Genomic DNA, 56235 nt, shown 5'->3' with positions numbered 1-56235 from the left:
GCCGGGGGCACATCCGCATAGGGGTCGCCGTCCCAGTACCCCTGCTGCCAGCTCCAGCCAAACAGGACCAGATTCGCCAGCAACAGCACCACCACGAGCCAGCGCATCACGAGCCTCCCTCCGCGCGCGCGATCTGCCACAGCCCCTCGAGTACCAGGTTCTCGCGCCGGGTAACGAACTCGGTGAGCTGCCCGGCGAGCCAGGGGCCATCCCCACCATGGAGCCAGCAGACGGTGTCATTGCCCAGGTGGGTACGGGCCTCGACGATCAGACGATCGACCGCGCCGGACAGGCCCAGCATCAGGCCGCGTTCCAGGCCCGGTTCGCTGCCAAGCCCCGGCGTCGGGTCGAGGGTCGCAGGCCAGCCCCCCGGATCACGCGGGGCGACGCGGTCGGCCAGTCGCGCCTGCAGCGATTCCCAGCCCAGCTGCCGTCCCGGCAGCAGGTACCCGCCCCGGTGCCGACCCTCGGCATCCAGCAGGTCGACCGTAATCGCGGTCCCTGCATCGACCAGCACGCAGGGTCCCCGCCCTTCCGCCCGGGCCGCCACCAGTGCGCAGAAGCGATCCACACCCAGCTGGCCCTCGGCATAGTCACTGCGCACGCCATAACGCCCGTCACCCTGCGTACCCACCCAGTGGATGGGTACCGCCCCCATCCCCGCTTCCAGCGCCGCCTGGCGCTCCGGGCTGCCGACCCGGGCGGCCCAGACCGCGAGACCGGTGTCTTTCAGCGCCTGCGTGCAATCCTCGATCACAAGGCTCGCACCCTCGTCCAGCACATGACCGGCCCTGTCGCGAAGCTGCCACTTGATTCGGGTACTGCCGATGTCGATCAGTGCGCAGTCAGGCATGCCCGGGCCTCCGGATGGATACTTCCCCCGCGTCGAGGTAATGCAGAACGCCCGTTTCGTCCTCGACGCGCAGACGCCCCGAATCCAGGCAAACACCCCGGGCAACGCCCGACAGGCCCGAATCCGGCACCTGGATCCGGGACCCGGCCAGCGCATCGAGGCGGTCGAGGTCGTCCCCCAGCGCCGCCAGCCCCTGCGCCATCAGCAGCGAATGCAGGCGCATCTGCCAGGCCGCCACCGCGGCCGCCAGCTCCAGCCAGCCGGGGCCCTGACCGCCGCACAGGGCGGCCAGGTCGGTCACCTCGCGATCCAGAGCCAGCGCCCCGGAGCCGCATCGATTGAGGCCAATCCCCACCACCAGGCGTCCGGGCCGATCCGACCGGGGGAGCCGCTGTTCGACCAGGATCCCGCCCAGCTTCGCCGCGCCCACCACCACGTCGTTCGGCCACTTGAGACCCGGCCCTTGCACACCCAGCGCCTCCAGCGCGCGGATGACCCCAATGCCCACCCCGACCGGGTAGGCCGCAGGCACGCGCTGGCCGGCGGCAACTGGCCAGGAGAGCGAGAGGGCCAGACCTGCATCCGAGGGCGTCACCCAGGCCCGGCCTCGCCGCCCACGCCCTGCCAGCTGCTCGCGTGCCAGGCAGACCCTGGGCCCGGCGTCTTTCGCCGCGGAGTCGAGCAGCCGCGCATTGGTGGAATCCACCCGCTCCAGTACCTCCACCTGCGGCGATTCCAGCGCGGCTCCCGCCAGGGCCCCGCGCAGCAGCCCTTCCAGTTGCGCGGTTTCCGGCGCCATAATGGGATCGGTCGTCTGGGGAACGTTCATGCGGGCGTGGGCGGCAAGGGGGATTCGATTGCGCAATCGTACACATGGTAAGCGTTTCGCGGGCGCGCTGCCGTTGTTGCTACTGGCCGCCGGCATCCTCGCCCTGCCCGCCCAGGCCGAGCTGTACACCTATTACGATGCCTCGGGTGCCCGTGTGATCACGGACCAGCGCCCCGAAGGCATCGAGTACGAGACCGTGCCCTCGCCCCAGCGCCCCGGCACCGCCGCCACGCCTGGCAGGTCATCCTCGGGCGGTGGCTGGTCGCCCAGCGAGATCTTCGTGTTCGAGGGCCCCGACGGCCAGCGCCTGGTCACCAACCAGCGGAGCCAGGACGCCAACATGAACCTGATCGCCACCTACGGCCGCCCGACAGCCCGGGCGCGCTGCGGCGAGCGGGCCCGCCAGGCCCTGGCCAGCGGCGGTGGCGAGTTCGCCGACCTGATCCGCGACGCCGCAGGCCACAACGGTGTCGACCCGGCCCTGGTACAGTCGGTGATTCACGTCGAGTCCTGCTTCGACCCCGAGGCCGTCTCGCGGGTGGGCGCGCACGGCCTGATGCAGCTGATGCCGGCCACCGCCGCCGACCTGGGCGTGACCGACCGCTTCGACCCGGCCCAGAACATCCATGGCGGCACGCGCTACCTGGCCGAGATGCTGCAGCGCTTCGACGGGGATCTGGACCTGGCCCTGGCCGCCTACAATGCCGGCCCGGGGGCGGTGGAGCGCCACGGCGGCGTACCGCCCTTCCCCGAGACGCGGACCTACATCCAGCGGGTACGGGCCCAGTACGGCTCGGGTAACGGGATTCGCTAGAAAGACGCGCTGCGCAGCGCGCGGGTGGTGGAGAATCAGCGCCGCTCGCGACCGCAGTTCCAGCACTGGGTGAACTGCGGCTCGATCCGCTCGCCGCAGCGCGAGCACTTCCATTCCTTCCCGTCGTGGTCGGGCTCGCCTTCCAGATACTCCACGATCAGCTCGCGGGCCTGCTCGGCCTGGGCCTCGTGCACCACCATCACCCGCCCCCAGCACTCGGTCGGCGGGATCTCGCCCGCGGCGCCATAGAGCCCGGCCTGGGCCACATAGGCGGGGATGCCAGCCTCCTGCAGGAGGTTCTCGATAAACCCGGCCATCACCGGGTCGGCTGCGGTGTAAACAGTACGCATGTCCCGACCCTAGCAGTCAGTACGTGCTATTGCACCGTGCCCTGGTTGGCCGCCTGAAAGTATTCCATAGCCTTCTGGATGGCGTAGAACGGGGCCTCGTCCAGGGCCTCGCGGGTGTGCGGCTCGTGGATGTCCGCGTGGTACTTGCGCATCGCGAGCACATGGATCGGCAGCTCGCGCGCGAACATCGGGTTGTCGAAGTTGAAGAACTGCCCCAGGCCCAGCACGAGGTTCTTGCGCTCCTCGGCCTCCAGCGCCTCCGGGCTGACCGCCACATCGGGCAGCTGGCCGGCCTGTCCGGTCACGGTCACGACGATCTCGCGATCGCCGTCGGCCGCGGCCGGGCGTTCCTCGTCACCGGTGATCAGCCTCAGGTCTTCCGACAGGTCCAGGTAGCCCTTCGCCAGGATATGGCCGTGCGGCTGGAACACCTTGCTGGACATGTTCACCGCCCACAGCTCCAGGGTTTCCTTCAGCTCCTGCGCCGTCTGCGTCTCCCCTAGGGCGAACAACTGCTGGGCGAAGAGGATGTCCCATACCCAGACCTGGCCGTATTCCGGCAGCTCCTCGTCCCCGCCCGCGGTCACGGACACGCGCTGAATGTCGGGCTCGTCCGCGGTGCGGGCATGCAAGGTGATCGTGAAACTGGCCAAGGCGTTCTCTCCTGCCGACGATGGACCAACCCATCGCGTAAATGCATCAATGTCCCAGTATAACGAACACCCCATACGGCACCCGGTTCTTCCACGCGGGCCGGGGGCTTGCCGCCCACGGCTGTTGCTCTCGCTAGCTGTAGAGTCGGCGTCGCTCAACCAGGAGTACAACCATGAGCAACGGATTCCTCGAACTCGAGAATCTGAACCAACGCTTCCCGCAGCCCGACTCCAGCGACCTCATGAGGGTGTTCGAAGGGGTGGACCTGGAGATCCAGCAAGGCGAATTAGTCTGCCTGATCGGCCACTCCGGCTGCGGCCAGTCCAGCATCCTGAACGCGCTCGCTGGCCTGACCTCGCCCTCCTACGGCAACGTGATGTTCGCGGTCCGAACCCACTGACCCTACTGGAGCAGGCAGAAGCGCCTTGAGCCTGCCGAGAAGTACCTGAAGATGGTCGGGGTCGACCACGCTATGAACCGCACACCGCCGCAACTCAGGGGCCCGGCGGACGGGCGCTTTCGGCCATCATCTGCATCCGAACAAGGCCTATGCGAAAAGTCCCTGACCATAGTAGGCTCTTGTCATGTCACGGCCTCGGTCCCTTTTCCTGCTGCTTGCGCTTCTGTTCGGAGCCGCGCCGGTGTTCGTCGCGGCAAGCGAGGAGCCCCCCACCTACACCATCGGGGTGCTGGCTTTCGAGGATCACGATGCCACTGCGGCGCGCTGGCAGCCCACGGCCGACTATCTGACCGAGACGATCTCCGAGGCCCAATTCCGCCTCCATGTGTTCGACTATCCCGACCTGAATCGGGCCGTCACCGAGGGCGAACTGGACTTCGTTCTGACCAACACCGGGCACTATGTTCGTCTGGAGGCCGAACTGGGCGTGACCCGGCTCGCGACCCTGATCGAGCACGCATATGGGCAGCCGGTGCGCGAGTTTGGCGGCGTCCTGCTGGTGCCCGCCGAACGCGAGGACCTGCAGACCCTGTCCGACCTGCGCGGCCAGCGGCTGCTCGCGGTGGACCAGGACTCGCTGGGGGGCTGGCAGGCCGGCCATTACGAGCTCCATCGCGCCGGCATCGACCCGTTCGAGGATCTGGAATCGGTAACCTTCACCGGAATGCCGCACCGCCGGGTGATCGATGCCCTGCTCGCCGGCGAGGCGGATGCCGGGATGGTGCGCACCGGCCTGCTGGAGTCACTGCTGGAAGCCCGCGAAATCCCGCACGGTGCACTGCGAGTGCTGCAGCCGCGTGAGACCGCCGATTTCCCACTGGCGCACAGTACGCGCCTGTATCCCGAATGGCCGTTCTCGCGTCTGGACGGCACACCGGACGCAATCGCCGAAGCGGTCTCCATCGCCCTGATGAGCCTGCCGATGGATCACCCCGCGGCACAGGAGGGGGGTTACCACGGCTGGTCGGCGCCACTATCCTACGCCCCGGTCCATCACCTGTTCGAAACCCTTGGACTGCCCCCTTACGACTCGGCCTTCGTGCTGGACTTGTCGGCCTTGTGGGATACCCACCCGGAGATCCCGCTGGCATTCCTGTCGGCACTCCTGCTGCTGACAGCAGCTGCCATCATGTACTACCGACGGATCAACACCCGCCTGACCGCGGAGGTCGAACAACGGCGCCAGGTCGAAACACGCCTGCGTGCCCACGAGGCACGACTGGCCTACCAGGCCGAACATGACCCTCTGACGGGTCTGCCCAACCGCGTGCTGCTGCAGCAGCGGCTGGATGCGGCCATGGCTGCGGCCCGTCAAAGCAGTGGCCGTGTCGCCGTGCTGTTCATGGATCTCGACCGCTTCAAGAACATCAATGACAGCCTCGGCCATGCAGTCGGAGACGAGCTGCTGCAGATCCTGGGGGATCGTCTGAAGGAGCGCTTCCAGGCCCAAACGGTCGCGCGTATCGGGGGTGACGAATTCATCGTTGTGCTGGACGACGTACGGGATCGACCGGGCATCGAGTCGCGGGCCCGCGAGCTGCTGGAGCTGGTCGCGGAGTCGTTTGCGATCGGTGGCTGGCGCGATCTCCAGGTCGGGGCCAGCATCGGGATCTCGCTGTTCCCCGACCACGCGGAGGCTCCCGGCGAATTGATCACCCAGGCCGATGCAGCGATGTACGAGGCAAAGGATGCCGGCCGCAACACCTTCCGCTTCTACAGCTACTCGATGACCGAGGCCGCGAACCGGCGTCTGGAGATCGAGAACCGCCTGCGGCGGGCCCTGGCCCAAGACGAGCTGGAGGTCTTCTATCAGCCACAGGTTCAGATGGCCACCGGCCGCATCACCGGGGTCGAGGCCCTGGTACGCTGGCGCGACCCGGAACAGGGCCTGATTACCCCCGATGTATTCATCCCGGTGGCGGAGGAGACCGGCCTGATCGGCGCCGTCGGCGACTTTGTACTCGCACAGGCCTGCCGGCAGGTCATCGAGTGGGATCGGGCGGGATACCCGGCACTGGACGTCTCGGTAAACCTTTCCGGGCATCAGATCACCGAGCCCCATCTGCCCCGCCGGATTCGCCAGGTCCTGCGCGATGCGGGGCTCGAACCGCGCCGTCTGACACTCGAGATCACCGAGAGCACGCTGATGCGCCAGGCCGAGAGGACTCGGGGCACACTCCAGCACCTCAAGTCACTTGGGGTGTCGCTGGCGATCGACGACTTCGGCACGGGCTATTCGTCGCTCGCCTACCTGAAGGAATTCGCGATCGACATCCTGAAGATCGACCGAACCTTCGTGCGCGACCTGCCGGAGAATCACAACGACGCCGAACTGGCCACGGCGATCATCAGCATGGCTCACAATCTTGGCCTGGACGTGCTGGCGGAAGGCGTCGAGACCGAGGCTCAGCGCAGCTTTCTGGCTTCGCAGGGCTGCGATGCCTGGCAGGGCTACTTGAGCAGCCCCCCAATGCCTCCCGAACTGCTGGGCGAACTGGTCCAGCCCGACAGTCCGTCGGTGGGCCGCCGAGCCGGCAGCTGAAACAAAAAAGGCCTGCGTTTGCAGGCCTTTTCCGGGAATGTGGTGGAGCGGAGGAGGATCGAACTCCCGACCTTCGCATTGCGAACGCGACGCTCTCCCAGCTGAGCTACCGCCCCAATCAAGGCGCGCATTCTAGCAAGTCCGCGCGGGCACGGGAAGACCGGCGAGGGTCTTCGCCTGCCATTCCGCCGCCTTGCTCGATGCAGGGAGGCGTCGTGCCACCGAAGCCATGACACGGACCCGTTGACGGACGCACCCGGCTAGAAAACGCGAACCCGGCCAAGTTTTTCATTCGTTTCTCGGGGCATGGGTGGTATTTTCGTGGTGCGCATCACGTCAAACCCGATTAGACTTGATCTAGTGTTAACGCATGTTAGAAGTACGTCGGAAATCCGTCGTAGCCGCCGCATCCTCAGGGAGGCGCCCGTGTCGCATGGCCTGCCGAAACGCACTTGTTCTCCAATTGCAGGTTGACCCCGCATGAGCCTGTCTGTCCGCATCCTGGGCGCTAGCGGTGGCATCGGACCCAACCGCCGCACGACATCGATCCTGATCGACGAGGATATCCTGATCGATGCCGGCAGTGGGGTCGGCGACCTGACTCTGGGTGAACTCGAACAAGTCCGTCACATATTTCTGACCCATTCGCACCTCGACCACATCGGCTTTCTGCCGATGCTCGCGGACATGGTGTACTCGCCGGATGCGCCCCCGATCCAGGTTCATGCGCTGCCTGCCACACTGAAGGCCCTTCGCGACCATGTGTTCAACTGGGTGATCTGGCCCGACTTCACCTGTCTCCCGTCACCCGAGCGGCCCCTGCTGCAGTTTCAGGCGATTCAGCCGGGGCAGCAGGTGATGATCGGATCGCGCGAGATTCATATCCTGCCTGCGCTGCATACGGTGCCCGCCGTGGGGTACGGCGTGATGCACAACGACGGCATGGGCTTCGCGTTCACCGGGGACACCTCGTCTTCCGGGGCCCTGTGGGAGGCCTTGAATACCCTGCCCTACCTGGACTTGCTGATGATCGAGTCCGGGCTGCCGGACGAAATGGACGGCATGGCCGAGCTGGCCAAGCATTACACCCCGCATCGTCTTGCGGACGACCTGGAGGCGCTCCATCACCAGCCACGGATCGCCATCACACACCTGAAACCCGGCCATGAATCCGCCATCCGCCGGCAGCTCCAGCAGTCGCGGCATGCGAGCCGGATGGTGCTGCTGGAAGGCAGCGAGCGGTTCGAACTGCATGCCCAGAACCGGGCCCTCAAGGTCGGATAGGCTCTCAGCCGCAACGCCCGGCCTGCATCCGGCCATTCCCGTTCCCTCACCGTCACACGGCTGTAACATCCCTGTTATCTAATGCAGGGCATCCTGAACTCGGGAATGGGTCATGGCTGTAAAGATACTGCTGGTCGAGGATGACACCGCAATCCGCGAAATGCTCCAGCTGCCGCTGCACAAGGCCGGGTACGCGGTGCGCGAGGCGGGCGATGTCCGGACCGCAAGAGGCCTGCTGCTGGAGGACCCGCCCGACCTGGTCCTGCTCGACTGGATGCTGCCGGACACCAGCGGCCTCGACTGGGCGCGCACGCTGAAGGCCAGTCCGATGACCAAGGACATCCCGATCATCATGCTGACCGCCCGCGGCGAAGAAGAAGACCGCGTGCGCGGGCTGAATGTGGGTGCCGACGACTACGTGACCAAACCGTTCTCGCCGCGCGAACTGGTTGCCCGTATAAAGGCCGTGCTACGGCGTACCGCACCGATCACCAGCGAAGAACCGGTGGAGGTCGAGGGTCTGCGCCTGGACCCGGTCTCGCACCGCGTGAGCGGTAACGGCGAGGTCCTGTCGATGGGCCCGACCGAATACAATCTCCTGCACTTCTTCATGACCCACCAGGACCGCGTATTCACCCGCGGCCAGTTGCTCGATCAGGTCTGGGGCACCAATGTGTATGTCGAGGAACGCACCGTGGACGTGCATATCCGGCGCCTGCGCAAGTCACTGGCGCTGACCGGGCACGACCACCTCGTGCAAACCGTACGCGGATCGGGGTACCGTTTCTCGCAGACACCCTGACCGCGGCCGACGCCGCGACCTTCAATCACCCACTCGGTCGTCCGATGCAATCACGCAACCCCTGGCCCGGTGTCATCGCGGGAACCCTGCTGGTCGGCGTCCCGATCGCACTGCTCGGCTGGAGCATGGGGCAGTTCTGGGCCACGATTGCGTTCTTGTTGGGGGCGGCGCTGTTCTGGAACCTCTCGCACCTGTTGCTGCTGGAACGCTGGCTGCGACAGGGCGGGCGCAGCGAACCACCCGATGTGCGCGGGCTTTGGGGGCTGGCCTTCGACCATCTCTACCGCCGCCGCCGGCGCCACGAACACCGGGTGCACCGGCTGCGCCAGTATCTCGAGCGCTATCGCGACTCGGCACGGGCGATGCCCGATGCGGTCGTGGTCCTGAATGACGATCTGCGCATCGAGTGGCTGAACGAGATGGCCACGCAACTGCTGGGGCTGAACTGGCCGGAGGACGAGGGCCAGCGAATTACTCACCTGCTGCGCAATCCTGCCTTCATCGCATTCATGGAGAGCGCGCGCACTACGCCGGGCAGCGTGACCACGCCCTCCCCGCTGCACGACGACCAGCAGCTGGAGTTCCGCCTGGTGCCCTATGGCGATGCGCAATTCCTGCTGCTCGCGCGGGACACCACGCATCTGCACCGGCTGGAAGTGATGCGGCGCGACTTCATTGCGAATGTTTCGCACGAGCTGCGCACGCCGCTGACCGTACTTTGCGGCGTTGTCGAGACGCTGGAGGACGAGCTGGCCGACCAGCCGGACAAGGCGCGCTCGGTCGAGCTGCTGCGCGAACAGTCCGAACGCATGAAGCTGCTGGTCGACGACCTGCTGACCCTCTCCCGCCTGGAGACCGGCAGCCCGCAGGGCCCGCCTCAATGGGTCGACGTCGGCGCCATGCTGGACATACTGAAAGGCGAGGCGGAGCTGCTCTCCTCCGACCAGCGCCATCGTATCGAGATCCACGCGCAGGCCGGACTCGAGTTGCAGGGGACCGAGAGCGAACTGCGCTCGGCCTTCGCCAACCTGTTGTTCAATGCGGTCAAGTACACGCCTTCGGGCACTCGCATCGAGATTCGCTGGCAGTCCGACCCGGACGGCGCACGCCTGAGCGTGATTGACGAGGGGCCAGGTATTGCCCGTCATCACCTCCACCGCCTGACCGAACGCTTCTATCGGGTGGATGCCGGACGCGACCAGCGCCGCGGCGGGACCGGGCTCGGACTGGCCATCGTCAAGCACGTGCTCGCCCGCCACGGGGGCCACCTGGAGATCGACAGCCAGGTCGGTCGCGGCACGCGCTTCACCTGCCTGTTCCCCCTCTCGATCACCCGCACCAAGCCCACCGAGTCCGCCAAAAACTGACGCCCTGCGATGTCACACGGTTGTCATGTCCCCGTCACAGGAGCGTCAACGCGGCTCCGCATAATCCCCCTCCAAGGTCGCTTGAAGCGTCCTTGCAAGAATTCCATTCAAGGGGAGATTCCCATGTTGTTGAAGCGCAGCATTCTGGCCCTGGCCACCGCAATGGCCGTTACGCCGTTTACCGCCTCCGCCGAAGTCGATGCCGACATCCCGGCCTACGAGGCGGTCTCCGGTATCTCCGGCAACCTGTCGAGCATCGGCTCTGACACCTTGAACAACCTGATGACGCTGTGGGCCGAGGAGTTCCAGAGCTTCTACCCGAACGTCAACGTCCAGATCCAGGGCGCCGGCACCTCGACCGCGCCGCCGGCCCTGACCGAAGGCACCGCCGACTTCGGACCGATGTCGCGCATGCCGCGTGACAGCGAACACGCCGAGTTCGAACAGCGCCATGGCTACGAAATGACGGCTGTTCCGGTCGCGATCGACACCATCGCCGTGTACGTGAATCGCGACAACCCGATCGAGGGTCTGACCATCGAGCAGACCGACGCGATTTTCTCCTCCACCCGCCGCTGCGGTGGCGCCGAGGACATCACGCGCTGGGGCCAGCTCGGCCTGGACGGCGCCTGGGCGAATCGCGACATCACGCTGTACAGCCGTAATGCCGTCTCCGGCACCTATGGCTTCTTCCGACAGCACGCCCTGTGCGACGGTGACTTCAAGGATGCGGTCAACGAACAGCCCGGTTCCGCCTCGGTGGTCCAGGGTGTCTCCGAGTCACTGAACGGCATTGGCTACTCCGGCATCGGCTACATGACCTCCGGTGTGCGCGCCGTCCCGCTGGGCGAGAACGAGGGCGAGTACTACGAGCCGAACGCCGAAAACGCCTCCACCGGCGACTACCCGCTGGCCCGCTTCCTGTACGTAATGGTGAACAAGCACCCGGAAGACGGCCTGACCCCGCGCGCGGCCGAGTTCCTGCGCATGGTGCTGTCGAAGGAAGGCCAGGAAGTCGTGGTGCGTGACGGCTTCATCCCGCTGCCGGCGGCCGTGGCCGAACGCGAGCGCAAGAACCTCGGCCTGGAATAATCCAGGTGGCGGGCCGGCCATCTACGGATGGCCCGAACCGGGTCCCTCGCGGGGCCCGGTTTTCTTGTGTCCGCCTCATGCAGTCCGCCTGCTCGACCCGCAATACAGCGTTCAACGGTCCGTCACATGGCTGTCACGTTTCTGTCACGAAGCGGCCGTAGCATGCCGGCCAGTTCCACCCTACACCTGCCGCATCAGGGGACCTTGAATGTCCAGCCTCACCGCCACCACGACGCTCGGCCGCTTCCAGCGCTGGCGCCGCGCGAAGGACCGCACCGCCCGCTACACCATCGGTTTTTTCGGTGTGGCCGTGATCGGTGCCCTGACCCTGATGTTCGTGTACCTGGCCAGCGAGACACTGCCCATGTTCCAGGGGGCGACCCTGGAGCCGCGCACGGAATACGCGGCGCCCGGCGGCGCCGACACGCAGACCATCCATCTGGCAGTGAACCGTCATCGCGAGATGGCGATACGACTTACCGAGGATCGACGCGCCCTGTTCTTCCGCCCCTACAGCGGCGAGATCGTGAAAGAACAGTCACTGCCGATCCCGGAGGATGTACAGGTCACCAGCTTCAGCGCCGCCGAGCCACGCACGCGCCTGGTGGCCGCGGGCCTGGACAATGGGCAGGTGCTGGCCATCGAGTACGAGTACAACGAGCGTTTCAGCCCTGACGGACGCCTGTACGACCCGGGCCTGGTATATCCGCTGGGCGACGAGGACTCTGCGCTGCTGGACGTGGACGACGACGGCCGCGCGATCTCGGTGGTCGGCATACAGCGCGGCTCCAGCGGCATACGCGTCGCCGCTGCGACGGAAGATGGCAATCTCAAGCTGGTGCGGTTCGAGAAACGCACCTCGATGATGACAGGCGAGACCGAGGTCCGACGCTCCGCCTACGATCTACCCTCGCTGCCCGACGGCGCCACGCCGACCCGCATCCTGCTGGACATCACCGGCCGCCACATGCTGGTTGGCGACGATCAGGGACAGCTCCACTTCTTCGACATCAACAACCCCGCCCGCGCCAGCCTGGTCGACAGCAAGCGTGTGATCGGCGGCGACGCGGCCGAGGTGACCTCGCTGGAATACCTGCTGGGCACGGTATCCATCATCGTCGGTGGGTCCGACGGGACGGTCACGCAGTACATGCTGGTGCGCGACGACGACAACGTAAACCGCATCACCCGCGTCCGCGATTTCCCGTCGCATGCCGGTCCGATCCGCAACATCCAGCCGGAATACATCCGTAAGGGATTCCTGACCGCCGACGACCGCGGCGAGGTCAAGATCCACTATTCCACCTCGCAGCGCACCCTGATCGAACGCCAGATCACCGACCAGCCGCTGCACCGGGTGTATGTCGATCCGCGCAACCGCCTGCTGATCGGCATCGACGACCATGAGACCTGGCACCTGCAGGACCTCTCTAACCCGCACCCGGAAGTCTCCTTCCACGTGCTGTGGCAGAAGGTCTGGTACGAAGGCCGCTCCGGGGGCGACTACGTCTGGCAGTCGTCCTCGGCGACCGACGAGTTCGAGCCGAAATTCTCGTTGGTACCGCTAACCATCGGCACCATCAAGGCCGCCTTCTACGCGATGCTGTTCGCCACCCCGCTGGCGATCATGGGCGCGATCTACAGCGCCTATTTCATGTCGCGGCGCATGCGCAGCATCACCAAGCCCTCGATCGAGCTGATGGAGGCGCTGCCGACGGTCATCCTCGGCTTCCTCGCCGGACTGTGGCTGGCCCCATTCATCGAGGCCAATCTGCCGGCCGTCGCCAGCATCCTGATCCTGATGCCGCTGGGGATGCTGGCCGCCGCGTTCCTGTGGACCCGCATACTGCCGGAGAACCTGCGCAACATTATGCCTGCCGGCTGGGAGGCCGCGATCCTGATCCCGGTGATCCTGGCCATCGGCTGGTTCTCCGTCTCCATGAGCCCGTTGATCGAGGTCTGGATGTTCGGTGGCGATGCCCGCCAGTGGCTGACCGACCAGGGCATCACCTACGACCAGCGAAACGCCCTCGTAATCGGCATCGCAATGGGCTTCGCCGTCATCCCGACCATCTACTCGATCTCCGAGGACGCGGTCTTCAATGTGCCCAAGCACCTGACCCAGGGCTCGCTGGCCCTGGGCGCCACCCCCTGGCAAACGGTGGTGCGCGTGGTGCTACTGACCGCCAGCCCCGGGATCTTCTCCGCAGTGATGATCGGCTTCGGCCGCGCAGTGGGCGAGACCATGATCGTGCTGATGGCGACGGGCAACTCGCCGGTGGTCAACTTCAACATCTTCGAGGGCATGCGCACGCTCTCCGCGAACATCGCGGTCGAGATGCCGGAGGCCGCGGTCGGCAGTACCCACTTCCGCATTCTGTTCCTGGCCGCCCTGGTCCTGTTCGCGCTGACCTTTGCGGTGAACACGGTCGCCGAGATCGTGCGCCAGCGCCTGCGCCAGAAATACAGCTCCCTTTGAGGCATACCCGATGAATCGTTGGTTCAAATCCGGCACCCCGTGGATCTGGCTGAATGCCGGAGCGGTCGCGGCCTCGCTCGTGATGGTCTTCGGCCTGATCCTGATGATCGCCGTGAACGGTCTGTCCTTCTTCTGGCCCTCTGAGGTCATCGAATTCGAATACCAGACCGAGCAGGACGCCGAGCCCCGGCGTGTCATGGGAGAGCTGCAGCGCTCGGAAACCATGACCGCCCAAGCCATGCGCGACGCCGGATTTACCGTGCCAGAAGGCCAGGACATCGTGGTCCGCCACCTGATCAAGCGCGGCAACCGTGACCTCGACAGTCGCGACTTCCAGTGGTACCTGGACGACTTTATGTCCGAGTGGGAACGCCCGCGCGACGCGGTGGTGCTGGAGCGTCTGCAGTGGGGCGACTTCTACGGCTACATCCGCGAATACCAGGAGGACGGCGAGACGGTCGCCGAGGGTCGCGAGGCGCGCACCGCGTTCGAGGAACGCATGCCGAAGACCCGGGAACTGGTCCAGCAGATCCAGCACATCGAGCGCATCGAGATCGGCCGAGTCAATTTCGAGCTCGAGCGCCTGCGCATCGCCCAGCGTGGTGTCGAGCGGGCCACCGACCTGTCGCCCGAGGAGCGCGACCAGCGCCGGGAGGAACTGGATGCCGAGCGCGCGGAGCTGGACGCCCGCTACGCCGAACTGGAAGCCGAGCGCAACGCCCTGCGTGACGAACTGGCCCGCTTTGCGATCGTGCTGGAGACCGCCGACGGGCAGCACGCAACCATCCCGCTGTCACGCATCGTCAATGCCTGGTGGCCGAACGACATGAGCGTGCCGGCCAAGCTGCGCCACTATGTCGTCGCCTTCTGGGATTTCATGACCGGCTACCCGCGCGAGGCCAACACCGAGGGCGGCATCCTGCCGGCGATCTTCGGCACCGTGCTGATGGTCATCCTGATGTCCATCGTCGTGACCCCGTTCGGCGTGCTCGCCGCGATCTATCTGCGCGAATACGCGAAGCAGGGGCCACTGGTGCGCACCATCCGTATCTCGGTCAACAACCTCGCCGGGGTGCCGTCGATCGTGTTCGGGGTGTTCGGCCTCGGGTTCTTCGTCTACCTGATCGGCGGCAACATCGACCAGATCTTCTTCCGCGATGCCCTGCCCTCGCCGACCTTCGGCTCGCCCGCGATCATCTGGGCCTCGCTGACGCTCGCACTGCTGACGCTCCCGGTGGTGATCGTCTCCACCGAGGAGGGCCTGACCCGGATCGGCGCCAGTATCCGTCACGGCTCGCTGGCGCTGGGCGCGACCAAGGCCGAGACCCTGTGGCGCCTGATCGTGCCGCTGTCGGCCCCGGCGATGATGACCGGGCTGATCCTGGCCGTGGCCCGCGCCGCCGGCGAAGTGGCCCCTCTGATGCTGGTGGGCGTGGTCAAGCTGGCCCCGACGCTGCCGCTGGACGGCAACTTCCCCTATCTGCACCTGGACCGCGCGTTCATGCACCTGGGCTTCCACATCTTCGACGTCGGCTTCCAGAGCCCGAACGTCGAGGCCGGCCGCCCGCTGGTCTACGCGACCGCCCTGGTGCTGGTGATGCTGATCATCGTGCTCAACCTGACCGCGATCTCGATCCGCAACCACCTGCGCGAGAAGTACCGCGCCGACAGCGATTGAGTGGCCCGATGCACAACGCCTCCCGCAAGTACCGTCATTGCGAGGCCCCGAAGGGGCCGCGGCAACCTCCCGACGCAACCCCGACGCCTGCCCGGGGTCGCGTCGGGGCCGACCCACGGAGATCGCCACGCGCCTGCGGCGCTCGCGATGACGGTGCTTTTCCGAACCGTCGCGAGGACGGGATGCGTCGAACCCTGTTTCCCATGGAGTACCCGAGATGAGTGACACCGCTACCCACGCCGTCAACGTGACGCAAGGCGACCGACCCGACCGCGGCCTGCGGCTCTCCAGCGAGGAGATCTGCCTGACCGCCGAGGACCTGAAGCTGTTCTATGGTGAGGATCAGGCCCTGAAGGGCCTCGACATCCAGATCCCGAAGAACCGGATCACGGCATTCATCGGCCCGTCCGGCTGCGGGAAGTCCACATTCCTGCGCTGTTTCAACCGCATGAACGACCTGATCGATGCCGCCCGCATCGAAGGCACGATCCGGCTGGACGGTGAAAACATCTACGACAAGGCCGTGGACGTGCCGGAGCTGCGCCGCCGCGTCGGCATGGTGTTCCAGAAGCCGAATCCGTTCCCGAAGTCCATCTACGAGAACGTCGCCTACGGCCTGCGCCTGCAGGGCGTGAACAACCGCCGGCGCCTGAACGAGGTGGTGGAGAAGTCCCTCAAGCGCGCGGCGCTGTGGGACGAGGTAAAGGATCGCCTGCACGAGAACGCCTTCGGCCTGTCCGGCGGCCAGCAGCAGCGCCTGGTGATCGCCCGCGCGATCGCGATCGACCCCGAGGTCCTGCTGCTGGACGAGCCCTGCTCCGCGCTGGACCCGCTGGCCACGCTTAAGATCGAGGAGTTGATGATCGAGCTGAAGAAGGACTACACGCTGGTCATCGTCACCCACAACATGCAGCAGGCCGCGCGCGTGTCCGACTACACCGCCTTCATGTATATGGGCGAACTGATCGAATACGCCGACACCGACACCCTGTTCACCTCGCCTGCCAAGAAGCAGACCGAGGACTACATCACCGGCCGCTTCGGTTAGGCCATTTCGGATCAGGAGTCCGGATCATGGACAAGAGCTTTTTCAAGCAGCACATCTCCCAGCAGTTCAATGCCGAGCTGGAGGACATCATCAAGAAGGTGATGACCATGGGCGGCCTGGTCGAGCAGCAGCTCGGCGATGCGGTGACCGCGATGGTCGAGGGTGACACCGCGCTGGCGGAAACCGTGATGACCTCCGACTACAAGGTCAACGCGCTCGAGGTCGAGATCGACGAGGAATGCACCCACATCCTCGCCCGTCGCCAGCCCACGGCCTCCGACCTGCGCCTGGTGATCGCGGTGATCAAGACCATCACCGACCTGGAACGCATGGGCGACGAGGCCGAGCGTGTGGGCCGCATGGGTCTGCAACTGCTGGACTCCGACCGCCGCGAGGCACCGATGGACGAGATCGTGAAGATGGGCCAGCTCGTGCGCGAGATGACGCGCGGCGTGCTCGATGCGTTCGCGCGCATGGACACCGAGCAGGCGGTGCGGGTCGCACAGCAGGACATCCAGATCGACAGCCTCTACGAGGCCATCACGCACAAACTCATGAAACAGATGACCGCCTCACCCGACGCGGTGCCGCGCCTGATGGACATCGTCTGGGCCACCCGGTCGCTGGAACGCATCGGCGATCGCGCGCGCAACATCTGCGAGTACGTCGTGTACTTCGTTAAGGGCAAGAACGTGCGTCACACCAGCTACGACCAGATGGCGGCCGAGGCCACGGGAGATCGCCACTGATAAGAGTACCGGCATCCCGGAACGGCGCGCGAGTGGACAACGACCCGGCAATCGGGCCCAAAATAGGGCTCAGCACACCCATGCCCCGGCCCCTGATACCCAATGCCGCGTTTCATCCCGATGTTGTTGGCCCTGACCGGCCTGATCCTGCTGACGGCGTTCGGCAGTCTGGCCGGTGCGGATGAACCGGAAGAAGCCCCGCCCTCTGCCGAGGTCGAGGCGTTACTCGAGCAGGACGATCTCCCCGATGGGGTCGCGTTCGAGATCGTCGAGAACGACCGCGCGGCGCTGAGCGCCCTGTTGCCCGAGATTCACGCGAATATCCGGGTACTGCGCGAGCGCGCGCCGGAACTCCCGATTGCGATCGTCACCCACGGGGCCGAACAGTTCACCCTGACCCGCGCCGAGGCCGCGGCGCATGGCTCGCTCCACACCGAGATCGAGTCACTGGTGCTGGACGACGGCGTCAACGTCGTGGTCTGCGGCACTTTCGCGGGGTGGCGCGATCTCGAAGCCGATGCCTTCCCCGAGCATGTCGAGGTAGCCACGGCCGCACCGGACCGGCTGGATGACCTGGAGGCGTCAGGCTACACCGTGATCCGTCTGCGCCCGTCGCTGCTGGACGCCCCTGCCGAAGACCCCTGGGAGTTCGACTTCGGCCAGCCCTGAGACGCGCACGCCCGATGCGGGCTCTGTCACCCGCCAGGCGGCTTGTGGCATCCTTTTGCGCATGCGATTTCTGATCCGATGGTTTTTCCGCGGCGTACGCCTGATCCTCACCCCGTTCATGCTGATTGGCGAGCGCCTTTCGCGCCCGCGCGGCATCGAGCGCGACCCTGCCGACCAGGCCCGCGTTGATGAACAGACGCGCCACCTCGCGCTTTACCATTTCCCGGCCTGCCCGTTCTGCATCCGGGCACGCCGCACGATGCAGCGGCTGTCACTGAATATCGAACTGCGCAACGCCCAGGCAGCCGGTCCTCACCGCGAGGAGCTGCAGACCGAGGGCGGCAAGCTGCAGGTGCCCTGCCTGCGGATCGAGGAACCGGACGGTGAAGTGCGCTGGCTGTACGAGTCGGACGCGATCGGCGAATACCTGCGCGAGCGCTTCGACCCGAACCGCCAGGACGGGAGCTCCGGGGACGCCGCGGTATCCGGGGACTCCCGCACCTGACGGTGACGTCCGAAAAACGGGCCAGCGCCTAAAGGCCTGCCGGCATACAGCGGTATAAGATGGGGGTTCCCGTACCCAAGGAATCCGCTGGATGGCCGCCCTGAATCGCCCTCGAAGACTGCTTCGCATTTTTATTCTGCCAGCGACTGCCCTGCTGCTGGGCTCACTGGTGGGAGGCGCCGCCGCCCAGACGCTCGAACCCCTGTTCGATGCCCATCTGCACTATCGCGAACGACAGATGGAACAGTTCCCGCCGGAGTCCGTCGCACGCACACTGGAGGAGAACTCGATCCAGTCCGCGATCGTGATGGCCCCGCGCTCGCAATTGATCGAGGCGCTGGAGCCAAAGGCCAATACGCGCATCGTCCCGTTTCTCGAGATTTCCCAGCGCCTGGGACGCAAGATGGACTGGATGTACGAGGACGGCCTGCGGGAACAGGTCGAGACCATACTCGACCGAAGGCGCGTCCAGTGGCGCGGGATCGGGGAATTGCACATCCAGGCCGACGACCGTTTTGCGCGCGGCTTCGAGGACCTGCTGGACCTGGCGGTCGAGCGCGATCTATGGATCGTGATCCATAGCGATCCGGCCGTGATCGACCATGCCTACGCCATCCAGCCCGAGGTACGCATCCTCTGGGCGCACGCCGGTTCCTATGCCTACCCCCCTCTCATTCGTGATTACCTGGAACGGCACCCGCACATGGTCATGGATGTCTCCATGCGCAATCCGCGCATCAACCCGGGCGGCATCATCGACCACGACTGGTTCGAACTGTTCCTCGACTATCCGGATCGTTTCCTGATCGGCAACGACACCTTCAGCCTGGCCCGCTGGGAGCACTTCACGGTGCTGAAGGACAGCACCCGGGCCTGGCTCGAGCAGCTACCCGCGAACGTCCAGCGCATGATCGCCCGGGAGAACGGCGAGCGCCTGTTTCCGCCCACCGAGAGCCAGTAAGCCGGCCACAAAAAAGCCCGGGACCGTCTCCGGACCCGGGCTTGGCATCAACTGGCTCGGGGTTTATACCTTGAACTGCCCCACCCGCTGCTGCTGCTCGGAGGCCAGCTTGGACAGCTCCTCTGAGGCATTGCGGATCTGTTCCGATCCAGCCGCGGTCTGATCCAGCACCTCGGTCACGTTGGCGACGTTGCGGTTGATCTCCTCGGCCACCGTCGACTGCTCCTCGGCGGCACTGGCGATCTGCGTGTTCATGTCGCTGATGCGCGTGACCGACTGGGTGATCGCGGTCAGCGATTCGCCCGCCAGGTTGACCTGCTCCACGCTCTGGTGCGCCTTGGAACGGCCGTCTTCCATCGCCTGCACCGCCTCGCGGGTGCCGCTTTGCACACGCTCGATCATCTGCTGGATCTCGTGGGTCGAGTCCTGCGTGCGGCTGGCCAGGGTCCGGACCTCGTCGGCAACCACCGCGAAACCGCGGCCCTGTTCGCCCGCACGCGCCGCCTCGATCGCCGCGTTCAGCGCCAGCAGGTTGGTCTGGTCGGCGATATCGCCGATCACTTCCAGGACCTTGTTGATCTCCTCGGCATCCTGAGACAGGCGGCTCACCACCTCGGCAGCACCATCGACCTGCTGCGACAGGGTGTTGATCGCGGCCACGGTCCGCTGCACGACCTGCTGGCCCTCGCTGGCGTCCTGGTCGGTGTTCTGCGCCGCGGCGGCGGCATCCGCCGCATTTCGGGCCACTTCCTGCACCGTGGCCGTCATCTCGTTCATCGCCGTCGCCACCTGGTCGATTTCGGACTTCTGGCGGCGGACCTGCTCGTTGGTCTCCTCGCTGGTCGCGGACAGCTCGTTCGCCGCGGCGGCGACCTGGTCGCCCCCGGCCGCGACACTCGCCACCAGACCGCGAATCTGTTCGACGAAGTTGTTGAACGCCTCCGCCAGTTCTCCAAGCTCGTTGCGCCCGGAGACCTCCAGCTTGCGGGTCAGGTCACCGCCGCCACCCGCGATATCGTTCAGGCGGACCACCGTGCGATTCAGCGGACGCACGATGCTGCGGGTCAGCAACCAGGCCAGGAGCGCGCCGAGGGCCACAGCAACGACTCCGACCGCGACCACGGTCCCGGTCGCGTTGCGCGCCATGGCCACATAGGCACTGCGGTCCACCATGACCTCGAGCACGCCGACCACATCACCGGAGAAATCCGTCACGGGGCGCCCGACCACTGCCATCGGGGTGCCTTCATAGGTCACGTTGCGCACAAGTTCCTCGCCCTCCATGACCTCGCGCATCTCGGCATCGCTGAAGGTGGAGTCACCGCTGATGGTGCCGCCGAAACGGCTGAACGAACGGCCATCACGCAGGTAGAGGGCGACCGGCGAATCCGTTTCGTCGGTGAATTCCTCAAAGAAGCTGTCGCCAAACGACAGCCCGAATTCCACGGAGCCGACGTGTTCACCATTGTGTTCGATCGGCACAACCCCGCGGATCCCGAGACCCGCCACGCCTTCTTCCAGCCCCGAGATCGCGGTGCGCTTGTCGTTCGTGTCGACCACGGTCTGCCGGAAGTCCGACAGGTCATCCCCGTAATTGTCGGGGGAGTGAACGCGCAGGAACGAGGTCGCCGGCGGGGTGTGGAACTGATACTGACCCACGCCATAGTGCTCGCTGAGCGAGTCGAAACTGGGCACGACCATCTCGGCCAGACGCTCGCGATCCCCCGTCCCCATGGCCTCCTGCACGTCAGGGATCTTCGCCACGGTCTCCGCCATCGCGGTCGCACGAGCGGACTCCTGGTCCAGCCGCCCGACGAGCTGCGCGGCCAGATCGCTCAGCTCGCGCTGTTCGGCGCGATCGGCCATGGTGCCAAGACTGTTCATCACGACGACGAGTGTCAGGATCACGGCCAGCAGTACCACCGCGATGATCCCGACCATCAACCGGACACCGATTCGGATGTTGTCGAACATAATTGACGATTCTCCCCCAGGTTAAGGCTTTGCAGACGCGCGGCATCCTTGCTGCGGCAATTCACAGACAGTAGCGGCCGCGAAGCTTAAAGCTTGAGGGGGATCACAGAAAGCCAAGCGCCCGAGAGGGGCACCCCTACCCGCGCATCAGGACGAACTCGGCGAAGGCATAGACAGCAAGCGTGATCAGGACAATCGCCACCAGAGACAGCAGCGCTCCTCCACGCACCATGTCCAGCACCCGCAGGCGGTTGCTGGCGAACACGATCGCATTGGGCGGGGTGGCAACTGGCAGCATGAAGGCCACGGAAGCGGCAAAAGCGACGGGTATCGCGAGGAGCACGACCGGGATGTCCATGCGCATGGCCAGCGCGACCACCAGCGGCAACAGCGTCGCGGCAGTCGCCGTATTGCTCGTGACATGCGACAACAGCATGGTTATCACCACAACCCCGGAGATAATCAGGACCAGCGGCCACGCCTGAGCGGCGGCGAGCCCCTCTGCGGCCAGTTCCGCCAGGCCGCTCGCCTCGATGGCCGACCCCAGGCTGAGCCCACCCCCGACCAGCAGCAGGACCCCCCAGGGGAGCTCGCGCGTGTTGTCCCAGGCCAGGAGCCGGCGCTGATCCGCCGCACCCGAGGGCAGCAGGAACAACAACCCGGCCCCCAGGATCGCAATGCCGGCATCGGTCAGGTGGACCGGCAGGACGCCCTCCAGGAACGGCCGCGACAGCCACGCCAGCGCCACCAGCAGGAAGACCCCCGCGACCCGGTACTCGGCCCGGGACCATGCCCCGATCTCGGCACGCTGCCGGTCCATCATCGCCTGCAACCCTTGCAGGCGCACGCGATGTACCGGGAAGACCCAGCGCGTCAGCAGCCACCAGGCCAGCAGCAGCAACAGGGTGGCGAGGGGCAGACCCAGCATCATCCACTGCATGAAGCCGATCTCGATGCCATGCCGGTCGCCCAGATAGGCTGCAGTCAGTGCATTCGGCGGAGAGCCAATGATCGTCGCCATGCCCCCGATGTTGGCGGCAAAGGCGATCCCCAGCAGTAGTGCGAGCGCGGGCCGGCGCGACTCGGGGCCGCCCCCGCCTCCCGCGATCTGCGTATCCCGATCCATCAGCGCCAGAACGGACAGGGCAATCGGCAGCATCAGCGCGGCGGTCGCCGTATTGCTGACCCACATCGACAACCCCGCGGTGGCCAGCATGAAGGCCCCCACGAGGAGATGCAGGCGGTCCCCCGCCCGGCTGACGATCGCGAGCGCAATGCGCTGGTGGAGCCCCCAGCGCTGCACCGCCAGCGCGATCGCAAAGCCCCCCATGAACAGGAAGATGATGGGATTGGCATAGGGTGCGGTCGCCGCGTCCATGGGCACCACGCCCAGCAGTGGCAACAGGGCAATCGGCAGCAGCGCCGTAACGGGCAGGGGCAGGGCCTCGCTGATCCACCAGGTGGCCATGAACAGGGTCAGGCCCAGCACCCACCAGGCCTCGCGCCCGATGCCCTCCGGAGGCGGAAACAGCAGGAACGCCAGCATCAGGAGCGGGCCCAGGAACAGCCCCACGCGCCCGCGCCAGCGGTAGGCACTGCGAGAGGCGTTCGTACCAGACTCCGGGGGATCGGCACTGGATTGTCGATCCGCATCGTGCGCGGGCATACCCTTGCTCCTTCACGATTCCATCGAACGAAAACCAAGCCGCGCCATCGGACATTGCATCCCCCGGACAACGTGACTATCGTTGACGGGTTCACTGGCACGGCCATCGATGGTCGGCCAGCCGCAGTCTCGCATGTTTTCTTACAAGGAGTCTTTCATGGCCTACGAACTGCCCGATCTGCCCTATGCCAAGAACGCGCTGGAGCCGCACATCTCCGCCGAGACGCTGGAATACCACCACGACAAGCACCACGCGACCTACGTAACGAAGCTGAACGGCCTGCTGCCGGGCTCCGAATTCGAAAATGCCTCGCTCGAAGAGATCATCAAAAAGGCACCGGCCGGCGGTATCTTCAACAACGGTGCCCAGGTCTGGAACCATACGTTCTACTTCAACTGCATGGGTCCGAATGGTGGCGGGGAACCCACCGGCAAGCTTGCGGACGCGATCAACAGTGCCTTTGGCTCGTTTGATGCCTTCAAGGAGAAGTTCAACGAGGCCGCGGTCGGCAATTTCGGCTCCGGCTGGACCTGGCTCGTGCAGAATGATGATGGCTCGGTCGAAATCGTGAACACCTCCAATGCGGGCAACCCGATGCGTGATGGCAAAACCCCGCTGCTGACCTGCGATGTCTGGGAGCATGCCTACTACATCGACTACCGCAACGCGCGTCCCAAGTACCTGGAAAATTTCTGGACCGTCGTCAACTGGGATTTCGTCGCCCAGCAGATGAAATAAGTCGCTCAAACGCGATCGGTGCCGCCCCAATGCGGCACCTCGGGCAGAAGCCGGCGACTCGGGCGCCGGCTTCTGCATTTAGGGGAAACACTGATCCGTGCTTCCCCAGGGAGAAACTTGCAAATGATTGACGTCCTGCAGAATACCTACAATCGGCTTCCTGTCGCCTTCGAACGGGGGGAAGGCGTCTGGCTCTGGGATACCGAGGGGAAACGCTACCTTGATGCCCTGTCCGGCATCGCGGTCTGCGGCCTTGGGCACGCCCACCCGAAAGTGGCGCATGCGATCTGCGATCAGGCTCAGACGCTGGTACATACCTCGAACCTGTTCCGCATCCCTCTGCAGGAACAGCTGGCCCGCCGTCTGTGCGCACTCGCACAGATGGACCAGGCCTTTTTCTGCAACTCCGGCGCCGAGGCCAACGAGGCGGCGATCAAGCTGGCCCGACTGCATGCCCGCCGCCGCGGCATCGAGAACCCCAAGGTCATCGTGATGCACGGCAGCTTCCACGGACGCACGCTCGCGACGCTGTCGGCCACCGGCAACGAGAAGATCCATGCCGGCTTCGAGCCCCTGGTCGAGGGGTTCGTGCACGTACCCCATGGTGACGCCGAGGCCGTCGAGGCCCTGGGCAGCGACCCGGACGTGGTCGCGATCCTGGTCGAGCCCATCACCGGTGAAGGCGGCATCCACCTACCCCCACCCGGTTATCTGAGGCGCCTGCGCGAACTGGCCGATCAGCACGACTGGCTGCTGATGCTGGACGAGATCCAGGCGGGGATTGGGCGCACCGGCCACTGGTTTGCCTTCCAGCACGAGGGCATCACGCCGGATGTAGTGTCGCTCGCCAAGGGGCTGGGCAACGGCATCCCGATCGGGGCCAACCTGGTGGCCGGGCGTGCCCGCGAGCTGTTTACCCCGGGCACCCACGGCACCACCTTCGGCGGCAATCCGCTGGTCTGCCGTGCGGCCCTGGCCGTACTGGACGTGATGCAGGACGAGGGGCTGTGCGAGGAGGCCGGGCGGCAGGGCGAGATCCTGCGCCGGCGCCTGGCCGACCGCCTCGAGGGCAAGCCCGGGGTCGTCGCCGTACGTGGCCGCGGCCTGATGATTGGCGTCGAGCTGGATCGCCCGGCCGGGGCACTGGTCCAGGCCGCCCTCGACGCAGGGCTGATCCTCAACGTGACTGCACAGCGGGTGATCCGGCTGCTGCCGCCGCTGATCGTGGACGATGCCCAGGTCGACCAGATCGCCAGCACCGTAGCCGATCTGGTCGACACCCTGCTCGCGTCCGAACAATCCCGGGAGGCCCAGGCATGAAGCCCCGCCATTACCTGTCGTTCCACGACCTGTCCGCAGACGAGACGCGCACCCTGCTCGAACGTGCCGTCGAACTGAAGCGCCAGACCCACGCGGGCGAGCACCACGACGACATCCTGCGCGGCAAGACGCTGGGGATGATCTTCGAGAAGTCCTCGACCCGCACACGCGTTTCGTTCGAGGTCGGCATGCAGCAGTTGGGCGGCAATGCCCTGTTCCTGTCCCCGCGCGACACGCAGCTGGGCCGCGGAGAGCCGATCGAGGACACGGCCCGCGTACTCTCGCGCATGGTGGACTGCGTGATGATCCGCACCTACGAACACGAGAAGATCGAGCTGTTCGCCCAGAACTCCTCGGTCCCCGTGATCAATGGCCTGACCGACCGGGAACATCCCGCCCAGCTACTGGCCGACCTGCAGACCTATCTGGAACACCGGGGCGATATCCGGGGCAAGCGTGTCGCCTGGATTGGCGATGGCAACAACATGTGCCACAGCTACATGTATGCCGCGCACCTGCTGGACTTCCAGCTGGTGGCGGCCTGTCCCGAGGGCTACGACCCGGAAGAGGACGTCGTGGAGGCCACGCGCGACCATTTCGAACTCACCCGCGATGCGCGCGCGGCGGCCGAGGGTGCCGACCTCGTGGTCACCGACGTCTGGGCCAGCATGGGGCAGGAACAGGAAAAGAGTGCGCGCCGCCGCGCCTTTGCCGGGTTCTTCGTGGACGCCGACCTGATGCGTCTGGCCAACGACGACGCCCTGTTCATGCACTGCCTGCCCGCGCACCGCGAGGAAGAGGTCTCCACCGAGGTCCTCGAAGGCCCGCAAAGCGTGGTCTGGGACGAGGCGGAGAACCGCCTGCATGCGCAGAAGGCCCTGATGGAATTCCTGCTGACCCGCGGCACCTGATCCAGAGCCGGACCGGTCACGGAACTGACATAATGTCCGCAAAGACTCCGGCTCCCCACTCTGGCCGGAGTCGTTCGTGCCGGATGCCGACGTGACCGATACCGATCTCTTCCTCAACCGCGAGCTTTCACTGCTGGAGTTCAACCGGCGCGTGCTGGAACTGGCGCGCGACCCGGGTTTCCCGCTACTGGAGCGGTTGCGCTACCTGAGCATCTCCTCCACCAACCTCGACGAGTTCTTCGAGGTTCGCGTGGGGTCCCTGCGCCAGCAGATCGACCTGAACGTCCAGACACCCGGACCGGACGGCCTTTCCGCGGCGGAACAGCTGCGCCAGATCGCCCCCCGTGCTCACGCCCTGGTCGATGATCAGTACCGCACGCTCAACGACGAACTGATCCCGGCACTGGCGGAGGAAGGCATCCATTTCGTGCGGCGCTCGCACTGGAGCGACGAACAAAGAGCCTGGGTGCGCCAGTTCTTCCACGAGCAGCTACAGCCGGTCCTGAGCCCGATCGGGCTCGATCCCGCACACCCGTTCCCGCGTATCCTGAACAAGAGCCTGAACTTCATCGTCACGCTCAAGGGCAAGGACGCATTCGGACGGGAATCCGGGCGCGCGGTGGTGCAGGCGCCGCGTTCACTCCCGCGTCTGGTACCCCTGCCACGCGAGGTGGCCAGCGGCGATTCCGATTTCGTGCTGCTGTCGTCCATCCTGCACGCCCACGTCGGCGAGCTGTTCAAGGGCATGAAGGTCACCGGCTGCTACCAGTTCCGGCTGACGCGCAACTCCGACCTGTTCGTGCAGGAGGAGGAGATCGACGACCTCCTGAACGCACTGGAGGGCGAACTGCCGAGCCGCAACTACGGCGCCGCTGTCCGCCTGGAGGTCGCGGACAACTGCCCGGAGGAAGTGGCGCAGTTCCTGCTGCAGGAGTTCCGTCTGGAGGCGGACGACCTCTACCAGGTCACCGGCCTGGTTAACCTTAACCGCATGATGGCGGTGTACGACCTGGTCGACCGGCCCGATCTCAAGTTTCCTCCGTTCATCCCCGCCCTGCCGCGCACGGACGCCAGCGGTGAAAGCATCTTCGCGTCCATCCGCGAGCAGGACCTGCTGCTGCACCACCCCTACCAGTCGTTCATGCCGGTGGTGGATTTGCTGCGCCAGGCCGCCAGCGACCCGCGCGTGCTGGCAATCAAGCAGACGCTTTATCGCACGGGGACCCAGTCGCCGCTGGTGGAGACCCTGATCGAGGCCGCGCAGTCGGGCAAGGAAGTGACCGTCGTGATCGAGCTGCGCGCCCGCTTTGACGAGGCGGACAATATCGAGCTGGCCAACCGCATGCAGGATGCGGGCGTGCATGTGACCTATGGCGTGGTCGGCTACAAGACCCACGCAAAGCTCGCCCTGGTGGTGCGCCGTAACGGCGACAGGCTCGTCCGCTACGCCCACCTGGGCACGGGCAACTACCACTCGGGCACCGCCAAGGCCTATACGGACTACGGCCTGCTGACGGCGGATCCGGTCCTCACCGAGGACGTGCATCGCGTGTTTCAGCAGCTCACGGGCCTGGGCAAGGTGGAGCGCCTGCGCGAGCTGATCCAGGCGCCCTTCCGCCTGCACGACGCGATGTGCGAGAAGATCGAGCGCGAGGCCGATAACGCGCGCGAAGGCCGTCCGGCGCGGATCGTCGCGCGCATGAACTCGCTGAACGAGGCCGGCATCATCCAGGCGCTTTATCGCGCCTCCCAGGCCGGCGTGAAAATTCAACTGATCGTGCGCGGCATCTGCAGCCTGCGCCCGGGCGTGCCGGAGATCTCCGAGAACATCGAGGTGCGCTCGGTCCTCGGCCGCTTTCTGGAGCACTCGCGGGTGTTCTATTTCGAGAACGGGGGCGAGCCCGAGGTGTACCTGTCCAGCGCGGACTGGATGCCCCGCAACTTCTTTCGCCGGGTCGAGGTCGCCTTTCCGATCCGCGATCCCGCGATGCGCGACCGCGTCGCCGAGGAGTCGCTGTTCAACTACCTGCGGGATACCACCAGCGCGTGGGCCCTGCAGGCCGACGGAAGCTACCGGCGGGTTGAACCACCGGCGGACGAGCCTCCCCATTCCGCGCAGCAGCAGTTGCTCAAGACGCTCGCTAGCTGAAGACCAGCTCCAGGTCGTGGCGCGCCCACTGCCCGGCCTCCTCCTCCAGATCCGCCCGCGTCAGCGGATGCGCATCCAGCCAGCCCGCGGCAAAGCCCAGCACCAGCCCGCGCTCGCGCGCCTCGATCCGCTCCAGCGGCGGGGGCTCCGGTGCGCGCGAGCGATGCAGCAGCACCGCCAGCCGCAACAGACTGGCCAGCCGCAGCAGCGGCTCGACTCGGGCCTGTCGTACGTCACTGAGCAGCTTCGGTTTGAAGGCCCGCCGGTGCAGGCGCACCAGCAGCGCCAGTTCGTGCTGCTCGGGCTGCGAGAAACCCGGCAGATCGGCCCAGTTGAGGATGTATTCACCATGCTTGTGGTACTTGCTGTGCGCGAGCGCCAGCCCCACCTCGTGCAGCTCGGCCGCCCAGTCCAGACGCTCGCCGTCGGCCTCGTCCAGGCCCCAGCGGGCCCGGACCGCGCCCAGCAGGCGCGCGGCCATCGCCTGTACCCGCGCCGCCTGGGCCTCGTCCACGGCGAACCGTCGCCGGAGGTTGTGAATCGTCAGGCCACGTACATCCTCGTGCCGGAAACGGCCCAGCAGATCGTGGATCACCCCCTCCCGCAACGCACCATCGGAGGGATACAGCCGCTCGATCCCCAGCGCCTCGAACGCCCCGATCAGCACCGCCAGCCCGCCGGCGATCACCGGCACCCGGTCTTCGGTCAGCCCCGGCAGCTCCAGTTTGTTCAGGCGCCGAGCCTCGACCATGCGTTCGCGCAGGGTACGCAGCGCCTCCAGCGTCATGCCCGGTGCCTCGTCGATACCCGTCTCGCGGACGATACGATCCAGCGCCAGAATGGTCCCCGAAGCCCCCAGTGCCTGATCCCACCCGGCCTCGCGGTACGTGGCGGCGATCGGCTGCAGCTCCTGGCCGGCATGCAGCTCGGCGGCGGCAAACGCCCGGGGCGTCAGGCGGCCGTCGGCGAAGTGCCTGCGGGTGAAGGTCACACAGCCCATTTCCAGGCTCTCGGCGAGCATGGGCTGGAAGCGCTCGCCAATAATGAATTCGGTGCTGCCGCCGCCGATGTCCATCACCAGTCGCCGCCCTGCGTCATCGGCGACCGTATGAGCCACCCCCAGATAGATCAGCCGCGCCTCCTCGCGCCCGGCGATGATCTCCACCGGATGCCCCAGGGCCTGCTCCGCGGCGGCCAGAAAACGGTGACTGTCAGCCATCTGGCGCAGGGTATTGGTGCCCACGACACGCACACTGCCCTGGCGTAGCTGGCGCAGCCGCTGGCCGAAACGCTCCAGGCAGTCCAGCGCCCGGCGTTCGACCGTCGCATCCAGGCGACCGCGGGCATCCAGACCGCTGGCCAGTCGTACCGTTTCCTTCAAGCGGTCCATCTTCAGGACCTCACGGCCGTGACGTCGGGCCACGATCATGTGGAAACTGTTGGACCCCAGATCGACCGCCGCGACGGTCTCGCCCTGCCCCTCCATGCCCATCTACCCGTGCTCTCCCGCGAGATCCTCCAGCACCCGGCGGGGCAACAGCCAGAGCAATTCCATCGGACCGGGCAGACCGCCTCCCAGGGCGCAGACCGAACCCTTGCCCATATGCACCCCGGCAGCCCCCGACGGACAGCCCATCAGGCGCCCCGCCAGCGAGGACAGGTCCGGCTCATGGCCGACCACCACCAGACTGCCGTCGGCCGGCAGGCGGGCCGCCAGGGCCTCCAGTTCCACACCGGCCACCTGTCCGGGTGCCAGCCATTTCTTCTGGCGTACCGGGACGTCCAGTGCCTCGGCGATGGGCGCCGCCGTCTGACGGGCGCGCAGGTAGGGGCTGGTCAGCAGTTCCAGATGGCCGGGAAGCAAGTGGGTCAGCGCGGCCGCCATGCGCCGGGCGCTCACCTGGCCGGCCTCGCTCAGCGGCCGGTCCCGGTCGGCCCCGTCCCACTCCCCCGCGTCGCCCGCCTGGGCATGGCGGACCAGTACGAGACGCGGACTCCGGCTCACGCCTGCGCGCTCCCCGGCGCCAGCAGGAACAGGCTGTACGCCTCCTCCGGGGCTGACCACTCCGCCACCTGCGACAGTCCGGCACCGGCCAGCAGTTGCTGGACCATCGGGCGGGTAAACTTGCGCGAGATCTCGGTGCGAATGGCCTCGCCGTCGGCGAACTGCAGGGTCGTCGCGGGTTCGGAGACCTGGACGGTCTGATCACCGTCGGCGACCAGGTGCATCTCGATACGGGAGTGAGCCTCGACGAACGGCGCGCGATGGTAGAAACCGTCGGGATCGAAGTCGGCCCCCAGCTCGCGATTGAGGACGGACAGCAGGTTCAGGTTGAACGCCGCCGTCACACCGGCCGCGTCGTTGTAGGCCGCTTCCATCACGGGAGTGGCCTTTACCCGGTCCAGCCCGAGCAGGAGCCGATCCTCCGGGCCCATGGCGGCGCGAATCTGCGACAGCAAGTCGATCGCCTCGGTGTCCTCGAAATTCCCCAGGCTGCCGCCGAGAAAGGTGAACAGGCGCGGGGCACTCGGGCCGGGGTCCAGCGTGGACAGGGCCGAAAGTGCGGCGAGATAGTCGCCACACAGGGCCTCGATCACGAGCGTGGGGAATCGTTTCAGCAGGCGCTCGGCCGCCTCGTCGAGGATCTCGCCACAGACATCGTTGGCGACGTAATACGGGTCGTCGACCCGCTCGTTCAGCGCCGCGAGCAGGTACTCGGTCTTGCGCGAGGTCCCGCTGCCAAGCTCGATCAGCGTGTGGGCACCCGAGGTCTCGACGATCTCGCTCGCTCGGGACTCCAGCAGGGCCGATTCCAGGCGAGTGGGGTAATACTCCGGTGTGTCGCAAATGGCATCGAACAGCTGCGAGCCACGGGCATCGTAGAAGTACTTTGGAGGTAGCCAGCGCGGTGCCTCCAGCATGCCCTCACGAAAGTCCGCTACCAGCTCCGCATGGGGGTCGCGCACCTGCACCACATGGCGGGTATAGCGCTCCGGGAGCGGCATGGCGGGACTCTCGGGCTTCATTGGCACCATCCGTGCTTCGGGGTTCCCGGCACGCTACCATGAAACTCCCGACCTCCCAACCGCGAGTCCGCGCCAATGTGTCGCCATCTAGCCTATCTCGGCCCGCCACTGGCACTCAGGCGGGTACTGCTGGACCCGCCGCACAATCTGATCGAGCAGGCAATTGCCCCGCAGGAGCTGGTCTACGCCCGGGTCAATGCGGATGGGTTCGGGTTCGGCTGGTTCAGTGAGGACGGCACCGCGCGTTGCTATCGCCGCGCCGATCCCCTGTGGCAGGACCCGAACCTGCAAACGCTCGCGGATACGCTCGAAGAGCCTCTCTGGATCTCCGCCATTCGCAGCGCAACCCCCGGGTTCGGGGGCGACACGGTCAATGCCCAGCCTTTCTGCATGGACGGTTTGCTCTACAGTCACAATGGGCTCATTGGCGGCTTCAGGCCCCGGATCCGCCGCCAGGTCGAGAACCTGCTGACGCCCGAGATCGAGGCGGGTATCCAGGGCACCACGGATTCCGAATACCTGTTCGCCCTGATCCGCCAGTTCCTCGCGGACGACGAGAACGCCACGCTGGAAGGCGCCCTGGGCGAGGCCTTCTCGACGCTCGAGACCTGGCTGGGCGAGGACATGGCCCTGTTGAACGTACTGCTGTCCGACGGGCGCCGACTGGTCGCCAGCCGCCATGCGATCAACAGCCCCTGTCCCAGCCTCTACTACACTTCCGATGATGACGATTTTCCCGAGGACTCGGTCGTCGTCGCCTCGGAGCCGCTGACAGACCGCGAGCGGTGGCGCCCCGTTCCTTCGGGACATATCCTGATCCTGGACCCTGACGAACCCCCGGAACTCCTCGCGCTTTAGTCGCTCCACTCGGTATGAGCACCCCGGACTTCAAGCCGCCGGCCAGGCCCGTCTCCTCCCCCGGCCTGCTGGATGCCCTCGCCCGCCAGCACGAGCGCCTGAATCAGGCGCTGGAGGCCGTGCCGGCCTGCATGTGGCGCAACCAGTACCATCCAGACCTCAGCCCGATCGGCTGGCACTACGCCCACTGCTGCTTCATCGAGGCCGTCTGGCTGCGCGAACGCATCCTGGGGCTCGCGCCGCCCCGCCCGAGGGACTGGCACGACCTCTATTTCCCGGAAATCAGCCCCAAATGGCGCCGGGGCGGACGCCTGCCCGCCCCCGATCGACTCATCCGATGGGGACGTGAACGCCAGTCCCGGCATCGCGATTGGCTCGTCCGCCACGCTGACATCCTCGACCACCCGCTGATGGCCGGCGAATACCTGACCGGGTTCCTCGCCCAGCACCACGCGATGCACCTGGAGTCCCTGGCCCAGGTGCGCTGGTTTGCCGGTCTTCAGGGGCCCGACCCTGCCCACTCGGAACCCCGCCGACAGGACCCCGAGCCCCCCTCGCAGACCTGGCTCGAATGGGATGTCGTGCAGACCATGGTCGGCAGCGACGACGTACTGGCGTTCGACAACGAACAGGGCGTTCACGGGAAGGAACTCACCCCCTTTGCCATCCGGCGCGATCCCGTCACCAACGGGGAATGGCAGGCCTTCATACAGGAGGACGGCTATCGGCGTCCCGAACTATGGAGCCGCGAGGGGTGGGACTGGCGCAGCGCACACGACATCCAGGCCCCGCTCGGGTGGCGGGAGTCCGGGACCGACATTGACCTGCAGGTTCTGCCGGAAGGCACGGTTCAGCGCAACGCCGATGCCCCGGTGGTGGGCATCTCCCGCTTCGAGGCCGAGGCCTTCGCACACTGGGCCGGCGCCCGGCTGCCCCACGAACACGAATGGGAACATGCCCAGCGCGAGGGAGCGCTGCGAGGCACCGGCCGGGTCTGGGAATGGTGCGAAAACCCGTTCGCACCCTATCCCGGATTCCGGCCGTTCCCCTATGACGAATACTCGGCCCCGTGGTTCGACGGCCGGCATTACGTCCTGCGCGGCGGCAGCGACTGGAGCGACCCGCTGCTGAAACGCCCGAGCATGCGCAATTTCTTCACCCCGGAGAAACGCCATGTCTTTGCCGGCGTGCGCCTCGCACGTACGATGGAACCCTGACCCCCAGAGGATATCCTCCCATGAGCCGCACGCTGCCCCTCAGGCCCCTTTTCGCATGCCTCTGGCTGGGCACCATGCTGCTGCTCCCGGCCCTCGCCACCGCCGATGGCAGCACCACGCTGACGCTCTCCGGCCATGCCGAGCGGGAGGTGGAGAATGACCGCATGACGGTCCAGATGCAGGCCCAGGCCCGTGCCCCGGACGCGCGCGACGCCGCGGCCACGGTGAATCGCCGCATGGAACAGGCCCTGGCCCGAGCGGAGGGGTATGACAACGTCGAGGCCTCGACCCGAAGCTACACAACACAAGCTATCCACGATCGGGACGAACCCGGTCAAATCAGGGCCTGGCAGGTCCAGCAGACCCTGGAACTAACCAGCAGTGGCTTCGAGGATCTCACCGAACTGGTGGGCGCCCTGCAGGGAGACGAGCTGACCGTGGGCCAGATCCGCTTCTCGCTCAGCCGCGAGAAACAACAGGAGCACCGTGAGGCGTTGCTCGAGGCTGCCATGGAGGACTGGAAGGAACAGGCACGCGCGATCGCACGCTCACTGGGGGCGACCCACCTGCGCCCGGTGGAAGTCGAACTCGTCGACAGCGGCTATGACCGCCCACAGCCGATGATGGCCATGCGTGCGATGGACGAATCCGCCAGCCAGCCCGCACTGGAGGCCGGGACCTCCACGGTGTCCGTCACCGTGCGCGCCAAGGTGGAAGCGCTGGGGGGCGAGACGCTGCGCGTCGACCCGTAGTCGATCTACAGGAGCTGGCTAGCGTGCGAGATGCAGGGCCAGCTCCCCTTCGCGCACATCGATGCTCTCGATCCCCGCGCGCAGGTGCTGGAAGGGCTCCAGCGCCAGCAGGTCCTCGTCTTTCAGGCCGCCCAGCCACGCATCCGGCAGGGGGATGCCGGCGACGGACACACCGACGAGCCGAGCTCGCAGTTCCTCGCCTTCGGTCTCGAAGCGCACACCGGAGCGCACGTTCAGCACACGCCCGCCCATCAGCGGCACATCCGCCGGCACGTCGATGCGCACGCGCGTGCTCACCTGCCCCGGTGTCAGGCGGACCGCCACCCGGCCGGCCAGGTCCGGATCGCGCGCGATCAGGGCATTCAGCTCGCGCTCGCTGAACTGGACGATCCGCGCCTCGTCAGTCTCTTCATAGAGTTCGGGGATCAGTGGCTCGGCTTCCGCCTCGAGGTCGATGATCGGTTCGCCGGGGGCCTGATCGGGGCGTGGCGCGTCGGGTGCGGAGATCGCCTGCAGCTTGGCCTCGAGCTCCACCTGCTCCTGCTCGCTCAGGGTCACGGGTTCCGGTTCGCCGGACTGCAGCATCACCACGCCCCAGAAGGCCGCCCAGATGACCGCCAGCACCAGCAGGACGATCAGATAGCGCGGGGGACGCCCGGTGGAGCGGTACTGGATGGGTGCGGAGGGTTCCTGGGATTTGGCCATTGCTGGGTCCCGTCCTTGGCGGACGCATCATGGGGATCGCCATATGGTCGCACAGACGCCCACGCCCGTGCGCAGCCGCGCTCGCTAGATGAAGTCGAACAGCGAGAGGCGATTGACCTGCGTATAGGTCTGCTGGGCCGCCTGCAGCGCCACCTGCTGCTGGTTGAAGCGGCTGATCGCCTCGGCATAGTCGAGATCACGGATCTGCGACACCGCGCTTTCCAGATCCAGCAGGCGATCCTCGTTCAGGTCTTTTTGCTGATCGAAGGTCTTCAGCCGCCCACCCAACTCGGCGCGGATATCACTAAAGTTGCCAAGCGCTGCGTCCAGGTCCGCCAGGGCGGTGTTGGTAGCCGATGCCAGGTCCGCACGCGCCGTGGAACCGCCTCCACTGTTTTCCAGCGCATTGATGATGCGATCCAGGCTTTCGAAGACGTTCACGTTTTCCGCGGGTCGGGATTCGATCGTGTCACCCTCGGCGGGGGTACCGGAGATCACCACGGTACGTCCGGCGAATTCGATCGCGGCACCGGGGACATACGGCTGATCTTCCAAGCCCGCGAACACGTCACCTTGGCCATCCCGGATGGTGTAGGTGATCTCTCCATCATCTTCACTAAAGACAATCTCGAAGGTGTCGTCGCGATTGTCGTTGAAGGCCGAACGGTCGGTAACTTCAGCCTTTTCCAGCACCATGGTGCCGCTGTTCTGCTCAACCGAGGCACCGACACGGCCGTCATTCTCGGGGATCTCCATGAACACCCGAGCCCCGTCCTCGCCCAGGCGAACCTTGCGCGTGGCAGATACCGCCACCTCGCGCACACTGCCCTCGCCGGACGCCCCGGAATAGTTCACCTCCCCCTCCGCATCCTGATGGAACGGCTGGTCCTGCGACTTGGTGCCAGCAAACAGGTACTCGCCGTTGGGGTCGCGGGTGTTCGCGATCTCGAACAGCCCGTCACGGATCTGGCGCAGCTCGCCCGCCAGGTACTTGCGTGTCTCCTCGGTCTGGCTGTCGTTATTGCCGGTGACCACCAGCTCGCGCGCACGCTGCAGGGCATCGGTGCCCTGCTGCAGCAATGATTCCTGCTGCTGCATGCGCGGCTGGGTGTTCTCCATGTTGCGCTGGAACTGCTTGGTCGCCTTGATAATGCGCTCGAACTGGTTGATCTGGGTCGCGCCGCTGGGGTCATCCGAAGGGGACAGGATGCGCTTGCCCGAACCCAGCTGCAGCGAGGTTTGGTTGAGTTCGCCCTGGCCCGCCTGGATCTGGTTGATCCCGCTCTGGAAGATCTGGGTCGTGGAGATACGCATCGGGGTTCCCTCGAATTTCCAGCTATTTAACGGCGGAACGCGCCCAGCAGGCTGTCGAACAGCGAGTTGCTGACCTGGATCACCTGGGCGGCGGCCTGATAGGCCTGCTGGTAGCGGATCAGGTCGGCGGCCTCTTCATCCAGATTCACGCCCGAGACCGACTCGCGCTGGGCCTTGGCCTGCTCCAGCTGGGCATTCGCGGAATCCAGCGCCACATTGGCCTGTCGCGTACGCGTGCCGACGTTCGCGATCAGGCTGTTGTAGGCATCGCCAAAGCCGGGTACACGACGTTCGCCGTCTTCCGTCTGAACCGTGCGTGTCTCGGACAGATCGGCCATCTCGAGCATGTTGCGGTTGTCACCCGGCCGATCCTGGCCCCCTTCAACGGTAAACGTGTCCCCGTCCTCCGGGGTCCCACTCAAGGTGACCGACCAGCCATCTTCTGTTTGAATCGTGACTGGCTCGCCGTCGTCATGGTCTGCCTGGCCGATCGTTTCACCATCGCTGTTGCGTACGAAGTATTCACCGCCTTCAAACGTCACAGTGGCCCCGTTCTTCAGAACGTCCGGGTCATAATCCGCGGAGGTAATCCGGAAGCCTTCGACCACGGCTTCGCCTTCATTGTCATCCGCGGCCACTGCCTCATGGATTGCCGCAGCCGCGGCGATCCCGCGCGGGTCATCCAGGACGACCTCGAGGTCGCGGGCGCCATTCCGCGTTGGCTGGATCAGCCAGTTGTCGCCTTCGTTGGCCTCGAGGTCTTCCACATCGATGATCATGCCGTCGGCTAGGAAGCGACCATCGCCGAGGTCTTCCATCTCCACCACCTGATTACCCGGCAGCCGCAGCAGTTCGAAGTCGCCTTCGCCGTTTACGCGGAGGCGGTAATCGGAGGTGGTCAGCTCGTCGGCGTTTCCGATCTCGACGCCCGGGACACCACTCTCGACGTTACTGGAACGCCCCCACACGGAGGGTTCACCAATCCCGAAGATGTCGCCACCGATCTGACCGTCCAGATCGAGGCCCTGGGCGTTCTGCTCGTTGAAGGCCTGTCCCAACTGGGTGGCGATCTGGCCCAGGGAATTCTGCGCGGTGTCGATTACGGACTCGCGCATCTCCAGGAGGCCCCCGAGTTCTCCGCCCTGCAGGAAACGGGTGATGTTCGCTACTCCACTGCCGGACTGGATCCCGACCTCCATCCTGCCCGGGTCGCCGGAGATGGAATCGGCCACCAGCGACTGGCTGTTCCCGCCCAGCACCAGCGCCTGCCCATTCCCGATGAAGACGTTCAGCGCGCCGTCGTCCTGCTCGACCGTGGTCAGGTCGACCTTTTCCGCCAGTTCGTTCAGCACGCGATCGCGCTGGTCCAGCAGGTCGTTCGGCGTGCCCTGGGTGCTCTTGGCGACGATCTCGCGGTTGAGCCCGGCCAGCGACTCGGCGAGCTGGTTGATCTCCTTGACGCCGGTCTCGATCTGCCCGTTCACGATGCGGCGCTGCTCTTCCAGACGCCCGTCGATGGCCTTGAAGCGCTCCGCCAGCGATTCGGCCTCGGTCAGGAATACGGTGCGCGCGGCATTGGAAGTCGGGTCGTTGGCCACATCGGAGGCGGCATCGAAGAAATCCTGCAGCACCGGCGCGAGGCCACTGGCGTCGTCCGCCAGCAGGTTGTCGATCCGCTTGGCCAGGTCCGCCTTCGCCTGGGCATTGGACTGCTCGGAGATACTGGTGCGCAACTGGGTGTTGACGAAGTCGTCCGAGATTCGGCGAATGGAGTCCACACCAACGCCCTGGCCCTGGTAGGAGCCACCCAGGAACTGCGGGCTCAGGTTGCCCAGCTCGGTGCGCTGACGGCTGTAGCCCTCGGTCGCGGAGTTGGCGATGTTGTTGCTGGTCGTGCCGATCGCGCGCTGAAACGCCAGCAGTGCGGAGGTCCCAATACCCGAGACGCTCATACCCCGCCCCTCCCGGTCAGGCCTGCCCAGCTGGATTTACGTGTTCGCGACATGGTCTACCCCTCGTTTCGGGTAACGGCCGGCTCGGCCAATGCTTGAGTCGGCTCCGGATTCACGTAGCCCGACAATTGGTCACGTACCCGCAGCACCTTGTCCGCGTAGGCGGGATCGGTCGCGTAGCCGGCATCCTGCAGCTCGCGGATGTACTGGACATCGTCGCCGGCCTGCAGGGCCCGGTGGTAGCGCGGGTTGTTGCGGATGAAGTCGACATAGTCGGCGAAGGAATCCGCCGGGTCGGCGTACGCGCGGAAGCGAGCCTGCTCGCGCTGGGCCACGCCGTCGCGGTACTCCAGGGTACCCACGGCCACCTGATCACCCTCCCAGCGGGAGTCGGCCTTGATGCCGAACAGGTTGAAGGTTGGCTGGCCGTTGTCGCGCGAGGGGACGTGACGCCCCCAGCCCGTCTCCAGCGCACTCTGCGCCAGCAGAATGCCGGGGTCCACGCCCAGGTCCTCGGCTGCCTCGCGTGCCAGGGGCTCCAGTGTCGCGACAAACTCGGACGGATCGCGCGGCGGCCAGTCGATCGCCAGTGGGCTTGCCTCGCCGCCCAGCCGCCGGAATTCCCCGGGTCCGGCCTCGGCATCACCCCTTGCAGGACGCATGGGCGCGACCGGCTCGAGGTCGCGCTGCTCGTCGGACAGCGGCTGGAAGCCCAGGTCGCCGCGGCGTTGCGGGAGATCCAGGGCCGCCAGGCGCTCGGGATCCCGCAGGCCCTGGCCGTCCTGGGGCTGGCTCTGCTGCGAAAGCTGCTGCATCAGCGCCTCGCGCAGCCCGATCCCGTCGCCCTGGCTCATTGCCTTGGCGAATTCCTGATCCTGCATCTCCAGGTACATCTTGCTTTGTTCGTTATCGAACAGCCCGTCACCCAGCGAGGCCTCGCGCATCTGCTTGAGCATCTGCCCGATCAGCATCGCCTCGAATTCACGCGCGACCGCCTCCAGCGCCTCGTCCCCGCCCCCCTGGGCGGCGCGCCCGAGGTCACGCAGGCCGCTCGGGTCGCTGGCCATGGCCGAGCGCGCCTGCATCGAGAGGTCGTGGCCGGAGGAAATCATCAGATGACCACCAGCTCCGCGCGCAGGGCACCCGCCTCGCGCAAGGCCTCGAGGATCGCGACCAGGTCGCCGGGGGCCGCGCCCACGTTGTTCACGGCGCGCACGATCTCGTCCAGCGAAGTCCCGGGGTCGAACAGGAACATGGTGCTGTCTTCCTGCTCGATCGCGATATCGGTTTCTGGCTGCACCGCGGTTTCGCCCTCGGCGAACGGCAGTGGCTGGACGACCTGCGGGGACTCGGTAATGGTCACCGTCAGGCTGCCATGGGAAACGGCCGCCGGCGTCACCTGCACACTCGATCCGATCACTACGGTCCCGGTGCGAGAGTTCACGATGACCCGCGCCGGGGGCGCGCCACGCTCGATGGGCAGATTCTCCAGTTCCGCGACAAATCCCACGCGCTGATCCGGATTCTGGGGGGCTCGCACCCGCACCGAAGACCCGTCCATGGCCTGCGCCACACCAGGGCCGAACGTATCGTTAACCGTCTCCACGAGACGATTGGCGGTGGTGAAATCCGGCCGGTTGAGGTTGAGCGTCACGTAGTCGCCCTGGGCAAACGCGGTGGGCACCTCGCGCTCGACTGTCGCGCCGTTCGGGATGCGCCCGACACTGGGCACGTTCACGGTGATGCGCGAGCCATCCTGCCCCTCGGCACCGAAGCCGCCCACGACCAGGTTGCCCTGCGCGATGCTGTAGGTCTCCCCGTCGGCGCCCTTGAGCGGCGTCATCAGCAGGGTCCCGCCCCTCAGGCTCGTCGCATTCCCCATCGAGGAGACGGTCACGTCAATCCGCTGGCCGGGCTTGGAGAATGGGGGCAGTTCGGCCGTGACCATCACAGCCGCGACATTGCGCAGCTGCGGGTTGCCAGCCTCGGGGGTCAACCCCAGCTGGCCGAGCATGTTGTTCAGGCTCTGGATGGTGAACGGGGTCTGCGTGGTCTGGTCGCCCGTGCCGTCCAGACCCACGACCAGGCCATAGCCCACCAGCTGGTTCTCGCGCACGCCGAACACGCTGGCCACGTCCTTGACCCGCTCGGTGTAGGTGCGTTCCTGCATCGCCGCTTGCTGCTGGATGGCCGTCTGGGCCTGGGCCCCGGCGATCCCGCCCAGCAGCAACCCGATGGCGGCCATCACACCGGGGAGCACGCGGCCTGCGACGCGGCGCATGCTGCGCCGGTCCGACTTGTACCCTGTTCCTTGCATGTCTGCTCTCCCGCTCAGAACGGCCACCAGGGGCTATTGAAGAAGCGGGTGATCCACCCGGGCGTATTGCTGTCGGCCAGTACCCCCGTGCCGCCGTAGTAGACCCGTGCATTGGCCACCTGCGTCGAAAGGACGGTGTTGTTGGTCGTCACGTCCACCGGGCGCACGATGCCGCGAAAGCGCACGTACTCCTCGCCCTGGTTGATGCCCAGCCACTTCTCGCCCTGTACCACGAGATTGCCGTTCGGCAGCACCTCGGCCACGGTCACGGTGATCTCGCCATCGAGCTGATTGCTCTGCGAGGAATCGCCGGAGCCGTCAAAGTCACGGGTGCTGGTATTGCTGGCCCCGAACAGCGGGCGGCCTCGGTGGGTCGCCTCGCCACCAAAGGCCTGCAGGTTGCCGAGGTCCAGGTTGGAGTCCTTCTGCGTGGAGGTGGAGGCGGATTTCTGGGCCTGGGTGCTCTCGGCCAGGATCACGGTCAGGATGTCGCCCACCTGACGTGCCTTGTAGTCCTCGAACAGGCCCTGCTGATGCGCGACCTGGTAGATGCCGCCATTGTTCTGGGCCTGCGGCACCGGCTGCGGGGGCATCACGGGGTTGTAGTCCGGGTTGTCGCCGGGCATGGTCGGCTGGGTGGCGGCGCAGGCGGACAGCACCGCCACGGCCGCCAGGCCCAGGATCGGTCGCATCAGGGTCTCAAGGCGGTTCATCGCGCTACCCGATCGTCTGGTTGATGAACTGCAGCGACTGGTCGGCCGCGGAGATCGCCTTGGAGTTGACCTCGTAGGCGCGCTGGGTCTCGATCATGTTCACCAGCTCCTCGGCGATATTCACGTTCGAGGTCTCCAGCGAGCCTTGCACCAGGGTGCCGGTGCCGTTCAGACCGGGCTGGGCCTGCTGGGCGACACCGGAGGCCGCGGTCTCCTGGAACAGGTTCTCTCCGATCGCCTGCAGTCCCGCCGGGTTCACAAAGTCCGCCAGCTGGATGTTCCCCAGCTCCACCGGTTCGGCCTGCCCCGGGATCTGCGCGGTCACGGTCCCGTCCTTGCCGATCGCCAGCGACTGGGTATCTTCCGGCACGAACAGGCCGGGCTGCAGCGGATAGCCGTTGGACATCACCACCTCGCCATCGGCATTCAACTGGAAGCTCCCGTCACGCGTGTAGCCGATATCGCCGTTGGGCATCATGACCTGGAAGAAGCCCCGTCCCTCGATCGCGACATCCAGCGAGTTGTCGGTCTGCTGCAGGTTGCCCTGGGTGAACATCTTCTCGGTGGACACGGCGCGCACGCCGGTACCGACCTGCAGACCCGAAGGCAGTTGCTGATCCTGGGTGGCCTGCGCGCCCGGCTGGCGCACGGTCTGGTAGATCAGGTCCTCGAACACCGCGCGGTCCTTCTTGAAGCCGGTGGTGTTCACGTTGGCCAGGTTGTTCGAGACCGTCGACATGCGCGTGTGCTGCGCGTCGAGGCCGGTCTTGGCAATCCACAGTGCCTGGTTCATGGTGTTCTCCTGTCAGTCCTGCAATGGGGGCCGCGTCAGCCGAGGCCCAGCAGCCGGTTGCTGCTTTGTTCCAGCGTGTTGGCGCTGTCCATCATCTTTACCTGCATCTCGAAGTGGCGGGACAGCTCGATCATCCGCGTCAGCGCCTCGACCGTGTTCACGTTGCTGCCTTCGAGCATGCCCGAGACCACCCGTACCTCGGCATCCACTGGCGCCTCGCCGCCATCGGCCATGCGGAACAGGCCGTCATCGCCGCGCTCCAGCTCGTTCACGTCCGGATTCACCAGGCGGATGCGTTCGATCGCGGCCAGGGCCTCCGGACCCACGCCCTGCGGACGCACGCTGATCGTGCCGTCCGTGCCGATCTCGATCTTCTCCGCCGGCGGGATCGCGATCGGGCCGCCATCGCCCAAGACCTGATGCCCCTGCGCCGTGCGCAACAGGCCAAAGGCATCCACATGCAGGGAGCCCGCGCGGGTGTAACCTTCCTCGCCGTCCGGTCCCTGCACGGCGATGAAGCCCTCGTCCTCGATCGCGATATCCAGTTCGCGCCCGGTGCTCTGCATCTGTCCCTTGGAGAAGTCCGTGCCGTCGGTGCCGAGCTGTGCATAGTCGCGCGAGTCGAATACCGGACCCCGCACGGGGACGGTGTTCGCGTTGGCCAGCGCCTGGCGAAAGCCGTCGGTATTGGCATTCGCCAGGTTATGGTTGTTGACCGCCTGCGCGTGCATGGTCTCCTTGGCGCCGGACATCGCGATGTAGAGGAATCGATCCATGCCTGTGCCCTCGTGTCCCTGTCCCTGACCTAACGGATGTTGATGATGGTCTGGGTGACCTGATCGGCCGTGGAGATCGTCTGCGCGTTCGCCTGGAAGTTGCGCTGAGCGGTGATCAGGTTCACCAGCTCCTGGGCGATATCGACGTTCGAGGCCTCCAGGGCACCGGCCTGGATCTCGCCCAGGTTGCCGCTGCCGGGCGCATCCAACGTCCGATCACCGGCAGCAAACGTCTCCGCCCAGAGGTTGTTGCCCAGCTGCTCGAGCCCCTGGGGATTGCGGAAATTGGCCATCGCGACCTGCCCCAGCACAGAGGACTGGCCGTTGGTGAAACGCGCGAACACCACCCCACTGGAGTCGATATCCACACCCGTCAGGCGGCCGGAGGCAAAGCCATTCTGACCCAGATCATTAACGGCAAAATCACCGCCGTACTGCGTCGTGCCGGCAAAATCAAAGTTGATTTCCAACGGATCTGCATCATTGAACAAACCGGTGAATGTGAAAGGTTCTTCCGGATCACTCGTCAACTGCCCGCTACCATTAAACTCAAGCGGTATCGGGTCACTATCGAGAAACTGGGGGTTTCCGTCATCGTCAGTCCCATTCGAAATACGGGCGTGTGCATTCCACTCTTGGGACCCCGTTTTCTGAAAATAAATCTGCGCATCTCGGGCCGTACCAAGCGAGTCGTATACCGTCAACGAGGTGGAGAAGTTGTAGGATTCCGGCTCCTCGAAATCGAAATCATCCGGATCGAGAACAGGTGCGTCGGACTGCAGGTTGACCAAGGCCTCGATTTCACTGGTGGCCTGGGGCGTAGAGGCTCCTGTTTGCAGCCGCAAGTCATCCGATGCGCCCGTATTGAATCCGGTATCGGTACTCCCCGGATCGTCAGGCTCAAACCCTTGCAGCCTCTGTCCCTGGTTGTTCACCAGATAGCCATCACGGTCGACCTGGAACTCACCAGCACGGGTGTAGTAATTGCCGCCCTCGTCGCTGACCATGAAGAACCCCTCGCCATCAATCGCGAGATCCAGGCCGTTCTCGGTGAACTCCATGCGCCCCTGCGAGAACTGCTGGGATACATCCAGCAGCCGCGAGCCGCCACCGGTCGCGGTCTGACTGACGCCACCAAAGCTCTGTGCAAAGACGTCACCAAACTCCGCGCGCGAGCGCTTGAAGCCCGTGGTGCCGGCATTCGAGACGTTGTTGCCGGTGGTCTGCAGGTCGGCCTGTGCCGAGTTCAGTCCGCTCAATCCGATATTGAAGGGCATATTGCTCTACCTCCGTTAGAGTCCGTCAGCTGCTGATGCGCCGGACATCCGAGAAATTGATCTCGCCCAGGCCACGGACCATCAGACCCAGGCTGGAATCGTCACCTACCGAAACGCTCTCGACGCGGGCGTCGAGGAACACATCCACTGCTTCATTGCCGGAACCGCTCTGGGCCGACGCCCGAAATTCATACACACCCGGGGCCGCGGGCGTGCCGTCGTCGCGCAGTCCGTCCCAGGTGAATTCCTGCAGCCCCTCGCTGGCCGAACCCAGGTTCATGCTGCGGATGCGCTCACCCGTCGGGCTGTACACCTCGACCTGCAACTGCCCGGTCGACTGCTCCAGATCCACCGCACCGCGCACCGCTCCATCCGCTCCAAGTTCACTGAAGTCCGTCGGCACCAGTACGTCCTTCCCGACCAGGGAGGCCGCCTGCAGGGTCTGGCTCTGCCCCATGGACTGCGCCAGTTGCTCGAACGACTTGGACAGCTCCTCGATCCCGGTCACCGTCGAGAACTGCGCCATCTGGCCGATGAATTCGCCGTTCTCCATCGGTTCGAACGGATCCTGGTTCTGCAGCTGGGTCGTCATCAGCTTGAGGAAGTCGGACTGCCCCAGGCGATCCGCGGGACCTTCGTCCTTCTGAGGACGAGACAGGCCCAGGCGATCCAGCATGTCGGGTGAGATCTGTGTCATGTACGAACTCCGCTTTAGCCCTGGCCGATCTGCAGCGTGCGCTGCAGCAGCTGGCGCGAGGTCTCCATTACCTCGACGTTCGCTTCATAGTTGCGCGAGGCCGACATCATGTTGGCCATCTCCTCGACCACGCTGATCGCGGGCCGGAAGATGTAGCCGTCTTCGTTGGCCTGCGGGTGGTTCGGTTCGTAGTGCGGCTGCGGCGGCGCCTGCGATTCGTCAATGCCCGCCACCCGCACGCCGTTGGAGGCACCATTCGGGTCGGCCTGATTCATCACCGTCTGGAACAGCACCTGCTTCGACCGGTAGGCCTCGTCGGGGCTGCTCGCCACGGTATTGGCATTGGCGAGATTCGACGCGACGGTGTTCAGTCGCACCGACTGCGCGCTCAGCGCCGAGGCCGAGGTGTTGAACAGCTTGAACAGATCACTCACGACATCACTCTCCCGTAGCCATCAACGACGGCCCTACTAGCGCTCGCCCCGCAGGGCATCACGGATGCCGGAAACCCGGCGGTTCAGGAACTCGAGGCTGCTCTGGTACTGCAGGGAGTTTTCGGCAAAGGCCGCGCGCTCGAGTTGCGGGTCCACGGTGTTGCCATCCAGCGACGGCTGCGACGGCACGCGATAAAGCGTCTCCATCGATCCGTTGGCACTACCCGCACCGCCGGAGCCGATATGGCCCTGATGCGTGCTCGCCATCGGCATGTTGCCGCCCTCGCCGGCAGCCGCCTGCAGCACCGAGCGAAAGTCGATATCGCGCGCCTTGTAGTTCGGCGTATCGGAATTCGCGATATTCGAGGCCAGCAGCTCCATCCGCTTCGCACGGACGTTCACCGCCTCCGGCAGGATGCCCATCGCCTTGTCGAGAGAAAGACTCATCCGTCGTACCCCGTCCGCCTGTGGCGCACTTCAGGTTCCTCGGGACGAAACCGCTTCGCCCCGTACGACAGGGACGAAGCAATTGGTGTGCCACTATGGGCTGATGGATGTCTGGAGAGGGGTGCCGCGGTCGTGGGGGACGACCGGGTGGCGCAGCGCCAAAGGCGCGTCAGCCCTTCAGGCGAAGGACCGAGCCGTACTCGGTGCGCACCGTTTCGAAGGCCTGGGTGTAGGGGCCCGCGGTCTCGGAAGCGCCAAGAAACAGATAGCCACCGGGATTCATCTGGCGGGCGATTCCGTCAAGAACCTGGCGCTTGGTCTCGGCGGAGAAGTAGATCAACACGTTGCGGCAGAACACGATGTCGAACTTGCCCAGGGCCGCATAGCTGTCGATCAGGTTGAGCTTCTGGAAGCGGCAGCGGCGCTGGATCTCCGGGCGTACGCGGTGCCCATCGGCCACGGTCTCGAAAAAGCGGGCGCGGCGCGCTTCGCTCAGGCCGCGCACGATGCTCAGCCCGTCGTAGACCGCGCGCCGGGCATCGTCCAGGATCTTCTCCGACAGGTCCGTACCCACGATCGACACCGGCACCACCCGCCTGGGCCTCGACTCTTCCCACTCGGACACCACCATGGAGATGCTGTAGGCCTCCTGCCCGCTGGAGCAGCCGGCCGACCAGACCTTGATCCCCGCGCCCTTCTCCGCGCGCTCCGGGAGCAGCACATGACGCAGGATCTCGAACGGGAAACCATCGCGGAACCAGGAGGTTTCGTTCGTCGTCATCGCGTCGATCACCCGCGTGCGCAGGCGCGGGTTTGGGGCCTGGCGCATCGCGTGCAGGAGCTCCGGGACGCTCTTGTAGCCGAACTCGTCCAGCAGCCGCGAAAGACGGCTCGACACGAGATACTGACGGCTGTCGCCCAGCACCAAGCCACAGCACTCGGAGAGGAAACGCGAGAACTCCTCGTAGTCGCGCGAATCGATCACGAAGTCATCCCTGAAGCTCGGAGATACGGACGAACAGGCACGTTGATGACGAATCCTTGACAGCGGGGCCCAAGAATCCAACCGGGGCACGACCGCCCCCTGCTGGACGGGTGCAGTATACGTGCAACCGCGCGCCCGCTGACAGCATCACACCAGGTAATGGAGGCGGCGCGCGATGGCCGCTGGCGCTCACACGGCCGGCAATCCCCTTCCGCCCCCATGCCACAACGCTCGAATCTGCCGATTGACACAGGCCGCGGGGACACCGGTTTCAATCCTTGCGGGTCTGCTCAAGCACGGCTTCGGCCAGCTCATCGGGATTGAACTTGGACAGGAACGCATCCGCCCCTGCCCGCTTGACCATATCGGTATTGAACTCCCCGCTCAGAGAGGAGTGGAGCAACACCCTCAGGTCCTTCAGCCGGTCGTTCGTCCGAATCCGGGCCGTCAGGGTATAGCCATCCATCCGCGGCATCTCGATGTCCGAGATGACCATCTCCACCACATCGCCCACATTGCCGGCCTCGGCCTGCTCTTCAAGATAGTCCAGTGCCTCGCGACCATCCTTGAAGACCAGGTATTCCCAGCCAAGACCCTTGATGGCACCCTCGATCTGCTTGCGGGCGACCAGCGAGTCATCGACGATCACGATCTTGCGCTTCCCGATCCGCTCGCGCTCTTCGTCGGCCTCCGCGCGCACCGCGTCGGACACGTTAATGGGCAACGGATTGACGATCGACAGCACCCGTTCGACATCGATGATCTCGACCAGCTTGTCGTCGATCTCGGTCACGGCGACCAGGAAGGACTCGCGCCCGGTCCCCCGTGGTGGCGACTTTACGTCTTCCCAGTTGACGTTGACGATCCGGTCGACGGCCGAGACCCAGAAGCCCTGCACCGACCGGTTGAATTCGGTCACCACCACCTTGTGGTCCTCCGTCTCTCCCACGGCCGTGCGCAGCCCCATCGCGCGTGCAAGGTCAATGATGGGGACCGTCCCGCCTCGCAGGGTGGCCACACCCCGCACGACGCTCAGTGAACCGGGAATCTGCCGCAGCGGTGGTGAAGGGATGACCTCGCGCACCTTGAACACGTTGATCCCGAAGGTCTGCGAGCTCCCCAGATGGAACAGGAGCAGCTCCATACGGTTCTGCCCCACCAGCTGGGTCCGTTGATTCACATCGTCAATGAATTGACTCATTGCCCTGCACTCCCCCTTCGCCCGGCGACTCGCCACCTCGACCCGCCGGACCCAGTGTGCACCCCCAGGACCGGCGCTGTCATGCTACAAACCGCCGCTGTATGCCGATTGCATGCGTTATTGACCCGGTAACGGCCACGCCCCGCCACTCTTGAGGATGCAACACTAACGGTCTGGCATGTTTTCTGCTTGCGTCTGCCCGAAAACCTCTCGATTATCGACGAGCCGGCGCGCACGCAGACCATGAATGAGCCTTTACTCCAACCCGTTGTTCGCTCCCGGTGGCTCGCGGCCGCGGCAGGGATCTTTCTGGCCCTGGGATCCATCCCCGCTCAGGCCGAGATCGAGGCGGTGGAGAACATCCGTCTGGCGGCCGAACGTTTCATCCATCACGAGCTCGACATCACACCGGGGGACGAAGCGGTGGAGGTCCAGATCGGTCGTCTGGACAATCGCCTGCGTCTCGCGCGCTGCAGCAAGGCCCTGGAGACGCAGTTCCCGCCCGGCGGACGGCGCGACGGCAATACAGCGGTCCAGGTGCAGTGCGAAGCACCCGTGAGCTGGTCGATCTATGTGCCGGTTACCGTCGAGCGCTATGCCGAAGTCCTGGTCGCGAACCGCAACCTGCGACGCCAGCACACGATCCTGCCGGGCGACCTGCGCACCAAGCGCATACAGACCTCGCGGCACGCCGGCAGCTATTTCGAGGACAAAGGCGAACTGGTGGGGCTTCAGACCCGACGCAACATCCGCCCGGGACAGATCCTCGGCCAGCAACACGTGACCCAGCGCGAGGTGGTCAGCCGCGGCCAGCGCGTCACCATACTGGCCGAGAACGGTTCGGTGGCGATCCGCATGCAGGGCGAGGCGCTGGAGAATGGCGTCCTCGGCGACCGCATCCGCGTGAAGAACAGCTCGTCGGGGCGCATCGTGGAAGGAGAGGTCCTGGAGTCCGGACATGTCCGCGTGGCCCTGTAGAATGGCGGAACATCGCCATGGATCGCCGCCACGAACTGTGAAGCGATTCGAAAATTCATACCTCAAGGGGCTACAGTTTCAGCCGGTGCTGCCGTAAACCTCTGCAGTAGAATTGCAAAAACAGGAAACCGAACCATGGATATCAAAGGCCCGAACAACCCCGGCCTGCGCCCGGACGGCAACACCTCGAGCGTAAAGGGCCGAGACGAGACCTCCCGGCCCGACGCAGGCGCCCAGGGCAACTCCTCGGCGCCGATCCGCCAGGACGACTCCGTCACCCTGACCGGTGCGGCGCAGGCGATGAACGCCGCCTCCGGGGCCGCCAGCAACGCCCCGTTCGACGAGGCGCGGGTCGCCGAGTTGCGCGAAGCCATCTCCAACGGCGAGTACCCGGTGGACAACGAACAGCTGGCCGATCGCATGATCGAGCTGGAAAGCCTGTTGCGCTAATCGAGACCCGACAATGTCGCCCGAACAGCGCCACGCCTTTCTCCGCTCGCTGGAGGCCTCGATCCGACTGAGCCATCAGATGGAGGACATCCTGCTGCAGGAGACCCGCGCCGTGGAATCGCGCGCCCCCGAGACCCTGCGCGAGGTCGTGGCCCAGAAGCAGACGCTCCTGCAGGAGCTGGAGACCGAGAGCCGGCGACAGCGCGAAACCATCGAGGCCGCCGGTGAAACCTACACGCCCGAGGGACTCGCGCGGCTGTTCAGCCGGCTCGAGAGCGGCGCCGAGCTGGAGGACCACTGGCAGGCGCTGCGCCGTTCGGTGGAGCGCTGCAATACCCTCAACCAGGGCAACGCCCGACTCATCGATCGCGACCGGCGGCGCGTGGAGATGTCCATTCAGATCCTGCGCGGCGAGGAACCCGGACCGGCCCCCACCTATGACCCCTACGGCCGCACCCAGTCCGGCAGTCGCACTGGCCGGCGCATCACCCGCGCATGACCCGCGCGCATCCTCCGCGCGCCCCTTTCACTCCTCTCCCGCGCAAACGCGGGGCTGGCATTCCGGACAGCCGGGCAGTACCGTGCGGCTTGGCCCAATAACGACCACAACGCCACGCATGGACGAGACCGACTACACTGTCGACCGGCCGGAACGGATTGCCGGCATCCTCAAAGACCTGGACCACAAACTCACCCTCGTCAACGTCCGTCTCGACGACGACGGCCCGCTGTACAACTCCGCCCTGATCCGGCTTGATTCCGAGGGCCGCGAACTCTTCCTCGACGAACTCACGCCCGTTGAGGCCAATCGCCACGTCGAGATGGGCACCCGGATGCGGGTCTTCGCCAGCCTGCGCGGGGTCGCCGTGCGCTTTTCCACCGTCGTCTCGCGCACCGAGCGCGAGGACGCCGGGGTGCTCTACGTCTGCCCCTACCCCGAGACCCTGCAATATCTCCAGCGACGCGAGACCTTTCGCGTACATATCCCGATTAGTCAGCGCCCGCACGTGGAATTGCAGTACGGCGAATGGGAAGAGCCCGGTATCGGCGATCTCGCCGACCTCTCGGCCGAGGGCATGTGCGTGGAGGTCCCACAGGAGTGGGTTGAGGCCCTCGAGATCGGGACCCCGATGCGCTTCGAGAACCTGCTGCTGCCGGATGTAGGGGAGCGCCTCGGCGGCGACCTGCGCCTGGCGAACCGCCGCCGCAGCCCGCGCGACGGGCATGTGTATGCAGGCTTTCAGATCACCGGGATGAACCAGTGGCTGGAACGGCAGCTCAACATTGCCCTGCTCCACTACCAGCGCGAGGCGCGACGACGGTCGATGGAGTAACAGCCCGGCCCCTCCATCTCAGCCCGGACACAAAAAAGGCCGCTCGATGCGGCCTTTTTATTTACCTGAAGAACAACCTTCAAGTGCTTGAATTTGGTCGGGACGGCAGGATTTGAACCTGCGACCCTCTGCACCCCATGCAGATGCGCTACCAGACTGCGCTACGCCCCGAAGCCGCGAATCATATCCGATTCCCCGCGCCCACGAAAGGCATCAGGCCCGTAGCACGCGCAGAACCGATTCCAGTTCCGAGATCGTATCCTGGATGATCTGGCGCGCCTGCTGGTGATCGCCCTTCGCCTCGTCGCCCGAGAGCTTCTGTCGTGCACCATTGATCGTATAGCCCTCTTCGTACAGCAGGGCCCGAATCTGGCGAATGAGGATCACGTCCTGGCGCTGGTAGTAGCGCCGATTGCCCCGCCGCTTGACCGGCTCGAGCATCGGGAATTCCTGTTCCCAGTAGCGCAGCACGTGGGGCTTCACCTGACATAGCTCGGCCACCTCGCCAATGGTGAAGTAGCGTTTGCCCGGGATCGCGGGCAGTTCCTGGTGGTTACTCGCTTCCAGCATAGCTTTCGACCCTCTCGCGCAGCTTCTGGCCCGGGCGGAAGGTGACCACGCGGCGCGCGGAGACCGGGATCTCCTCGCCGGTCTTCGGATTGCGACCGGGGCGCTGGTTCTTGTCGCGGAGGATGAAGTTGCCGAAGCCCGAGAGCTTCACACCCTCGCCTTCTTCCAGCGACTGGCGCATCTCCTCGAAGAACATCTCGACGAATTCCTTGGCCTCACGCTTGTTGAGACCCAGTTCTTCGTTCAGCGTGGCGGCGAGATCCGCCTTCGTCACTGCTGCCATGGAATCACTGCCTCAGGGTTGCCTGGAAGCGAGCGTGGAGATGCTCGACGACCTTGTCGGTGACGCTTGCCACGTCCTGTTCGCCTAGGGTGCGATCAAAAGCCCGCAAAATCAAGCCCAAAGCGAGGCTCTTCTCGTCCGGATTCAACCCCTTGCCTCGGTAGACATCGAACATTCGGACATCCTGCACCAGATCCAGCTCCAGTTCCTCGATAGCACTCAGCACATCGCCGGCCGGAACGGTCTCCTTTACCACAAGGGCCAGATCCCGACGGATCGAGGGATACGGTGACAACGGCGCGAACTGCGCAACCGGTGCGCGCAGGATCGCCCGGGCATCGAGATCGAACAGATATACCGGCTCCACATCGAACTGCTTGCACAGGGCCGGGTGCAGACGCCCGACCCAGCCGATCGGGCGATCACCCTTCAGAATCCGGGCGGACTGCCCGTCGTGGAGCGCCGCATGCTTCTGGGCACGAAAGCCCAGCGGTGCATCCACGGAGGCACAGAGCGCCTCGACCACCCCCTTGGCATCGAAGAAATCGACCCGGCGCGACGGGGCCTCCCAGTGCTCCGGCTGCGCCCGACCACCCAGCAGGCCCGCGAGGCGCGGCTCCTGGCGCAGACCAGAGGCATCCGGAACAAAACGCAGCCCATGCTCGAACAGGCGCAGGTCCGGCTGCTGGCGCGCCTGGTTATAGGCCGCGGTGGCAACCAGGCCGGGCCACAGGCCGGGGCGCATCACCGCCAGATCACTGGAGATCGGGTTGGCCAGCCCCAGCGGCTCCACCGTGGGATAGAAGGCCCGCGACGCCTCGGCACCAATAAAGCTGAAGCTGATGACCTCGTGAAAGCCCTGTTGTGCCAACTGGTCGCGCAGCCCGCGCAGGGCCGATGGGCGCTCGGCCGGCGCCACCGGGGACGGCAGGCGCTGCGGCAGACGGTCGTAGCCATGCACCCGGGCCAGTTCCTCGATCAGATCCTCCTCGCGCTCCAAATCGAAGCGCGCGCGGGGGGCCCGGACCTGCCAGCCATCGTCTGTGGACTCGACCTGGCAAGCCAGCGCGGCCAGGATACGCTCGACCTCTTCATCCTCGAACGTCACACCGAGCAGCCGCTCGATACGCGGCCGACGCAGCCGGATCGGCTGTTCGAAATGAGAGGACGGCAACTCGCCGGCACGCTCCACCGGCCCGCACTGTCCGCCACAGATCTCCAGCAGCAGACGCGTGGCGCGCTCCATGGCCTGCTCGACCAGGGTCGGATCCACGCCACGTTCAAAGCGATGCGAGGCATCGGTATGCAGGCCATGGGCCCGCGCCCGTCCGGCCAGTGCCAGCGGGGCAAAGTGGGCGCACTCGAGAACCACCCGCGTCGTGTCATCGTCCACGGCGCTGTCGGCGCCGCCCATGATCCCGGCCAGCGCCACCGGAGCGGTCGCCGAGGCAATCACCAGGTCCTGCTCGCCCAGTTCGACGGTCTGGTCCCCGCCCAACAGGGTCAGCGACTCGCCGGATCGCGCCCAGCGCACCTCGATGGTGTCGCCCAGACGGCCTGCGTCGAACGCATGCAGGGGCTGCCCGAGTTCGAGCATCACATAGTTGGTGACGTCCACGATCGCGCTGAGCGGGCGCACGCCTGCCCGTCGCAGGCGTTCGGTCATCCACAGCGGCGTGGGCGCACGCGCATCCAGTCCGTCCAGCACGCGCGCCGCGTACAGCGGGCAGGCCTCGGCGTCTTCGACCCGTATCGCCATGCCTGCGTCGAGCTCCGCCCCGGTCTGCTCGGCCACGTTCTCGTTCAACGGCCGGTCCAGCAGCGCCGAGCATTCGCGGGCAATCCCCCGCATCCCGAGACAGTCGGCCCGGTTCGGCGTGAGATCGACTTCCAGGATGTAATCATCCAGGCCCAGCGCCGTGCGCAGATCCGCGCCGATCTCGAGATCCGCGGGGAGTGCGAGCAGGCCCTCGGCATCCTCCGCAAGCCCCAGTTCGCGCGCCGAGCACAGCATGCCCGCGGAGGCGACACCGCGCAGCTTCGACTTCTTGATCCTGAAGTTGTCGGGCAGCACCGCGCCGACCACCGCGACCGGCGCCACCATGCCCTCGTGCACATTGGGCGCGCCGCAGACGATGGTCCGCGGTTCGGCCTCGCCCACCTCCACCTGGCAGACGCGCAGACGATCGGCATCCGGATGCGGCTCCACCTTCGCCACCCGGCCCACGCGTACGCCACTGAACGCGGGTGCCGCCGCCTCGATCGCGTCCAGCTCCAGCCCCGCCATGGTCAGGCGATGGCCCAGCTCCTCGGGGGTCTCGTCGATCTGCAGCCAGTCCCGCAGCCACTGAATACTGATGCGCATTAGCCGGTCCGTCCGAATTGGCGAATGAATCGGATGTCGTTGTCGAAGAACAGGCGCAGGTCATTCACGCCGTGGCGCAGCATCGCCATGCGCTCGACCCCGAGGCCGAAGGCAAAGCCGGTGTACTGCTCCGGGTCGATGCCCACATGGCCCAGCACGTTCGGGTGCACCATGCCGCAGCCCATCACCTCCAGCCAGCCGGTATGACTGCACACCCGGCAGCCGTCACCGCCGCAGTGCACGCACTGGATATCGACCTCGGCCGAGGGCTCGGTAAACGGGAAGTACGACGGACGAAAGCGCGTGGCCAGGTCGTCGCGGTCGAAGAAGCTCTGCAGAAACGCGCTCAAGACACCGCGCAGGTCCGCGAAGGTGATGTCCTCGTCCACACAAAGCCCCTCCACCTGGTGAAACATCGGGCTGTGCGTCAGATCCGAGTCGCAGCGGTAGACCCGCCCCGGCGCGATCACGCGCAGCGGCGGCTTCTGCTGTTCCATGGTGCGGATCTGCACTGGCGAGGTATGGGTGCGCAGGACGCGGTGGGCGTCGAAGTAGAACGTGTCGTGCATCGCCCGCGCCGGGTGATGCTCGGGGATGTTCAGGGCCTCGAAGTTGTGGAAGTCGTCCTCGACTTCGGGACCCTCGGCCACGCGGAATCCCAGCCCGGCGAAGAACGCCTCGATGCGCTCCAGCGTATGGGTAATCGGGTGCAGCGAACCCTCCGGCAGACGACGGCCCGGCAGGGTCACGTCCACCTGCTCGCTGGCCAGTTGCTCGGCTAGGGCGCTGTCGGCCAGGGCCTGCTTGCGGGCCTCGATCAGGCCGGCGACCTCGGTCTTGGCCTCGTTGACCTTCTGGCCGGCGGCCGGGCGTTCGTCCGCCGGCAGCTTGCCAAGCTCCTTCAGCTGGGCGGTAATCGAGCCTTTCTTGCCCAGGTACTGCACCCGGACATCATCCAGCGCCTTCAGGTCAGTGGCCGCCTCAATGCGGTCGCGGGCCTCGGCGACGAGCTGTTGCAGTTGCTCCACGTGCATTCCCCGAAAGTGATGGGCGACGGTTGCCCGCCGTCCCGGTGTTCCCTGTCCCCGAAACAAAAAAGGGAGGGCGTCGACCCTCCCCTTTCCGGGACCCGCCAGGCAGCGCCCGGCGGGTAATCCTGCAGGACCTCGTCAGGCCGGCAGTGCGGCCTTGGCCTTTTCCGCGATCTTGCCGAAGGCGGTCAGGTCGTGCACGGCCAGATCGGCCAGGCTCTTGCGGTCGATCTCGATCTCGGCCTTCTTCAGACCCGCCATCAGGCGGCTGTAGGAGAGATCGAACTGACGGGCCGCCGCATTGATACGGACGATCCACAGCGACCGGAACTGGCGCTTCTTCTGGCGACGGTCACGGTAGGCATACTGGCCGGCCTTGATGACGGCCTGATTCGCAACGCGGAAGACGTTCTTCCGGGCGCCATAGTAGCCCTTGGCCTGTTTGAGGACCTTCTTGTGACGGGCGTGAGCGGTTACACCGCGCTTGACTCGTGGCATGTCTTTCTTCCTCGGTCAGATCAACGGTACGGCAGCATTTTGCGCACGGCGGCGACATCCGCCTCGTGCACCATGGCCGGACTGCGCAGTTGACGCTTACGCTTGGTGGATTTCTTGGTCAGGATGTGGCTGCGGTGCGACTGGAACCGCTTGTACTTCCCGGACCCGGTACGGGTGAAGCGCTTGGCCGCACCCCGATTGGTCTTGATCTTCGGCATTACGTTCTCCGGCATTTTGGGCCGTACCCGATTCGGGCCGGCCGTTTGTGAAAAGGCGATACGGGTATGCGGAGACCCGACCGCCCTTGTTGTCTGACCGGCCTACTTCTTCTTGCCGGTCAGCACCATGATCATCTGGCGTCCTTCCATCTTCGGTCGCTGCTCGACGACCGCGATATCGGACATGTCCTGCTCAATCTTGTCGAGCAGTTCGCCGCCCAGCTCCTGGTGGCGCATCTCGCGCCCGCGGAAGCGGATCGTGACCTTGCCCTTGTCGCCGGCCTCGATGAAGCGGCGCAGGTTGCGAAGCTTGACGTTGTAGTCGCCCTCGTCCGTACCCGGACGAAACTTCACTTCCTTGATCTGGATCTGCTTCTGCTTCTTCTTGGCTTCCTGCGCCTTCTTTGCCTGCTCGAACTTGAACTTGCCGTAGTCCATGATCCGGCACACAGGCGGATCGGCATTCGGCGAGATTTCGACCAGATCGAGTCCGGATTCCTGGGCCAGTTCCAGGGCCTCGGGGGTTCCGAAAATGCCCCGGTTCTCGCCTTCGGCGTCGATCAACCGAATCTTGGGTACGTTGATCTGATCGTTCAGGCGGACGGTCTTGGCTGCGCTAATAGCCTTTTCTCCAATTCAAGTCAGTGTTGCCGGTTCGCGACTTCTTCCCGAAGCCGCGTGGCGAAATCCTCCAGGCTCATCGAGCCGAGGTCTTCGCCGCTGCGCGTACGGACCGCGACCTGGCCGTTTTCCATCTCGCGGTCGCCCAGCACCAGCAGGTACGGCACGCGCTTGAGCGTGTGCTCGCGAATCTTAAAGCCGATCTTCTCGTTTCTCAAGTCCGCCTCGACGCGGAAACCCTTGTCGCGCAGCGCTTTGGTCACCTCTTCGGCGTAGGCATCCTGACGCTCGGTGATGGTCAGCACCTCGGCCTGCACGGGGGCCAGCCAGGTCGGGAAGTGCCCGGCGTAGTGCTCGATCAGCACGCCGAAGAAGCGCTCCACCGAGCCGAGCAGCGCGCGGTGGATCATGATCGGGCGCCGGCGTTCGTTGTCCTCGGCCACGTATTCCATGTCGAAGCGCTCGGGCAGATTGAAGTCCAGCTGCACCGTGGAGCACTGCCATTCGCGGCCGATCGCGTCGTGGAT

General features: G+C 65.7%; 56 protein-coding genes, 2 tRNA genes and 1 pseudogene (2 of these 59 running past the window's edge). 25 read left to right on the top strand and 34 right to left on the bottom strand.

The features are described from left to right. The 3 genes in view from G372_RS14410 to G372_RS0113335 are tightly spaced (each overlapping or abutting the next) and all read right to left on the bottom strand, a layout consistent with a single transcriptional unit that may run on beyond the window. Window positions 1-107: the 5' portion of a hypothetical protein gene (locus tag G372_RS14410; RefSeq protein ID WP_019623433.1), read on the bottom strand. 67 nt of this gene lie to the left of the window's left edge; only the first 107 of its 174 coding nucleotides appear in the window; it begins with the start codon at window positions 105-107; its stop codon lies beyond the left edge, outside the window. After that, the gene (locus tag G372_RS0113340; RefSeq protein WP_019623434.1) at window positions 107-853 is read right to left on the bottom strand and encodes a type III pantothenate kinase; all 747 of its coding nucleotides are present in this window, start codon (window positions 851-853) and stop codon (window positions 107-109) included. The genes G372_RS14410 and G372_RS0113340 overlap by 1 nt, the downstream gene beginning before the upstream one ends. Then, entirely contained in the window at window positions 846-1652 is an 807-nt protein-coding gene (locus G372_RS0113335) for a biotin--[acetyl-CoA-carboxylase] ligase (protein ID WP_019623435.1), read from the bottom strand. The genes G372_RS0113340 and G372_RS0113335 overlap by 8 nt, the downstream gene beginning before the upstream one ends. A 58-nt stretch (window positions 1653-1710) precedes the next feature. Here G372_RS0113335 and G372_RS0113330 point away from each other — a divergent pair, with 58 nt between their 5' ends. Beyond that, window positions 1711-2496 (top strand): lytic transglycosylase domain-containing protein, encoded by a 786-nt coding sequence (locus G372_RS0113330; RefSeq protein WP_019623436.1) that lies wholly within the window; start codon window positions 1711-1713, stop codon window positions 2494-2496. A 35-nt stretch (window positions 2497-2531) separates the two neighbouring features. On the opposite strand, the gene G372_RS0113325 is transcribed toward G372_RS0113330, so the two are convergent. Both G372_RS0113325 and G372_RS0113320 read right to left on the bottom strand, forming a co-directional pair. Next, window positions 2532-2846 carry a putative signal transducing protein gene (locus tag G372_RS0113325; protein ID WP_018864083.1) on the bottom strand — a complete coding sequence of 105 codons (315 nt, stop codon included), beginning with the start codon at window positions 2844-2846 and terminating at the stop codon, window positions 2532-2534. Window positions 2847-2872: 26 nt separating this feature from the next. Then, complete coding sequence (locus G372_RS0113320) at window positions 2873-3499, bottom strand: hypothetical protein (protein ID WP_019623437.1); 627 nt, start codon at window positions 3497-3499, stop codon at window positions 2873-2875. Window positions 3500-3672: 173 nt separating this feature from the next. Here G372_RS0113320 and G372_RS0113315 point away from each other — a divergent pair. Next, window positions 3673-4002, top strand: a pseudogene (locus G372_RS0113315) (ATP-binding cassette domain-containing protein); the annotation flags it as partial. Window positions 4003-4084: 82 nt separating this feature from the next. Beyond that, window positions 4085-6502: an EAL domain-containing protein gene (locus G372_RS0113310; protein WP_026340305.1), complete on the top strand. Its 2418-nt coding sequence runs from the start codon at window positions 4085-4087 to the stop codon at window positions 6500-6502. Between the two features lie 40 nt (window positions 6503-6542). Here G372_RS0113310 and G372_RS0113305 read toward each other — a convergent pair. After that, window positions 6543-6618 (bottom strand) — tRNA-Ala (locus G372_RS0113305). 364 nt (window positions 6619-6982) lie between these two features. Here G372_RS0113305 and G372_RS0113300 point away from each other — a divergent pair. The 11 genes from G372_RS0113300 (at window position 6983) to G372_RS0113250 (ending at window position 19136) form a co-directional block, all read left to right on the top strand. Beyond that, entirely contained in the window at window positions 6983-7786 is an 804-nt protein-coding gene (locus tag G372_RS0113300; RefSeq protein WP_019623439.1) for an MBL fold metallo-hydrolase, read from the top strand. 112 nt (window positions 7787-7898) lie between these two features. Further along, window positions 7899-8588 (top strand): phosphate regulon transcriptional regulator PhoB, encoded by a 690-nt coding sequence (phoB, locus tag G372_RS0113295; RefSeq protein ID WP_019623440.1) that lies wholly within the window; start codon window positions 7899-7901, stop codon window positions 8586-8588. Between the two features lie 44 nt (window positions 8589-8632). Then, complete coding sequence (phoR, locus tag G372_RS0113290; protein WP_019623441.1) at window positions 8633-9955, top strand: phosphate regulon sensor histidine kinase PhoR; 1323 nt, start codon at window positions 8633-8635, stop codon at window positions 9953-9955. 123 nt (window positions 9956-10078) lie between these two features. Next, on the top strand, window positions 10079-11047 hold the full coding sequence (locus G372_RS0113285; RefSeq protein WP_019623442.1) for a PstS family phosphate ABC transporter substrate-binding protein: 969 nt from the start codon (window positions 10079-10081) through the stop codon (window positions 11045-11047). 208 nt (window positions 11048-11255) lie between these two features. After that, complete coding sequence (locus tag G372_RS0113280; RefSeq protein ID WP_019623443.1) at window positions 11256-13526, top strand: ABC transporter permease subunit; 2271 nt, start codon at window positions 11256-11258, stop codon at window positions 13524-13526. Between the two features lie 10 nt (window positions 13527-13536). Further along, on the top strand, window positions 13537-15204 hold the full coding sequence (gene pstA, locus G372_RS0113275; protein WP_019623444.1) for a phosphate ABC transporter permease PstA: 1668 nt from the start codon (window positions 13537-13539) through the stop codon (window positions 15202-15204). A gap of 217 nt (window positions 15205-15421) precedes the next feature. Then, entirely contained in the window at window positions 15422-16252 is an 831-nt protein-coding gene (gene pstB / locus G372_RS0113270) for a phosphate ABC transporter ATP-binding protein PstB (RefSeq protein ID WP_019623445.1), read from the top strand. Between the two features lie 26 nt (window positions 16253-16278). Further along, window positions 16279-17001 (top strand): phosphate signaling complex protein PhoU, encoded by a 723-nt coding sequence (gene phoU, locus G372_RS0113265; RefSeq protein ID WP_019623446.1) that lies wholly within the window; start codon window positions 16279-16281, stop codon window positions 16999-17001. Window positions 17002-17103: 102 nt separating this feature from the next. Next, window positions 17104-17670, top strand: coding sequence for a DsrE family protein (locus G372_RS0113260; protein ID WP_019623447.1), 567 nt, complete (start codon window positions 17104-17106; stop codon window positions 17668-17670). 61 nt (window positions 17671-17731) lie between these two features. Beyond that, window positions 17732-18175, top strand: a complete 444-nt coding sequence (locus G372_RS0113255; protein WP_018864095.1) for a glutathione S-transferase N-terminal domain-containing protein — start codon at window positions 17732-17734, stop codon at window positions 18173-18175. A 91-nt stretch (window positions 18176-18266) separates the two neighbouring features. Next, window positions 18267-19136, top strand: coding sequence for an amidohydrolase family protein (locus G372_RS0113250; protein WP_019623448.1), 870 nt, complete (start codon window positions 18267-18269; stop codon window positions 19134-19136). A 63-nt stretch (window positions 19137-19199) separates the two neighbouring features. On the opposite strand, the gene G372_RS0113245 is transcribed toward G372_RS0113250, so the two are convergent. After that, the gene (locus G372_RS0113245; protein ID WP_019623449.1) at window positions 19200-21110 is read right to left on the bottom strand and encodes a methyl-accepting chemotaxis protein; all 1911 of its coding nucleotides are present in this window, start codon (window positions 21108-21110) and stop codon (window positions 19200-19202) included. Window positions 21111-21246: 136 nt separating this feature from the next. Continuing rightward, the gene (locus tag G372_RS0113240; RefSeq protein WP_019623450.1) at window positions 21247-22776 is read right to left on the bottom strand and encodes an SLC13 family permease; all 1530 of its coding nucleotides are present in this window, start codon (window positions 22774-22776) and stop codon (window positions 21247-21249) included. A 157-nt stretch (window positions 22777-22933) separates the two neighbouring features. Here G372_RS0113240 and G372_RS0113235 point away from each other — a divergent pair, with 157 nt between their 5' ends. The 4 genes from G372_RS0113235 (at window position 22934) to ppk1 (ending at window position 27895) form a co-directional block, all read left to right on the top strand. Continuing rightward, complete coding sequence (locus G372_RS0113235) at window positions 22934-23515, top strand: superoxide dismutase (protein ID WP_018864099.1); 582 nt, start codon at window positions 22934-22936, stop codon at window positions 23513-23515. 123 nt (window positions 23516-23638) lie between these two features. Beyond that, complete coding sequence (locus G372_RS0113230) at window positions 23639-24835, top strand: acetylornithine transaminase (protein ID WP_019623451.1); 1197 nt, start codon at window positions 23639-23641, stop codon at window positions 24833-24835. Continuing rightward, window positions 24832-25746, top strand: coding sequence for an ornithine carbamoyltransferase (argF, locus tag G372_RS0113225; protein WP_019623452.1), 915 nt, complete (start codon window positions 24832-24834; stop codon window positions 25744-25746). Before G372_RS0113230 ends, argF begins: the two co-directional genes overlap by 4 nt. A 76-nt stretch (window positions 25747-25822) precedes the next feature. Continuing rightward, a complete protein-coding gene (gene ppk1 / locus G372_RS0113220; RefSeq protein WP_019623453.1) occupies window positions 25823-27895 on the top strand; it encodes a polyphosphate kinase 1 in 2073 nt (690 codons plus the stop codon). Here the strand turns inward: ppk1 and G372_RS0113215 are convergent. From G372_RS0113215 to egtD, 3 genes are read right to left on the bottom strand one after another with little or no spacing between them, the layout of a single operon-like run. Continuing rightward, window positions 27888-29387 (bottom strand): Ppx/GppA phosphatase family protein, encoded by a 1500-nt coding sequence (locus tag G372_RS0113215; protein ID WP_019623454.1) that lies wholly within the window; start codon window positions 29385-29387, stop codon window positions 27888-27890. The genes ppk1 and G372_RS0113215 overlap by 8 nt on opposite strands. Further along, on the bottom strand, window positions 29388-29900 hold the full coding sequence (locus tag G372_RS0113210) for a SixA phosphatase family protein (protein WP_019623455.1): 513 nt from the start codon (window positions 29898-29900) through the stop codon (window positions 29388-29390). Then, window positions 29897-30922, bottom strand: coding sequence for an L-histidine N(alpha)-methyltransferase (gene egtD / locus G372_RS0113205; RefSeq protein WP_019623456.1), 1026 nt, complete (start codon window positions 30920-30922; stop codon window positions 29897-29899). Before egtD ends, G372_RS0113210 begins: the two co-directional genes overlap by 4 nt. Window positions 30923-30997: 75 nt before the next feature. On the opposite strand from egtD, the gene egtC reads away from it, so the two are divergent. The 3 genes from egtC to G372_RS0113190 all read left to right on the top strand — a co-directional run bounded on the left by egtC (window position 30998) and on the right by G372_RS0113190 (window position 33749). Next, window positions 30998-31780 carry an ergothioneine biosynthesis protein EgtC gene (gene egtC / locus G372_RS0113200; protein WP_018864106.1) on the top strand — a complete coding sequence of 261 codons (783 nt, stop codon included), beginning with the start codon at window positions 30998-31000 and terminating at the stop codon, window positions 31778-31780. Between the two features lie 65 nt (window positions 31781-31845). Further along, window positions 31846-32997, top strand: a complete 1152-nt coding sequence (locus G372_RS0113195; protein ID WP_026278981.1) for an SUMF1/EgtB/PvdO family nonheme iron enzyme — start codon at window positions 31846-31848, stop codon at window positions 32995-32997. Between the two features lie 20 nt (window positions 32998-33017). Then, complete coding sequence (locus tag G372_RS0113190) at window positions 33018-33749, top strand: SIMPL domain-containing protein (RefSeq protein WP_019623457.1); 732 nt, start codon at window positions 33018-33020, stop codon at window positions 33747-33749. 18 nt (window positions 33750-33767) lie between these two features. On the opposite strand, the gene G372_RS0113185 is transcribed toward G372_RS0113190, so the two are convergent. From G372_RS0113185 to G372_RS0113120, 14 genes are all read right to left on the bottom strand, one after another. Then, entirely contained in the window at window positions 33768-34454 is a 687-nt protein-coding gene (locus tag G372_RS0113185) for a hypothetical protein (RefSeq protein WP_019623458.1), read from the bottom strand. An 84-nt stretch (window positions 34455-34538) separates the two neighbouring features. After that, window positions 34539-35768: a flagellar hook-associated protein FlgL gene (flgL, locus tag G372_RS0113180; protein WP_019623459.1), complete on the bottom strand. Its 1230-nt coding sequence runs from the start codon at window positions 35766-35768 to the stop codon at window positions 34539-34541. A gap of 26 nt (window positions 35769-35794) precedes the next feature. Continuing rightward, window positions 35795-37720 (bottom strand): flagellar hook-associated protein FlgK, encoded by a 1926-nt coding sequence (flgK, locus tag G372_RS0113175; protein ID WP_019623460.1) that lies wholly within the window; start codon window positions 37718-37720, stop codon window positions 35795-35797. Between the two features lie 56 nt (window positions 37721-37776). Beyond that, on the bottom strand, window positions 37777-38832 hold the full coding sequence (flgJ, locus tag G372_RS0113170) for a flagellar assembly peptidoglycan hydrolase FlgJ (RefSeq protein ID WP_019623461.1): 1056 nt from the start codon (window positions 38830-38832) through the stop codon (window positions 37777-37779). Further along, complete coding sequence (locus G372_RS0113165; protein WP_425274061.1) at window positions 38832-39965, bottom strand: flagellar basal body P-ring protein FlgI; 1134 nt, start codon at window positions 39963-39965, stop codon at window positions 38832-38834. The genes flgJ and G372_RS0113165 overlap by 1 nt, the downstream gene beginning before the upstream one ends. Window positions 39966-40051: 86 nt before the next feature. After that, window positions 40052-40750, bottom strand: a complete 699-nt coding sequence (gene flgH, locus G372_RS0113160; protein ID WP_019623463.1) for a flagellar basal body L-ring protein FlgH — start codon at window positions 40748-40750, stop codon at window positions 40052-40054. Between the two features lie 4 nt (window positions 40751-40754). Further along, window positions 40755-41543, bottom strand: coding sequence for a flagellar basal-body rod protein FlgG (gene flgG, locus G372_RS0113155; RefSeq protein WP_018864115.1), 789 nt, complete (start codon window positions 41541-41543; stop codon window positions 40755-40757). Between the two features lie 35 nt (window positions 41544-41578). Then, window positions 41579-42319, bottom strand: coding sequence for a flagellar basal-body rod protein FlgF (flgF, locus tag G372_RS0113150; protein WP_019623464.1), 741 nt, complete (start codon window positions 42317-42319; stop codon window positions 41579-41581). A gap of 29 nt (window positions 42320-42348) precedes the next feature. Then, entirely contained in the window at window positions 42349-43596 is a 1248-nt protein-coding gene (gene flgE / locus G372_RS0113145; protein ID WP_019623465.1) for a flagellar hook protein FlgE, read from the bottom strand. Window positions 43597-43621: 25 nt separating this feature from the next. After that, window positions 43622-44293 (bottom strand): flagellar hook assembly protein FlgD, encoded by a 672-nt coding sequence (locus tag G372_RS0113140; RefSeq protein WP_019623466.1) that lies wholly within the window; start codon window positions 44291-44293, stop codon window positions 43622-43624. A gap of 14 nt (window positions 44294-44307) precedes the next feature. Then, window positions 44308-44727, bottom strand: a complete 420-nt coding sequence (gene flgC, locus G372_RS0113135; protein WP_018864119.1) for a flagellar basal body rod protein FlgC — start codon at window positions 44725-44727, stop codon at window positions 44308-44310. 36 nt (window positions 44728-44763) lie between these two features. After that, window positions 44764-45174, bottom strand: coding sequence for a flagellar basal body rod protein FlgB (flgB, locus tag G372_RS0113130; RefSeq protein WP_038070408.1), 411 nt, complete (start codon window positions 45172-45174; stop codon window positions 44764-44766). Between the two features lie 169 nt (window positions 45175-45343). Next, on the bottom strand, window positions 45344-46159 hold the full coding sequence (locus G372_RS0113125; protein ID WP_018864121.1) for a CheR family methyltransferase: 816 nt from the start codon (window positions 46157-46159) through the stop codon (window positions 45344-45346). Between the two features lie 271 nt (window positions 46160-46430). After that, window positions 46431-47360 carry a chemotaxis protein gene (locus tag G372_RS0113120; RefSeq protein ID WP_019623467.1) on the bottom strand — a complete coding sequence of 310 codons (930 nt, stop codon included), beginning with the start codon at window positions 47358-47360 and terminating at the stop codon, window positions 46431-46433. Window positions 47361-47603: 243 nt separating this feature from the next. Here G372_RS0113120 and flgA point away from each other — a divergent pair, with 243 nt between their 5' ends. The 4 genes from flgA (at window position 47604) to G372_RS0113100 (ending at window position 50122) form a co-directional block, all read left to right on the top strand. Next, entirely contained in the window at window positions 47604-48338 is a 735-nt protein-coding gene (gene flgA / locus G372_RS0113115) for a flagellar basal body P-ring formation chaperone FlgA (protein ID WP_026340306.1), read from the top strand. A gap of 135 nt (window positions 48339-48473) precedes the next feature. Then, window positions 48474-48788 carry a flagellar biosynthesis anti-sigma factor FlgM gene (flgM, locus tag G372_RS0113110; protein ID WP_018864124.1) on the top strand — a complete coding sequence of 105 codons (315 nt, stop codon included), beginning with the start codon at window positions 48474-48476 and terminating at the stop codon, window positions 48786-48788. 13 nt (window positions 48789-48801) lie between these two features. Next, a complete protein-coding gene (locus G372_RS0113105) occupies window positions 48802-49287 on the top strand; it encodes a flagella synthesis protein FlgN (RefSeq protein WP_018864125.1) in 486 nt (161 codons plus the stop codon). 118 nt (window positions 49288-49405) lie between these two features. Beyond that, window positions 49406-50122 carry a flagellar brake protein gene (locus G372_RS0113100; RefSeq protein WP_019623469.1) on the top strand — a complete coding sequence of 239 codons (717 nt, stop codon included), beginning with the start codon at window positions 49406-49408 and terminating at the stop codon, window positions 50120-50122. A 94-nt stretch (window positions 50123-50216) separates the two neighbouring features. On the opposite strand, the gene G372_RS0113095 is transcribed toward G372_RS0113100, so the two are convergent. The 9 genes from G372_RS0113095 to thrS all read right to left on the bottom strand — a co-directional run. Continuing rightward, window positions 50217-50293 (bottom strand) — tRNA-Pro (locus tag G372_RS0113095). A 42-nt stretch (window positions 50294-50335) separates the two neighbouring features. Then, complete coding sequence (locus G372_RS0113090) at window positions 50336-50692, bottom strand: MerR family transcriptional regulator (RefSeq protein ID WP_018864127.1); 357 nt, start codon at window positions 50690-50692, stop codon at window positions 50336-50338. After that, a complete protein-coding gene (locus G372_RS0113085) occupies window positions 50676-50975 on the bottom strand; it encodes an integration host factor subunit alpha (protein ID WP_018139153.1) in 300 nt (99 codons plus the stop codon). Before G372_RS0113085 ends, G372_RS0113090 begins: the two co-directional genes overlap by 17 nt. 4 nt (window positions 50976-50979) lie before the next feature. Next, window positions 50980-53340: a phenylalanine--tRNA ligase subunit beta gene (pheT, locus tag G372_RS0113080; RefSeq protein WP_019623470.1), complete on the bottom strand. Its 2361-nt coding sequence runs from the start codon at window positions 53338-53340 to the stop codon at window positions 50980-50982. Continuing rightward, window positions 53340-54368 (bottom strand): phenylalanine--tRNA ligase subunit alpha, encoded by a 1029-nt coding sequence (gene pheS, locus G372_RS0113075; RefSeq protein WP_026278983.1) that lies wholly within the window; start codon window positions 54366-54368, stop codon window positions 53340-53342. Before pheS ends, pheT begins: the two co-directional genes overlap by 1 nt. 141 nt (window positions 54369-54509) lie before the next feature. Beyond that, window positions 54510-54869 (bottom strand): 50S ribosomal protein L20, encoded by a 360-nt coding sequence (gene rplT / locus G372_RS0113070; RefSeq protein ID WP_017925358.1) that lies wholly within the window; start codon window positions 54867-54869, stop codon window positions 54510-54512. A gap of 20 nt (window positions 54870-54889) precedes the next feature. Next, window positions 54890-55087 carry a 50S ribosomal protein L35 gene (gene rpmI, locus G372_RS0113065; protein ID WP_018864130.1) on the bottom strand — a complete coding sequence of 66 codons (198 nt, stop codon included), beginning with the start codon at window positions 55085-55087 and terminating at the stop codon, window positions 54890-54892. A gap of 102 nt (window positions 55088-55189) precedes the next feature. Continuing rightward, window positions 55190-55684, bottom strand: coding sequence for a translation initiation factor IF-3 (gene infC, locus G372_RS0113060; RefSeq protein ID WP_425274060.1), 495 nt, complete (start codon window positions 55682-55684; stop codon window positions 55190-55192). 44 nt (window positions 55685-55728) lie between these two features. Continuing rightward, window positions 55729-56235: the final stretch of a threonine--tRNA ligase gene (gene thrS, locus G372_RS0113055; protein WP_019623471.1), read on the bottom strand. Its footprint extends 1410 nt past the window's final position; only the last 507 of its 1917 coding nucleotides appear in the window; its start codon lies off the right edge, out of view; it ends in the stop codon at window positions 55729-55731.

This window comes from Thioalkalivibrio thiocyanoxidans ARh2, assembly GCF_000385215.1.
Classification (GTDB): Bacteria; Pseudomonadota; Gammaproteobacteria; order Ectothiorhodospirales; family Ectothiorhodospiraceae; genus Thioalkalivibrio; species Thioalkalivibrio thiocyanoxidans.
This window is presented reverse-complemented; position numbering and strand designations above follow the sequence as displayed.

What these genes read in the sequence shown, in the direction of transcription:
- G372_RS0113340 (WP_019623434.1), bottom strand. Translation starts at nt 853, where the DNA reads ATGCCTGACTGCGCACTGATCGACATCGGCAGTACCCGAATCAAGTGG.
- G372_RS0113335 (WP_019623435.1), bottom strand. Translation starts at nt 1,652, where the DNA reads ATGGCGCCGGAAACCGCGCAACTGGAAGGGCTGCTGCGCGGGGCCCTG.
- G372_RS0113325 (WP_018864083.1), bottom strand. Translation starts at nt 2,846, where the DNA reads ATGCGTACTGTTTACACCGCAGCCGACCCGGTGATGGCCGGGTTTATC.
- G372_RS0113310 (WP_026340305.1), top strand. Translation starts at nt 4,085, where the DNA reads ATGTCACGGCCTCGGTCCCTTTTCCTGCTGCTTGCGCTTCTGTTCGGA.
- G372_RS0113300 (WP_019623439.1), top strand. Translation starts at nt 6,983, where the DNA reads ATGAGCCTGTCTGTCCGCATCCTGGGCGCTAGCGGTGGCATCGGACCC.
- phoB (WP_019623440.1), top strand. Translation starts at nt 7,899, where the DNA reads ATGGCTGTAAAGATACTGCTGGTCGAGGATGACACCGCAATCCGCGAA.
- phoR (WP_019623441.1), top strand. Translation starts at nt 8,633, where the DNA reads ATGCAATCACGCAACCCCTGGCCCGGTGTCATCGCGGGAACCCTGCTG.
- G372_RS0113285 (WP_019623442.1), top strand. Translation starts at nt 10,079, where the DNA reads ATGTTGTTGAAGCGCAGCATTCTGGCCCTGGCCACCGCAATGGCCGTT.
- G372_RS0113280 (WP_019623443.1), top strand. Translation starts at nt 11,256, where the DNA reads ATGTCCAGCCTCACCGCCACCACGACGCTCGGCCGCTTCCAGCGCTGG.
- pstA (WP_019623444.1), top strand. Translation starts at nt 13,537, where the DNA reads ATGAATCGTTGGTTCAAATCCGGCACCCCGTGGATCTGGCTGAATGCC.
- pstB (WP_019623445.1), top strand. Translation starts at nt 15,422, where the DNA reads ATGAGTGACACCGCTACCCACGCCGTCAACGTGACGCAAGGCGACCGA.
- phoU (WP_019623446.1), top strand. Translation starts at nt 16,279, where the DNA reads ATGGACAAGAGCTTTTTCAAGCAGCACATCTCCCAGCAGTTCAATGCC.
- G372_RS0113260 (WP_019623447.1), top strand. Translation starts at nt 17,104, where the DNA reads ATGCCGCGTTTCATCCCGATGTTGTTGGCCCTGACCGGCCTGATCCTG.
- G372_RS0113255 (WP_018864095.1), top strand. Translation starts at nt 17,732, where the DNA reads ATGCGATTTCTGATCCGATGGTTTTTCCGCGGCGTACGCCTGATCCTC.
- G372_RS0113250 (WP_019623448.1), top strand. Translation starts at nt 18,267, where the DNA reads ATGGCCGCCCTGAATCGCCCTCGAAGACTGCTTCGCATTTTTATTCTG.
- G372_RS0113245 (WP_019623449.1), bottom strand. Translation starts at nt 21,110, where the DNA reads ATGTTCGACAACATCCGAATCGGTGTCCGGTTGATGGTCGGGATCATC.
- G372_RS0113240 (WP_019623450.1), bottom strand. Translation starts at nt 22,776, where the DNA reads ATGCCCGCGCACGATGCGGATCGACAATCCAGTGCCGATCCCCCGGAG.
- G372_RS0113235 (WP_018864099.1), top strand. Translation starts at nt 22,934, where the DNA reads ATGGCCTACGAACTGCCCGATCTGCCCTATGCCAAGAACGCGCTGGAG.
- G372_RS0113230 (WP_019623451.1), top strand. Translation starts at nt 23,639, where the DNA reads ATGATTGACGTCCTGCAGAATACCTACAATCGGCTTCCTGTCGCCTTC.
- argF (WP_019623452.1), top strand. Translation starts at nt 24,832, where the DNA reads ATGAAGCCCCGCCATTACCTGTCGTTCCACGACCTGTCCGCAGACGAG.
- G372_RS0113215 (WP_019623454.1), bottom strand. Translation starts at nt 29,387, where the DNA reads ATGGGCATGGAGGGGCAGGGCGAGACCGTCGCGGCGGTCGATCTGGGG.
- egtD (WP_019623456.1), bottom strand. Translation starts at nt 30,922, where the DNA reads ATGAAGCCCGAGAGTCCCGCCATGCCGCTCCCGGAGCGCTATACCCGC.
- egtC (WP_018864106.1), top strand. Translation starts at nt 30,998, where the DNA reads ATGTGTCGCCATCTAGCCTATCTCGGCCCGCCACTGGCACTCAGGCGG.
- G372_RS0113190 (WP_019623457.1), top strand. Translation starts at nt 33,018, where the DNA reads ATGAGCCGCACGCTGCCCCTCAGGCCCCTTTTCGCATGCCTCTGGCTG.
- G372_RS0113185 (WP_019623458.1), bottom strand. Translation starts at nt 34,454, where the DNA reads ATGGCCAAATCCCAGGAACCCTCCGCACCCATCCAGTACCGCTCCACC.
- flgL (WP_019623459.1), bottom strand. Translation starts at nt 35,768, where the DNA reads ATGCGTATCTCCACGACCCAGATCTTCCAGAGCGGGATCAACCAGATC.
- flgK (WP_019623460.1), bottom strand. Translation starts at nt 37,720, where the DNA reads ATGAGCGTCTCGGGTATTGGGACCTCCGCACTGCTGGCGTTTCAGCGC.
- flgJ (WP_019623461.1), bottom strand. Translation starts at nt 38,832, where the DNA reads ATGATTTCCTCCGGCCACGACCTCTCGATGCAGGCGCGCTCGGCCATG.
- G372_RS0113165 (WP_425274061.1), bottom strand. Translation starts at nt 39,965, where the DNA reads ATGGCCGCCATCGGGTTGCTGCTGGGCGGGATCGCCGGGGCCCAGGCC.
- flgH (WP_019623463.1), bottom strand. Translation starts at nt 40,750, where the DNA reads ATGAACCGCCTTGAGACCCTGATGCGACCGATCCTGGGCCTGGCGGCC.
- flgG (WP_018864115.1), bottom strand. Translation starts at nt 41,543, where the DNA reads ATGAACCAGGCACTGTGGATTGCCAAGACCGGCCTCGACGCGCAGCAC.
- flgF (WP_019623464.1), bottom strand. Translation starts at nt 42,319, where the DNA reads ATGGATCGATTCCTCTACATCGCGATGTCCGGCGCCAAGGAGACCATG.
- flgE (WP_019623465.1), bottom strand. Translation starts at nt 43,596, where the DNA reads ATGCCCTTCAATATCGGATTGAGCGGACTGAACTCGGCACAGGCCGAC.
- G372_RS0113140 (WP_019623466.1), bottom strand. Translation starts at nt 44,293, where the DNA reads ATGACACAGATCTCACCCGACATGCTGGATCGCCTGGGCCTGTCTCGT.
- flgB (WP_038070408.1), bottom strand. Translation starts at nt 45,174, where the DNA reads ATGAGTCTTTCTCTCGACAAGGCGATGGGCATCCTGCCGGAGGCGGTG.
- G372_RS0113120 (WP_019623467.1), bottom strand. Translation starts at nt 47,360, where the DNA reads ATGAGTCAATTCATTGACGATGTGAATCAACGGACCCAGCTGGTGGGG.
- flgA (WP_026340306.1), top strand. Translation starts at nt 47,604, where the DNA reads ATGAATGAGCCTTTACTCCAACCCGTTGTTCGCTCCCGGTGGCTCGCG.
- flgM (WP_018864124.1), top strand. Translation starts at nt 48,474, where the DNA reads ATGGATATCAAAGGCCCGAACAACCCCGGCCTGCGCCCGGACGGCAAC.
- G372_RS0113105 (WP_018864125.1), top strand. Translation starts at nt 48,802, where the DNA reads ATGTCGCCCGAACAGCGCCACGCCTTTCTCCGCTCGCTGGAGGCCTCG.
- G372_RS0113100 (WP_019623469.1), top strand. Translation starts at nt 49,406, where the DNA reads ATGGACGAGACCGACTACACTGTCGACCGGCCGGAACGGATTGCCGGC.
- G372_RS0113090 (WP_018864127.1), bottom strand. Translation starts at nt 50,692, where the DNA reads ATGCTGGAAGCGAGTAACCACCAGGAACTGCCCGCGATCCCGGGCAAA.
- G372_RS0113085 (WP_018139153.1), bottom strand. Translation starts at nt 50,975, where the DNA reads ATGGCAGCAGTGACGAAGGCGGATCTCGCCGCCACGCTGAACGAAGAA.
- pheT (WP_019623470.1), bottom strand. Translation starts at nt 53,340, where the DNA reads ATGCGCATCAGTATTCAGTGGCTGCGGGACTGGCTGCAGATCGACGAG.
- rplT (WP_017925358.1), bottom strand. Translation starts at nt 54,869, where the DNA reads ATGCCACGAGTCAAGCGCGGTGTAACCGCTCACGCCCGTCACAAGAAG.
- rpmI (WP_018864130.1), bottom strand. Translation starts at nt 55,087, where the DNA reads ATGCCGAAGATCAAGACCAATCGGGGTGCGGCCAAGCGCTTCACCCGT.